Origin of the sequence: Brachybacterium sp. AOP43-C2-M15, from assembly GCF_052446295.1 — a bacterium.
GTDB lineage: Bacteria > Actinomycetota > Actinomycetes > Actinomycetales > Dermabacteraceae > Brachybacterium.
Genome location: NZ_JBQSWB010000001.1, coordinates 391,666 through 440,085 on the forward strand (window position 1 = coordinate 391,666; position 48,420 = coordinate 440,085).

Sequence of the window (48,420 nt, forward strand, 5' to 3'; positions counted from 1 at the left end):
CCCTCATGACCACGACGGACGTCGAGAACTTCCCGGGGTTCCCCACAGGGATCCAGGGCCCCGAGCTGATGACCGCCATGCAGGAGCAGGCCGAGCGCTTCGGCGCCGAGGTCGTCTACGAGGACGCCGTGGACCTCTCCCTCGAGGGAGAGGTCAAGACCGTCACCCTCGACGACGGCACGGTCTACCGCGCCCGGACGCTCATCATCACCACCGGCTCCGCCTATCGCAAGCTCGGCATCGACGGTGAGGAGCAGCTCTCCGGCAAGGGCGTGAGCTGGTGCGCGACCTGCGACGGCTTCTTCTTCAAGGACCAGGAGATCGTGGTCGTCGGCGGTGGGGACAGCGCCGTGGAGGAGGCCACCTTCCTCACCCGCTTCGGCAAGTCGGTCACGCTCGTGCACCGTCGGGACGAGCTGCGGGCCTCGAAGATCATGGCTCGGCGCGCCGAGGCCGATCCGAAGCTCGGCTTCGCCTGGAACAGTGAGCTGGTGAGCATCAACGGCACCGACAAGGTGGAGTCCGTGACCCTCCGGGACACCGTCACCGGCCAGGAGCGGGTGCTGCCCACGTCGGCCGTCTTCGAGGCGATCGGGCACATCCCGCGCACGGACCTGGTGCGCGGGAAGCTCGAGCTGGATGACGAAGGGTACATCGTCTGCCGCGGTCGCTCGACCCACACCTCCGTCCCGGGCGTGTTCGCGGCGGGGGACGTCGTCGACCACACCTACCGTCAGGCCATCACCGCCGCCGGGACCGGCTGCCAGGCCGCGCTGGACGCCGAGCGCTGGCTCGCCGACACCGCTGCCGGGCTCGACGCCGAGGATGCCATGGCGGAGGCCGCAGCCCTGTGATCCCGAGGCCCTCCCGGAGAGCGGCGCACCAGGACGGCGCACGTGCGCTGGTCCTGGTGACCGCTCCGTGGGCGGGCCCGTCGCGCCCTGCACCGACCGTGCTCCGCGAGCTCTCGCGGCGCTGGGGCGATGCACGGCCGGCCGTGCTCGTCGAGGATCCCGCCGAGGAGACCCTCGACGCCTGGTCCATCGAGGTGCTGCCCACGTGGCTGCTGCTCGAGAGGGACGAGCGGTCCGGCAGCGATGCGGAGGCAGGGCCCCTCGGGTCCCGGACCGTGCGCGGCGCGACCCCTGCGGGTGAGCCGCTCGTGCTCGAGGGGCTCTGGCGCGAGGTGCGGCGACTCACCGGCGCTCATCCCAAGCACGTGATCGACGCCGAGTTCGGCCCCGGGCTCTGACGGCTCGCGACAGTCGCGTCCGACGGCCTCCGAGCAGCCCTGTCAAACCATCTGGGACGCTGCCGTCTGACGTGCCGGAACACTGTCGTGCACACAGTTGTCCACAGATGCGTCCACAGAGGTGTCCGCCTCTGTCCACATAGTTGTCCACAGTCGATTGTGGACGACGGATCCCGGGTCCGCTCCAGCCTCCATCCCACGATTCGCTCCTGACCTGCAGTGATGCCCAGTCGCCGCTGGTGGGACGGGGCATCGCCCCGCCTCGCGGCACTCCGCACGGGGCGGAGCACAGGAGCTCCGGCATGTCCTCTCCCCGGCTTTTCCACAACGTTACGCACACTGTGCAAACTGCTCTCGAGCGCCCGCGGTCGACCACGTGACACGTCCGTGAGGAGGGGAGCGTCTCCTGAGCGATGTCGACGTCGAACGCGACTCTCCCACGCGCCGGGGCTGCGCTCCTCGGGCATGGGCGGTGTCGGCCGGGCCGAGGATGAACCCTCCCGCCCCTTCCCTTCCAGGATTTCTGCCTCCTCTCACGGCCACCCGACGTTCCCCCGCAGTTCACGGAGGCTGATCGATACCCGCTGGCGGACGCAGCCGCAGCGGACCGGTTTCGCGTGAAACGTCGATCTGACAGGAAGTGCCCCGAGTCCTGCCGGGTGCGCAGGGCATGCCAGAGGGTCCGGAGTGTCCGCCTGACAGGAAGCGCCACCGGGTTAGCGCCGATGTTTCGCGTGAAACAGCACCGCCGAATGTCCGCTGCACCGATCGCTCGTGCCGCACGTCGTCCAGACTGTGTGCTCGTTCGGTCCGTCGATACAGCGACTCGGCGCACGTTGCACGTGAAACGCGCGGTCTCACAGCGGCCGCACTGTCCTGTTCCCGATGTCGGCGAGGGACAGGCACGCTGTCAGCGGATCTGCACGACGCCTTATGTACTCTGCGCACGGCAAACAACATCGACCTGCGCCATCCCGCACGCCTCTGCGCCTGGCAGCGTCATGATGGTTTGTCGTGAAACGTCATTCGACATACTGGCGTGCGCATCCGTCGTCGACGGTGCGACGGGCGCAGAGCAGCATCCGACACCGCTGCTCTCCGGCCCTCAGATGTCACGTTTCCCGTGGAACTCAGCGACGTCGTCCAGCTCGCCGACGACGCATCGGGATACCCGGCACGTGGCGGGACTGGATCCCGGGAGCGAGCACGTCCGGGACGGAGGCCCCCGACCGGTGCTCCACGCCCGGCGCGCCCGTGCTTCCGGAGGGTTTCCCGTGAAACCCGGAGGGGACCGCGCCGAGCGGAAGCCGTCGGAGGACGCTCGTGACGGGCACTCGACCGAGGGATCGGGGATGCGTCCTCGTGAGGACGCCGAACCGTCCCTCCGACCGGCGAATGGGGGATCGAGAGAGGCCGCGTCGTGTCGCGGGATTCACGTGAAACCATGATGCGGACCGAGCCGCGACGCGCCGCGACGCTCTCCCGCGCCCTCGTCCGCTGGCCGACTTGTCGTGGACGCAGAGCATTCTTGGGGTTTCACGCGAAACGTCGGTGCCTGCGGTGTGCCACGGCAGCCGATCGGCTCTCGCCCGCGCGCAGGAACTCCCCGGGTCACAGTAGCGCGGTCACCAGCGTTGGATGCTGGCACCTCGGGTTTCCCGTGGAACCTCTTCCGACACCACGGGAGGTTGCTCTCTGCCGCTCCCTCCGCGCACGCAGCCGAACGGGGCACAGCCGAACGCCGCACAGCCGAGCGGCGCGCAGACATCCGTCCGTGTTCCGGCCCTCACGGCGAGCTGACGAACTGCGGCCGCTGCGCACTCCGATCCTGCGATGCGCGTTCCCAGCCGACGTGCCCCGTTCAGTGAACCTCGGGTCCCGTGTCGCGGAATCGTTGAGCGGCGGCGCGATCGGCGTCCGGATGCGCCACGAGGCGCGATGCCGTGGTGTTCTTCGTGCACTGGATTCACGTGAAACGCCGAGACTGTGCGCGTCACGCCAAGAACTCGCTGAGACGTCGTACAGCAGAACTGTCCTCTACCGCCATCCACGGCGCCTCGGCGATGTTTCACGGAGAACACGGGCGAGGGAGGCACCCCCAGCTGGCCGTGCTGTCACGCGGGCCCTCTGCCACGGCGATCTGGCCGCCGCCCCGGGCAGCTGGGTCGGGGCGACAGACACGGGCGAGCTGGCGTTCCACGTGGAACCGGCCCGTGCCGGGCGCGCACGTATGCGTCATCCGACCGTCAAGCTCCCGAGCAGTGAGTCCAGCGCGTTCTCGCATCCCGACAGATCGGGATGCGACGACAGTCCTCTGCCCGATGGGCGGAGGGGAGCGCCACCTCGCCTCTCATGTTTCCTGTGAAACGCCGCCGTCGGAGAGAGCGCCCTCAGAAGGTGGGCGCTCGACGGACGCCGAGGCGAGGGGCACGGCCATCGGAACACAGTCTGAGCGGCGACGAATCGTCGGCACAGGACGGTCAGAGGCAGGGTGTCCACAGAGTTGTGCACAACGGTGGACAGACGCACATCAGGGGCCCTACCAGGCGCAATGGTCCGCACGTCCCCCGCGAGGCACGCCAGATCTCAGCGGCGACACCGATTCTGACGAACTGCATGCTTATGTCATGACGAGGTCCGTCGAGCGGCGACTCCTCCCGTCGCGGCGCACAGAAACGGGGCCCGCCGCTCTGGCAGGCCCCGTCGTCCCCGCGGGTGTTGAGGTTCAGCCTTCGGAGGAGGAGTCCATCGACGAGAGCGGAAGATCGAGTCCCATGTTCTCCACCAGCCGCTCGAGGTCCTCCAGATTCGTGAACTCGAGAGTCACGCGGCCCTTCCGCTTGCCCACGTCGATGCGGACAGGGGCTTCCAGTCGATTCGAGAGACGACTCGTCAGGTCCACGACGTGCGGGTCGTAGGTGCTGCGACGCACGGTACGGGCCGGCTGCTGTTCACCGCCGCGGGCGACGAGGCGTTCCACCGCGCGCACCGAGAGTCCCTCCTGGACGATGCGCTGGGCCAGCTCCTCCATCAGCGTCGGGTCGTCGAGAGAGAGAAGGGCACGGGCATGACCGGCGCTGATCGCGCCGCTCGCGAGGCGCCGCTGCACCAGTGCCGGCAGACGCAGCAGGCGCAGGGTGTTGGTGATCTGCGGACGCGAACGGCCGATCCGATCCCCGAGCTCGTCCTGGGTGCACCCGAAGTCCTCGAGGAGCTGCTGGTAGGCGTTCGCCTCTTCCAGCGGGTTCAGCTGAGTGCGGTGCAGGTTCTCGAGCAGGGCGTCGCGCAGCAGGTCGTCGTCGCTGGTCTCACGAATGATCGCGGGGATCGAGAGGAGACCGGCGCGGCGGGCGGCGCGCCAGCGCCGCTCACCCATGACCAGCTCGAAGGACTCCCCGTCCTCGGTGACCGGGATCGGGCGGACCACGACGGGCTGCAGGACACCGACCTCGCGCAGCGAGTACGCGAGCTCATCGAGCTCGTCCTCGTCGAACATCGTGCGGGGGTTGCGCGGATTCTCCCGAACCTCATGGATCGGGATCTCGGCGAACTCCGCGCCCGGGACGCTGACCAGACCCTGGGACTGCGCGGACGGCACCGGGGTCGAGGGATCCTCAGCCTGCGCCGCGCCGGGATCCTCCGGCGCCGACGCCGCGGGTGCCGTCGCGGAGGCGGACCGACCGGTCGGGCTCTCCTCGGCAGGTGCCTGGACGGGAGCCAGGTCCGCAGGAGCCTCGTCCGCGGAGGTCTTCTCGTCCACCGGAGCATCGCTCGGGGCGACGGCGTCCGCAGGGGCCGCGGAGGATCCTTCGGAGGGCCGCTCGGAGCTCTCCTCCGCCCGCGGCGGCGCCGACCGCGTCGCCGTCGGCGTGACGGCTTCGACATCGACCACCGGGCTCTGCTCTCCCGCGGTCGAGGTGCGGGTCGGTGCCGCGGGCCGCGAGTCCGCGGAGGTCGTGTTCGCTTCGCTGTCCGTCGCCCCGTCGGAAGCGGTGCTCTTCGCGGCGGTCGCCTTCGCCGCGGTCGACTTCGCGGCGGTGGACTTCGCGGCAGTGCTCTTGGTGGACGTGCTCTTCGCGGCGGCGCTCTTCGCGGTGGACCCCTTCGTCGTCGAGCCCTTCCTCGTCGAGCTCTTCCTGGGCGTGCTCTCGGCAGCGCCTGCCGATCCCGTACCCGTCGACTCCTCACCCTTCGCCGGAGCACTCTTCGTGGGCGTGCTCTTCGAAGGCGTGCTCTTCGTCGCCGAGCTCGTCGTCGTGCTGCCGGCGGTCTTCCGTCCTGTGCTCTTGGTGGACGTCCCGCTCGCGCTCCCACCGTTCTTCGCGGACGAGGAGGACTTCCCACGCCCCCGGCGCTCGGCGGCGGCCCGCGCCATGCCGACGGCGAGGTCCCGGGCATCGGCGCGTTCACGCTGCGTCTCCTCCTCGCGGGAGGCCGTCTCCCCGGAGAAGAACATGTCGACCGGACGGGAGCTGTCGGATCGTCCCTCGGAAGGGGGCCGGGTCCGCGTACGAAGCTCCTGCTCAGGCGCAGGGGTCGATCCGGCGCCCGGGATCAGGGCACCGAGTCCTCGACCGAGTCCTCGCTTCTGCGTCATGGCCGTTGTCCTTCCGAGAATTGTCATCGCCGTCAAGGGGTCCTCGCACCGGGCGCACCATCGCCGCACGGTCCGAGGAGAGGAGTCAAGGAGCGGGGCGGGTGTTGAGTTCGAAGGCAGCTGCCCGATAGGCCAGCGCACCGCTCGAACTCGGATCATAGGTCAGCACCGTCTGCCCGTAGCTCGGTGCCTCCGAGATCCGCACCGAGCGCGGGATCGTGGTCTCCAGTGTCTGCTCCGGGAAGTGGTCCCGGACGTCCTGCGCGACCTGGGCCGCGAGGCGGGTGCGGGCGTCGTACATCGTGAGCATGATCGTGGAGACCACCAGATCGGGGTTCAGATGCTGCCGGATCAGGTCGATGTTGTTCAGCAGCAGCGAGAGCCCCTCGAGCGCGTAGTACTCGGCCTGGATCGGGATCAGCACCTCACGGGCCGCGACCAGCGCGTTCACGGTCAGCAGGCCCAGCGAGGGCGGGCAGTCCACGAGCACGTAGTCCAGCCGGTCCATCCCCTGCTGGTCACGCAGCTCGAGGTGGTCGCGGATCGCGTTGCGCAGCCGGTTCTCGCGCGCCACCAGGGAGACCAGCTCGATCTCCGCACCGGAGAGGTTGATCGTGGCCGGCGCGCACTGCAGCCGCTCCATGTCGGGGACGTCCTGCACCACCTCGGACAGCGGTGCGGATTCCACGAGCACCTCGTACATGCTCGGAACCTCGGCATGGTGCTCGATGTTCAGCGCGGTCGAGGTGTTCCCCTGCGGGTCGGCGTCGATCACCAGGACGTTCAGACCGCCCATCGACAGGGCCGCCGCGAGGTTCACGGTGGTGGAGGTCTTCCCCACGCCACCCTTCTGGTTGGCGACCGTGATGACGCGGGTGTCGCCGGGACGGGAGAAGTCCACGCTCTCGAGCTTCTTCCGACGGGCATGATCCCGGGTGAGCTCGCGCATCAGCGGGGTGTCCTCCATGGCGCCCTGCCCCGAGGAGGAGCCATCGCGCTGTTCAGCCACGTGCATCTCCCTTCCTGGTCGCCGTCGCCCGGCGACGCACTTGGACCACTGTAGTGGGAACCTCGACCTCGCCCATCCCGTAGCGGGAGATGGTGGGCTCCGTCCCCCCGAGCCTGGTGAGCACCTTCTGCGCGGAGTCGAGCTCGTCGGCCGCGGAGGAGCCCTTCATGGCCAGCAGCACACCGTCCTCGGCGACCAGCGGCAGCGTCCAGCGAGCCAGCTTGTCGAGGGCGGCGACCGCGCGGGCGGTCACGACCTCGAAGCTGCGCCGCCCGTGGAGATCCTCCGCGCGGGCCCGCACCACCTCGAGTCCGAGGCCGAGCTCGGCGTCGACCTCCTCGAGCCAGGTCGCGCGGCGCTGCATGGTCTCGATCAGGGTGACCTGCAGCTCGGGCCGAGCGATCGCGATCACCACGCCCGGCAGTCCGGCTCCGGAGCCCACGTCCGCCAGGGTCGCGGCCGACGGGTCGATCGCGTCGACCATCAGCGCGCAGTTGAGCAGGTGCCGCTCCCACAGCCGGTCGACCTCGCGGGGCCCGATGAGTCCTCGCTCGGGTCCCTGCTCGGCGAGCAGGACGGCGAAGCGCTCGGCCAGTTCGAGACGCTCGGCGGGGAACAGACGCTCGGCCGTGGTCCGCAGGGACGGAGGCAGTGGATGCACGAGTCGCCTCAGGACGCCGGGTAGATCACGACATGGCGGTTCTTGCCGTCGCCGTCGGACTCCGAGCGCAGACCCTCCTGCTTGGCGACGTCGTGGACGACCTTGCGCTCGAAGGGGTTCATGGGCCGCATGGGCACCGGGGCACCGGACTCCTTGGCCTCGGCGATCGCGGTCGCCGCGAGCTGTTCGAGGCTGGTCTTGTGCTCCGCCCGGAATCCGCCGATGTCCAGCATCAGGCGGGAGCGGTTGCCGGTGCGGGTCTGCACGGCGAGGCGCGAGAGCTCCTGCAGTGCGTCCAGCAGGTCCCCCTTGGGGCGGTTGAGCCCGGCGAGCCTGTCCGCCCCGCGGATCTCGACCGACGCCCGGTCACCGTCCACGTCGATGTCGATGTCACCATCGAGATCGGCGATGTCCAGCAGCTCCTCGAGATAGTCGGCGGCGATGTCGCCCTCCTCCTCGAGTCGGCGCACGCGCTCCTCGGTGCTCTCCTCGTCCTCGTCGGAGTCCGACGCCCCGGACTCCGACGCCTCGGACTCCGTGGCCTCGGAATCCGCGCCCCCGACCGTGTGCGCCGTCGCCTCCGGAGCCGGGGCGTCGGGGGTCACGGACTCAGCAGCCTCGGTGGACTCTGCCGTCTCGGCGGACTCGGCCGGCTCGCTGCTCTCGACGGACTCGGTCGTCGCCGGGGCCGGGCTCTCCGGGGCCGGGCTCGACGACTCCTCCGTCGACTGCTCGGCGAGGCGCTGCCGCTCCTCGGGCCGCTGCTCCGCGGACTCGTCGGACGCAGCGAGATCAGGCGTGGTCTCGTTCAGGTTCATTCGTGGTCCTCCGGGAAGGGGTGGGGATGCGCCCCGGGAGCGACCGTGCTCCCGGGAACGAGGTCACTTCTTGCGCTTCTTCTTCTTCGCGCCCTTGTTCAGGGGCGAGGCGGACGGCGGCGGCGCCGGGGTCTCACCGGACTCCTCCTGGGCCTTGCGGCGCTCCTCCGCGGCCTTGGCGCGCAGTTCGCGGGCACGCTCGAGCTTCTCCTCGTCGGAGAGCTTCTTGCCGCCCTTGCTCTTGGAAGGCTGCACCCGGATCGGAGCCTCGGGCTCGGGCTCCTCGGAGACCTTCTTCGGCGGGGTGAAGTCCAACGGCTCGAGGCCCTTCTTCTCCCGCTTGGCATTGATGCGCGCGTGGCGCTCCTTCTCCGCGTCCGATCCCGGCGTCGGCGTGGCGCGGATGACGATGTACTGCTGGACGAAGGTCCACACGTTGGTGGTCAGCCAGTAGACGAGCACACCGATCGGCATGGCCGGTCCCGTGATCACGTAGATGAACGGGAGCATGTACAGCATCATCTTCTGGGTGCTGGCCATGGGGCCCTCGAGAGCTGCCTTGGGCATGTTCTTCATGGTCAGCTCCTTCTGGGTGAAGAAGGTGACCGCACACATGGCAGCGATGATGAGACCCGCGACGATCTTGGCGGTGATCCCGCCGTCGCCGGAGTTCAGGAAGCTGCTGGCGATGGTGACGTCGCCGAAGAAGGTGGAGTTGCTCGCGCTGCGGGCGAGCTCCGTGGTCAGGGGTCCGAACGCCTCACCCTCGGCCGCTCCCGGCAGCTTTCTGAACAGCACCTGGAACAGACCGAAGAAGATCGGCATCTGCAGCAGCACCGGCAGGCACGAGGAGAACGGGCTCGCACCGGCGTCCTTGTAGAGCGCCATGGTCTCCGCCGCCATCTTCTGGCGGGACTCCTGGTCGGTCTTGCCCTTGTACTTCTTCTGGACGGCCTGGAGCTCGGGAGAGACCATCTGCATCGCCCGGGAGGCGCGGATCTGCCGCACGAACAGCGGGATGATCAGGGTTCGCACCACGACCGTGAGGCCCACGATCGAGAGCACCCAGGTGATGCCGGCGTCCGGATCCATGAACACGGACAGCAGCGCATGGAACTGCACCATGAGCCATGCGACGGCCCACTCGATGGGATACAGGGGGTTCATCGGCCTGATCTTCCTGCCGCACGGATGCGCATGCCGTTCATGCGAGGTGTCGGCTGTGGTCGGGAGTCTTGGACAAGGGTAGGCCCTAGCGAGCCGGGTGCCGCAGTCGGCGTGGATTCCTCCACATGCCGGGGGCGGGGACCGGGTCCAGGCCCCCGCGCGTGAACGGATTGCAGCGCAGGATCCGCCCGGCGGTCAGCAGTGTCCCCTTCACGGCGCCGTGCACCCGCAGGGCATCCATGCCGTACTGGGAGCACACGGGGTCGTAGCGGCAGGCGGGTGGGGTGTAGGGCGAGATCCCCACCTGGTAGCCGCGCACCGGGAGCATGAGCAGTCGTCGTGGCAGCCGCAGCAGCGCGGCCGACCGACCGCTCGCGCTCATCGCGCTCCCTCCCGGCGCCGGGCCAGCTTCCGCTCGGCGGAGGCGAGGGCGGAGCCGACGTCGTCCTGCAGCGCCGCGAACGGCTGGTCCTGGATCCCGGGCAGCGCCCGCAGCACGATCGCGGACCCCGGCGGCAGGGTCGCGAGGTGCGGACGGACGATCTCGCGCAGGCGCCGGGTGACGCGGTTGCGCACCACCGCATTGCCGATCCTCTTGGACACGACGAATCCCACGCGGGGTGCCTCGTCCCCCTGCCCCAGCAGGGAGAGGTGCACGACCACGTGGGATCGGGCGCTGCGTACGCCGCCGCGGGTGACGGCGCGGAACTCGTCACCGGAATGGAGCCGGTGACGGGACCAGCTCACGGCACCACCGGGACCAGGACGCGGACCGTCTCGAGGACCCGCCTCAGGCGGAGAGCTCGGAGCGGCCCTTGGCGCGGCGGGCGTTCAGGATGGCGCGGCCGGCGCGGGTGCGCATGCGGGCGCGGAAGCCGTGCTTGCGGGCGCGACGGCGGTTGTTCGGCTGGAACGTGCGCTTGCTCATGGTTCTCCTCGATCGTGGGCACGGGCATGCCCCTCGCGGTGGTCTGTGGTCTGCTGCACGAACGGGAAGTCCGGGCGCACCCGCCGAGGCGGGGCGGCTGCCGAGGTCCGATCCGATGCCGGAAGGGGTCCGCAGTGGATCCGGGAACCGTATCGGGACGGCGCGCAGCGCTGACTGCACGATGTTAGGCGCGGCGTCCAGCGGGGTCAACGGCACAGGCCCCCAGTCGGCGAGGTGTGGCCGGATTCTCACTTCGCGCGGGTGCCGTCCGGCGTTTCGCGGTGGACAGGGCCGTCGTTGGGCCGCGCAGGGACCGACGGTGCGAGGAGGACGGGTGGGGAGGCGCACCTCACCGCCGGTTGTCCACATTCCTGATCCACAAGAGGGAAGCTATTGTGGAAAACTGTCCCGACCGCCGCACGACCTGTAGGGAGACCCGATGAACGAGGCGAACGCCGACGCGATCTGGGAGCGCACGCTCGAGACCCTGCGCCGCGACGACACCGTGTCGCAGCGTGTCATCGCCCTGCTCACCCTCTCCCGTCTCATGGCCGTGGTCGGAGACACCGCCCTGGTCGCAGCGCCGTCGACCTCGGCGAAGGAGCTGTTCGAGCACAGGATCGCGGGATCGCTCAAGGCCGCTCTCAGCGAGGCGACCGAGCGCGACACCCGCTTCGCGGTGACGGTGGACGAGTCCCTCCTGCTCGAGGAGGACACCGACGATCCGGGGGCTCCGGCTCCTCTGACCTCCGGGTCCACCTCCACGGATGCACATCCTGTGGACAGCGCTGTGGACAACGTCGACCACGCTGTCCACAGCGGCGAGGGCAACACCGCCCCGTTCCGTCGGGACGAGGGGTCGGTCCTCCCCTCGAGCGCGCAGCCCGGCCGTCCCGCCCTTCCCAGCAGCGGATCCGCCGGCTCGGCCGCCCTCGCCTCCGGCGCCGAGCGCTTCGCCACCCACCGCGACTACCGCGGCCGTGCCGCCGACGATCCCAGCGCCTACGCGGGCCTCTCGGCGCTGACCGGGTCCTCGGCGCCGTCCCCGGGGCCCGCTCCCCGTCGTCCGTCACCCTCCGGAGGGTCGACCCTCGGCGAGGATTCCCGCCTGAACAGCAAGTACACCTTCGAGACCTTCGTGATCGGCTCCTCCAACCGGTTCGCACAGGCCGCCGCCTCGGCCGTCGCGGAGACTCCCGCGAAGGCGTACAACCCGCTGTTCATCTACGGCGGCTCGGGCCTGGGCAAGACGCACCTCCTGCACGCCGTGGGCCACTACGCCCAGAGCCTCTACCCGGACGTGGTGGTGCGATACGTGAACTCCGAGGAGTTCACCAACGACTTCATCAACTCGGTGCAGTCCGGTCAGTTCGGCAAGGCCCAGGAGTTCCAGCGCCGCTACCGGGACATCGACATCCTGCTGATCGACGACATCCAGTTCCTGCAGCGAGCGCCCGAGACGATGGAGGCGTTCTTCCACACCTTCAACACGCTCTACAACACGGACAAGCAGATCGTCATCACCTCGGACCTGCCCCCGAAGGAGCTCGGCGGGTTCGAGGACCGCATGCGCTCGCGCTTCGAGATGGGGCTGATGACGGACGTGCAGCCGCCGGACCTCGAGACCCGCATCGCGATCCTGCGCAAGAAGGTGGCGCAGGAGAACACCGGTGAGGTGCCCCATGAGGTGCTCGAGTACATCGCCTCGCACATCGCCACGAACATCCGGGAGCTCGAGGGAGCGCTGATCAGGGTGCAGGCCCTGCATTCGCTGTCACGGCAGCCGATGGACGTCACCCTCGCCGAGAGCGTCCTGAAGGATCTCCTCTCCCATGACGACGGGGCACAGATCACCGCCTCGACGATCATCGCCCAGACCGCGACCTACTTCGGCCTGTCGGTCGAGGAGATCGTGGGCACCGGGCGGTCGCGCCGGCTGGTCTCCGCTCGACAGATCGGCATGTACCTATGCCGTGAGCTCACGGACATGCCTCTGATCAGGATCGGCGAGGAGTTCGGCGGTCGCGATCACACCACCGTGATGCACGCCAACAAGAAGATCAGCGAGCTGATGAAGGAGCGTCGTGCGATCTTCAACCAGGTCACGGAGCTCACAGCGCGGATCAAGAGCTCGAGCTCGGCGACCCGTCAGTGACGCTCGCGGCGTCGACGGGCCGCCAGAAGAACACAGCAGGTCACCACGTGGTTCTCCCCAATTGTGGATAACTCTGTGGACAGTGTGGAGCAACGGGCATCTGCGCAGGAGTCGATGTGCACGGACGAATGACAGGAAATCGCCGGGACGGACGGTCCGTGCACAGTCGATGCACGGACCGATGACACTCGTCAACGATCTGTGCACGCCGTGATCGTCCTTGATGACCTGCACAGATGCGAGTTGTCCACGAGATCCACAGTCGTGATGAAGAGGACTGTCAGTAGTTGCTCGAGGGGGATGTGGACGGGTGGGCTGCCGGGGAGCGATCGCGGATCGTGGGATTCGGGTGCTCGGGAACCACAGGAAGCCTCGACGAGATGGGGGCGTGTCGCGAGGACCGGCGGCGGTGCGGCGATGGACGGCGAGGTCGTGCGCGGCACCGGGCCGACGGGGAAGTCAAGGATCTTCGTCGGTGTGTCGTCGGGAGTCCTCGGGACCCGATACGCTGTGCACCGTTCGACCGCGTCGCCTGACGCGGTCGGGAATGACTTGTGACTCGACCACTGCGAAGGAGTGGCAACGGTGAAGTTCCACCTCGATCGCGGCGTCCTGGGCGACGCCGTCTCCTGGGCCACCCGAACCCTCCCCGTCCGACCGGCGATGCCGATCCTGCAGGGCGTGCGGATCGTCGCCGACGCGAGCGGCGAGCTGCAGCTCTCGACCTTCGACTACGAGGTCAGCGCTCAGATCCGGCTCGAGGCCGAGGTCGAGCAGCCCGGCGAGGTGCTGGTCCAGGGGCGGATGCTCTCGGACATCGTGCGCGCCCTGCCGAACAAGGACGTCTCGATCGCGCTCGAGGGCACCAAGCTCCAGGTCCGCTGCGGCAGCGCGCGGTTCGCCCTGGCCACCCTCCCCGTCGAGGAGTACCCGCAGCTGCCGAGCATGCCCCCGGTGGCCGGCTCCGTCGCCGCGGACGTCTTCGCCGAGGCGATCTCGCAGGTCACCGTCGCCGCGTCCAAGGACGACACCCTGCCGTTGCTGACCGGGGTGAAGGTCGAGATCACCGGCGAGACCATGACGCTCATGGCCACCGACCGCTACCGCCTGGCGCTGCGGGAGCTGACCTGGAACCCCAGCACTCCCGGGACCGAGCTCACCGCTCTGGTGAGGGGCCGCACCCTGCACGAGGTGGCCCGCTCGCTGTCCACCGGCGGCGGCGTCGAGATCGCCCTGTCCGACGACGCCTCGGCGACCCTGATCGGTTTCGAGGCGGGCGGCCGCCGCACCACCTCGACCCTGGTCGACGGCGACTACCCGCCGGTGCGCCGACTGTTCCCCGACAGCTCCGCGATCACCGCGGTGGTCGCCACCGGCGCCCTCGTCGACGCGGTCAAGCGCGTCTCGCTGGTCGCCGAGCGCAACACCCCCGTGCGGCTGTCCTTCACCGCGGGGCAGGTCGCGCTCGAGGCCGGCGCCGGGGACGACGCGCAGGCCAGTGAGGTCCTCGAGGCGCATCTCGAGGGCGAGGACCTGGTGGTCGGCTTCAACTCCGGGTTCCTGCTCGACGGTCTGAACGCGATGGGCAGCGAGTTCGTGCGGCTGACCTTCACCGACTCGATCAAGCCGTCGGTGATGACCGGTCAGGACTCCCTCGAGGGCGATCCCGACAGCTCGTACAAGTACCTCATCATGCCGATGCGGATCTGAGGGAGGGAGAGCTCCCTCCGTGCAGCTGACCTCGCTCGACCTCACCGACTTCCGCTCCTACCGGCGGCTCTCCCTGGCCGTGTCCCCCGGCATCACCGTGATGGTCGGGAAGAACGGCCAGGGCAAGACCAACATCGTCGAGGCCGTCTGGTACCTCGCGACCCTCTCCAGCCATCGGGTCCCGCACGACGCCGCACTGGTGCACCGCGGGGAGAGCACCGCGATCGTGCGCGCGAGCTTCGTGCGCGCGGGACGGCCCCTCCAGGTGGACCTCGAGATCACGCCGGGGAAGTCCAACCGTGCACGGCTCCAGGGGCAGAACGTCGCCCGGCTCCGTGACCTGCTCGGCGAGGTGCGGGCGGTGCTGTTCGCCCCCGAGGACCTGGGCCTGGTCAAGGCCGATCCCGAGGGTCGGCGCCGGTTCCTCGACGAGCTGCTGTTCGAGATCGCGCCCCGCTTCGCCTCCGTCAAGGCGGACTACGACCGGGTGCTCAAGCAGCGCGGGAACCTGCTCAAGCAGATGCGCTCCATGCGGCGTGGAAGCAGCGGCCGCAGCGTCGGGGGCCTGGATCCCGCCGAGACCGCCTCCGCCACCCTCGAGGTCTGGGACCAGCAGCTGGCACGCCACGGTGCCGAGCTGCTCCGCGCGCGCCTGCACCTCGTCAACCGGCTGAGCCCTCACCTGGGCTACTCCTACCTGCGGGTCTCGACCGACGAGGGGGCCGAGCAGGCGCTCGACCTCCCTCCCGACCAGCGCGGCGAGGGGAGCTCCCCGGCCGGGATCCTGTATCGCTCGGCCGTGCTCGATGCGCTCGGCGCGGCACCGGGCGCCTTGCCCAGCACCCGGGAGATCCATGACCGGATGCTCGAGATGCTGGGTGAGAGCCATGACGAGGAGATCGATCGCGGCACGAACCTCACCGGCCCCCACCGTGACGACCTGGAGATCCGACTCCACGACTTCCCGGCCAAGGGCTATGCGAGTCACGGCGAATCCTGGTCCCTCGCGCTCGCGCTGCGCCTGGCCTCCTACGACCTGCTCCGCCTCGAGGAGGGGGACCTCGGCGACGGCGAGCCGATCCTCGTCCTCGACGACGTGTTCAGCGAGCTCGATGTGCACCGTCGCGAGCGTCTGGGCAGGATCGTCACGGCTGCGTCGCAGGTGCTGATCACCACGGCGAACGACACCGACATCCCCGACTCCCTCGACGGCGAGATCCACGTGGTCGATGTGAGCCTCGGCGACGCGGTGCCGCGCGGGGGGAGCGGAGGGCTGTGAGCGACCGGGGCGCATCGGGCAGCGGTGGATCCGGGCGCGGAGGGTCCGGCGGCGGAGGCACCGGTCCCGGGCGGCCGCGCCTCGCGAACCCCTACGGCCTCTCGACCTGGTCCGGAGCAGGGGCAGACGTGCCCGCGGGCGCGGAGGCGCCGCAGCCGGCCGCGCAGCTGCGGCAGGGGGCGGCGCCGCGGAGGGGGACGGTGCGGCCCGATGTCGCCGAGCACGACCTGCGGAGGTCCGATGCGGTCCCCGCCCCGGAGCCGCTCTTCGACCCGCCCGAGCTGCCCGAGGCCCCGGATCCCTTCGAGCTCGCCCGGCGCACCGTGAACCGCTCCCGCGCCGCGGCCCGCGACCGGGGACTGTTCCCCATCTCGGCGAAGACGCAGGCTCGCGACGTGCGCGATCGATCGGGTCGCGCGCCCGGCTACTCCGGATCGCGCCCCGATCCCCGCGATCCGCAGGGGATCGATCTGGTGCTCAAGAAGGTGCTCGGGAACCTCGGATGGAATGCCGGGATGAACACCGGGCGGGTGCTGGAGGAGTGGGAGGAGATCGTGGGAGAGCGGCTCGCGACCCATTGCCGACCCGTCTCCTTCGAGGAGGGAGTGCTGGTGGTCAGCGCTTCCTCCTCCGCCTGGGCCTCGCAGCTGCGGATGCTCACCCCGCAGCTGATCACCACCATCGAGGAGCACGTCGGCTCGCACGTGGTCTCCGAGCTCAAGGTCACCGGCCCGGCCGCCGCCGAGCGCAGCTGGAAGAAGGGTCGGCGCACCGTCACCTGGCGCGGCCCCCGCGACACCTACGGCTGATCGACGAACTGCGAGGGACGAGCGGGAGGAGATCGGCGTGGGGTGCAGGGGCTGATCGACGAACTGCGAGGGACGAGCGGACACAGTCCGTCACAGTCCCCGGCCCTCCTGCTACCGTGGTCGTCGACGAGCTGAAGAGCTCGCGTGCACTGGGGTCGGTGAAATTCCGAGCCGGCGGTGACAGTCCGCGACCCGATGGCCTCTGGCCCTCGGCTGACCAGGTGGAACTCCTGGACCGACGGTGAGAGTCCGGATGGGAAGCGCACGCGACGTCGTCCTCGGACGGCCCTGGTCGGCGCACCCTGTGTGCGCTCTCCGCCGGCACCCCGAGTGACGCCGTCCCCGTGACCCCTCCCTCTCTCCGGACCGCGAGCTGCGGACCGGAGGAGAGACCATGCTGAGCAGGATCGAGCACGAGGCGCTGCGCCGCGCTCTCGTGATCGCGGCCGATCCCGCGGTGCCTCACGGACCGAACCCGCGCGTGGGCTGCGTGCTGCTGGGGGCGGACGGCCGGGTGCTGGCCGAGGGGCACCACCGCGGCGCGGGCACACCGCACGCCGAGGCCGCGGCACTGACCTGCGCACTCTCCGGCGCCGACGGGGACCTCAGCGGAACCCTGGCCGGGGCCACGGCCGTGGTGACCCTCGAGCCCTGCACCCACCACGGACGTACCCCACCCTGTGCGGACGCCCTGATCCGGGCCGGAGTGCGTCGTGTCGTCGTCGGCCGCGAGGATCCGAACCCGGAGGCCGCAGGAGGGATCGAGCACCTCCGCGCCGCCGGGATCGAGGTGGAGACGGACGTTCCCGAGGATCTCGCCGCCGCGGCCGCCGCGCTGAACCGCGGATGGGAGCACGGCCTCGTCCGCGACCGCCCCCTGGTCACCGCGAAGCTCGCCCTCACCCTCGACGGGCGCGCCGCGGCGGCCGACGGCAGCAGTCGCTGGATCACCGGCCCCGCCGCCCGCGAGGAGGTCCACCTCCTGCGCACCACCTGCGACGCCGTCCTGGTCGGCACCGGCACGGCCCGCACCGATCGACCGAGCCTGACCGCCCGTCGGCCCGACGGCACCCTCCACCCACGCCAGCCCGTCCGCGCGGTCATGGGCACGGGAGGGGCCCCCGCCCTGCCCGCCCTCGAGGGTGCCGGCGAGGCGATCGTGCTGCGGACCCGGGACCCGGAGATCGCTCTCGCCGCCCTGTTCGACCGCGGACTGCGCCATGTCCTGCTCGAAGGCGGTCCCACGCTGGCGGCGGGCTTCCTCGCGGCCGGCGCGGTCGACGAGCTGATCGTCCATCTCGCCCCGACCCTGCTCGGCACCGGCCCTGCGGGGATCGGCGATCTCGGCATCTCCACCCTCGCCGACCGCCTCGACCTGGACCTGGCGGACGTCACCCCGCTCACCTCCGCGGACGGTCGCACCGACCTCCGCCTCACCCTGCGGCCGCGCGCCGCCTGACCCGGAAGGCACCATGTTCACCGGCATCATCGAAGAGCTCGGCACCGTCGAGCAGCTCACCACCTCGCCCGATGACGGCGCCACGCGCCTGCGGCTCCGCTCCCCGCACGTGCTCGAGGGCACCTCCCTCGGCGACTCCATCGCGGTCGACGGCTGCTGCCTCACCGTCGCCGCCGTCGACGGGGAGCTGTGGAGCGCCGACGTCATCGACACCACCCTCGCCGCGACCACGCTCGGCGCCCTCGCCCCCGGCGACCGCGTGAACCTCGAGCGCTCCGTACGGGCCGACGCCCGCCTGGACGGTCACATCGTCCAGGGTCACGTGGACGCGGTCGGGAGGATCCTCGAGCGCGAGGAGCTGCCCGGCACCACCCTGCTGCGCCTCGAGCTGCCCACCGACGACGAGGATCCGCGGGGCCTCGCCCGCTACGTGGTGCCCAAGGGATCCCTCGCCGTGGACGGGGTGAGCCTCACCGTGGCCTCGCTCGAGGAGCGGATCGCGACCATCGGGCTGATCCCCGAGACCCTCGCCCGCACCACCCTCGGCCGGCGCGGCGCGGGAGACCGGGTCAACCTGGAGGTGGACGTGCTGGCCAAGTACGTCGAGAAGCTCACCGCCCCGCACCTGGCGGCCGCCGGTGCGGTGCAGCCGGACGCAGCATCCACGGAGGCAGCAACCACGGAGGCAGGGCGATGAGCGGGCTGCGCCTGGACGTCGTCACCGACGCCCTCGACGCGCTCGCAGCCGGTCGCCCCGTGGTGGTGGTCGACGACGAGGACCGCGAGAACGAGGGCGACCTGATCCTCGCCGCCGCCACCGCCACCGACGCCCAGGTCGCCTTCGCGGTGCGCCACTCGAGCGGCCTGCTCTGCGCCCCGATGAGCACCGAGCGGGCCGACGACCTGCGGCTGCCGCTCATGGTGGCCGAGAGCGCAGACCCGCTGCGCACCGCGTACACGGTGAGCGTCGACGCCGCGAGCGGCGTCACCACCGGGATCAGCGCAGCCGACCGCGCCCGTACCCTGCGGGTGCTCGCCGCGGAACGGACCGGTCCGGAGGACCTCATCCGCCCCGGCCACGTGCTGCCGCTGCGCGCCCGCCCCGGCGGCGTGCTCGAGCGGCGCGGCCACACCGAGGCCGCCGTCGACCTCACGCGCCTCGCCGGCCTCCCGGCCGTGGGGATGATCGTGGAGCTGGTCCACGACGACGGCACCATGCGCCGAGGTCCTGCCCTGCGCGACTTCGCCGACGAGCACGGCCTGGCGATGATCTCCATCGAGCAGCTCGTGCGGCATCGGCTCGCCGGCGCGCAGGAGGCGTCGGTGCCCGGCGCTGACCGGACCGGGACCGTCGATCGGACCGCCGGCGAGGAGCCGGCGCCGCTGCAGGTCACGGCGCCCGTCGAGCTCCCCACCCGCCACGGCACGTTCCGGGCCCTCGCCGTGCGGGAGGGAGGGGCGGAGCACCTGGTCCTCACCCGCGGTGATCTGACCGGCGCCGAGCCGGTGCTCGCCCGCGTGCACTCCGAGTGCGTGACCGGGGACGTCCTGGGCAGCCGGCGCTGCGACTGCGGCCCGCAGCTCGAGGAGTCCCTGACCCGGATCGACCAGGCGGGGCGCGGTCTCCTGATCCTCCTGCGCGGTCACGAGGGGCGCGGCATCGGCCTGCTCGAGAAGCTGCGCGCCTACGCCCTGCAGGACGCGGGGCGCGACACCGTCGAGGCGAACCTCGACCTGGGCCTGCCCGTCGACGCCCGCTCCTACGCGGTGGTCCCGCGGATCCTGGCGCATCTCGGGGTCGGCGGCATCGAGCTGCTCACCCACAACCCGGACAAGGCCGCCGCCCTGCGCGCCGGCGGCGTCGACGTGGTCTCCACGCGTCCGCTGACGACCCACCCCACCCTCGAGAACCTCGCCTATCTCACCACCAAGCGCGACCGGCTCGGCCACCACCTGAGCGGACTGCCGGACGCCGTCGTCGCCGATCCCACCCGCCCCCTCGACGCCCCCACCACGATCACCACGGAAGGATCCCTCCCATGAGCGGACACGGACGCCCCGACACCACCACCCTCCCGCAGCTGCCCCACGCCCGGGTCGCGATCGTCGCGGCCTCCTGGCACCAGCAGGTCATGGACGGACTGATCGACGGCGCCCTGCGTGCCTGCCGGGAGGCCGGCGTCGAGCACCCGCGCCTGGTGCGGGTCCCGGGATCCTTCGAGCTGCCCGTGGTCGCGGACCGCCTGGCCCGGGACCACGACGCCGTGATCGCCCTCGGCGTGGTCGTCCGGGGCGGCACGCCCCACTTCGAGTACGTGTGCCAGGCGGCGACCGACGGTCTCTCCCGGGTCGCTCTCGATCACGGCGTGCCTCTCGGATTCGGGCTCCTCACCTGCGATGATGATCAGCAGGCTCTTGATCGGGCCGGGCTTCCGGGCTCCGTCGAGGACAAGGGGCACGAGGCCGCCGCGGCCGCACTGGCCACGGCGGAGGTGCTCGCCGGACTCGGCCGCCCGCAGGCCTCGCCCGGCCCCCGGGACTGAGACCGGACCGCCGGGACGCCAGATGCGCCTGTGCCGCGCGAGCACCCCGGGAGGGGTACCGGCCCCCGTCGGTCGGCCCCCGAGCCCGAGGACGAGCCGGTTCCGGGGCGTCCAGGGGCCGCTCCGGGTCGCGTCGTCCACAGAATCGCCGGGGAGAATAGGTTCGAGGGCGGTTGTCCGCTAGAATCATGGGGGTTCGGCCGACGTCCACCGACGTCCTCGTGGACTTCGATGCGCCCGGCTCGATCGCTGTGGCCTGCGAGTGCTGCTCGCGCGTGCGCGCGCGAGGCACCTCCGTGGGCCGCCTGCGTGCTGAGCTGGGGATCGTCCTCCGCGAGGGACCCCCGAACCACCCCCGACGCACTTCCGAACGGGGGACCCAGGACTGCGAGGAGCCACATCAGGTGAGCGACAGCGACCGCCCCATGCCCGACCAGGACGCACCCCAGGGTGTCCCGGACCCGTCGCCCGGTGCGACACAGGAGGCGGCGGATCCCGCGACGGCCACCACCGCCGGTGAGCGCGCGGCGCACGCCCCCGAGCACTACGAGGCCTCGGACATCACCGTCCTCGAGGGCCTCGAGGCGGTCCGCAAGCGCCCCGGCATGTACATCGGCTCCACCGGGGAGCGCGGCCTGCACCACATGGTCCAGGAGATCGTCGACAACTCGGTGGACGAGGCCATGGCCGGCCACGGCGACACGATCGAGGTCACGCTGCTGGCCGACGGCGGCGTGCGCTGCATCGACCATGCCCGCGGCATCCCCGTGGACATGCACCCCACCGAGGGCAAGCCCGCCGTCGAGCTGGTGCTCACGGTGCTGCACGCCGGCGGCAAGTTCGGCGGCGGCGGCTATGCCGTCTCCGGCGGTCTGCACGGCGTGGGCTCCTCCGTGGTCAACGCCCTCTCCATCCGCATGGAGGTCGAGATCCGCCGCCAGGGCCATGTCTGGCGCCAGGCCTACTCCCGCGGCGTGCCCGAGGCCGAGCTCGTCAAGGGCGAGGAGACCGACGAGACCGGCACCACCATCACCTTCTGGGCCGACGACGAGATCTTCGATACGACGGACTACGACTTCGAGACCCTCCGCAAGCGGTTCCAGCAGATGGCCTTCCTCAACAAGGGCCTGCGCATCTCGCTGACCGACGAGCGCGTCCCCGAGGCGTCCGACGCCGAGGACGAGGACCTGGTCGACGTCGAGCTCGAGGCGGAGGGCGCCGAGAAGGACGACGGCCCCCGCACCGTCTCCTACCACTACGAGCGCGGCCTGCAGGACTTCGTCGAGTTCATCAACACGGCCAAGCGGGCCGAGGTGATCCACCCCGACATCATCTCCTTCGAGTCCGAGGACACCGAGGCGCACATCTCCGTCGAGGTCGCCATGCAGTGGACCGGCGCCTACTCGGAGTCGGTGCACACCTACGCGAACACGATCAACACCCATGAGGGCGGCACCCACGAGGAGGGCTTCCGCTCCTCGCTGACCTCGATCGTCAACCGCTACGGGCGCGCCCAGGGCCTGCTCAAGGAGAAGGACGCCAACCTCACCGGCGAGGACATCCGCGAGGGCCTGACCGCGGTGGTCTCGGTGAAGCTCGGCGAGCCCCAGTTCGAGGGGCAGACGAAGACCAAGCTCGGCAACACCATCGCCCGCACCTTCATGGTCAAGGTGATGACCGATCAGCTGCAGGACTGGTTCGTCTCCCACCCCTCCGAGGCGAAGGCCATCGTGCTCAAGGGACAGGCCGCCGCGGCGGCCCGGGAAGCGGCTCGCAAGGCCCGCGACGCCACCCGCCGCAAGTCCCCCCTGGAGACCGGCGGCATGCCCGGCAAGCTGCGCGACTGCGCCTCCCGCAACCCCGGCGAGTGCGAGATCTTCATCGTCGAGGGCGACTCCGCGGGCGGCTCCGCCGTCTCCGGCCGGGAGCCGCGCACCCAGGCGATCCTCCCCATCCGCGGCAAGATCCTCAACGTCGAGAAGGCGCGACTGGACCGTGCCCTGGACAACCAGGAGGTCCGCTCCCTGATCACCGCCTTCGGCACCGGGATCGGCGAGGACTTCGACGCCACCAAGCTGCGCTATCACAAGATCATCCTGATGGCCGATGCCGACGTGGACGGCCAGCACATCTGCACCCTGCTGCTCACGCTGCTGTTCCGCTACATGCGCCCGCTCATCGAGCTCGGCCACGTGTTCATCGCGATGCCGCCGCTGTACCGCCTGAAGTGGTCCAACGCCCCGCACGAGTACGTGTTCAGCGACGAGGAGCGCAACGAGCGCATGGAGGCGGGCCGCTCGGCCGGCCGTCGGATGCCCAAGGACAACGGGATCCAGCGCTACAAGGGTCTGGGCGAGATGGACTGGAAGGAGCTCCAGTCCACCACCATGGACCCCGCCTCCCGCACCCTGAAGCAGGTCACGGTCGACGAGGCCGCGGACGCGGACACCATCTTCTCCGTGCTGATGGGGGACGACGTCGAGTCCCGCCGCCGCTTCATCCAGGAGAACGCGAAGGACGTCCGCTTCCTCGACATCTGACGTCGGCCCCCCGGCGCGGCGCCGGCTCGCTCCGCGCGCCCCCGGGGACCCTGATCCACCGGCCCCACCCGAAAGGCCTCCAGCCCCATGAGCGACACCCCGCAGGACCCCACGAACCCCGACGAGAACCCCGACGAGAACCCCGGCGGGACCTCCGGTGAGATCCCGAGCGAGATCCCGGGCGAGATCCCCGCGAGCGACGAGCCGACCCCCGCGCAGAGCGCCGGCGTCGGCGGCCAGGAGGCGCCCGACGGCGCCCATGAGATCTCCGCCGACGAGGCGGCCTCCCGCACCGTCACCCTGGTGGACCCGCTGGACGAGGGCGAGATCGACCGCATCACCCAGGTCGACCTCAACCAGGAGATGCAGCGCTCCTACCTCGACTACGCGATGAGCGTCATCGTCTCGCGCGCACTGCCCGACGTGCGCGACGGCCTCAAGCCCGTCCACCGCCGCATCGTCTACGCGATGTTCGACGGCGGCTACCGCCCTGACCGCTCCTTCTCGAAGTGCGCGAAGGTGGTCGGCGAGGTGATGGGCAACTACCACCCCCACGGCGACTCCGCGATCTACGACGCCATGGTGCGCCTCGTGCAGCCGTGGTCGATGCGCTACCCGCTGATCCTCGGCCAGGGCAACTTCGGCTCCGCGGGCGACGACGGCGCGGCCGCCCCGCGGTACACCGAGTGCAAGATGGCGCCGCTGGCCCTCGAGCTGGTGCGCGACATCGAGCAGGACACCGTGGACATGCAGGGCAACTACGACAACACGGTCGACGAGCCCACCGTGCTGCCCGCCCGTTTCCCGAACCTGCTGGTCAACGGCTCCGCCGGCATCGCCGTCGGCATGGCCACCAACATCCCCCCGCACAACCTGCGGGAGGTCGCCGACGCCGTCCAGTGGCTGCTGAAGAACCACGAGGCCACCAAGCCCGAGCTGCTCGAGGCGTGCATGCAGCGCATCAAGGGCCCCGACTTCCCCAGCGGCGCCACCATCGTGGGGACCTCCGGCATCGAGGACGCCTACCGCACCGGCCGGGGCTCGATCACCCAGCGCGCCGTGGTCTCCACCGAGGAGATCAACGGCCGCATGTCGCTCGTGGTCACCGAGCTGCCCTACCAGGTCAACCCCGACACCCTCGCGCGGAAGATCGCCGAGATGGTCAAGCTCGGCAAGATCCAGGGCATCGCGGACATCACGGACGAGACCTCCGGCCGCACCGGCCAGCGCCTGGTCATCACGCTCAAGCGCGACGCGGTCGCCAAGGTGGTGCTGAACAATCTCTTCAAGCACACCCAGCTGCAGGAGAACTTCTCCGCGAACATGCTGGCCCTCGCCGGCGGGGTGCCGCGCACCCTGTCGATCGACTCCTTCGTGCGTGAGTGGGTCAAGCACCAGATCGACGTCATCGTGCGCCGCACGAGGTTCCGCCTGCGCAAGGCGGAGGAGCAGATCCACATCTTCCGCGGCTACCTCAAGGCGCTCGACGCGCTCGACGAGGTCATCGCGCTGATCCGGCGCTCGCCCGACGTCGACGAGGCCCGCACGGGGCTGATGGACCTGCTCGAGATCGACGAGATCCAGGCCAATGCGATCCTCGCGATGCAGCTGCGCCGGCTGGCCGCCCTGGAGCGGCAGAAGATCATCGAGGAGCACGACCGCCTGCAGGCGATGATCGAGGAGTACACCGCGATCCTCGCCGATCCGCAGCGTCAGCGGGACATCGTCTCCGAGGAGCTCACGGAGATCGTCGACAAGTACGGCGACGAGCGGCGCACGAAGATCATGCCCTTCTCCGGCGACATGTCGATGGAGGACCTGATCCCCGAGGAGGACGTGGTCGTCACCATCACCCGCGGCGGCTACGTCAAGCGCACCCGCGAGGACCAGTACCGGGCCCAGAAGCGGGGCGGCAAGGGCGTGCGCGGTGCGTCCCTGCGCGAGGACGACGTGGTCGAGCACTTCTTCACCACCACCACCCACCGCTGGCTGCTGTTCTTCACCAACCAGGGCCGTGTCTACCGGGCCAAGGGCTACGAGCTGCCCGAGGCGCCGCGGGACGCGAAGGGCCAGCACGTGGCGAACCTGATGGCCTTCCAGCCCGACGAGCACATCGCTTCCGTGCTCGCCATCGACAGCTACGAGGACGCCCAGTACCTCGTGCTCGCCACCGAGTCGGGCCTGGTCAAGAAGACCCCGATGACGGCCTTCGACTCCAACCGCACCGGCGGCATCATCGCGATCAACCTGCGGGACGTGGACGGCGCCGAGGGGATCCGCCCCGATCGGGTGATCGCCGCCCGTTCGGTCAACGCGGAGGACGAGCTGCTGCTGGTCTCCCGCAACGGCCAGTCCGTGCGGTTCCCGGCGGCGGACGACGTGCTGCGCCCGACGGGCCGTGCCACCAGCGGTGTGACGGGCATGAAGTTCCGCCACGACGACCGGCTGCTCGCGATGGACGTGGTGCGACCGGGCACCTTCGTGGTGACCGTCACCGACGGCGGCTTCGCCAAGCGCACGAGTGTGGACGAGTACCGCCTGCAGGGCCGCGGCGGCCTGGGCATCCGGGTCGCGAAGCTGCCCGACGACCGCGGTCACCTGGTCGGTGCCGCCGTGGTCGAGGAGTCCGAGGAGCTGCTGGTGGTGATGGAGCGCGGCCGCGTGGTCCGCTCCCAGGTCGCGGGCGTCCCCGCGAAGGGACGCACCACCATGGGCGTCACCTTCGCCAAGCCCGACAAGGGAGATCGCATCCTGCTGGTCACCACGGGTCAGGAGTCCGAGATCGACGAGGACGAGGCGGAGACGCCCGAGATCGTCGATGCCGATCCCGCCGCGGAATCCGGGGATGCTGTGGAGATCGTCGCCGAGGACGCGTCGCTGGGCGCTCCTGCCGGGGCCGATGATCTAGGCTCTGACGAGTCCGGGAAGTCGCCGAACGGCGACGCCGAAGAGATCGAGGAGTGATCCGTGAGCACCAGTGACTCCAGGACCGCCTCCACGTCGACCCAGCCGGCCGAGTCCACCTCCACGCTGCCGTCGTTCGAGGAGACCTCCTCGCCGTCCGAGGCGTCGATGGGCACCGGCAAGGGCTCGGCCGCCAAGGGAGCGAGCCGCAGCCCCAAGAAGACCCCGGGGTCGGCGAACCCGGCCGAGAAGGAGCGTCGTGGCCCGCGCCGCGTGCGCCTCACCCTCGCGCGGCTCGACCCGTTCTCGGTGATGAAGCTGTCCTTCCTCGCCGCCATCGCCATCGGCATCGCGACCGTGGTCGCGGTGGTGCTGCTGTGGAACCTGGTCGAGGCGATCGGCCTGTGGGACCAGATCGACCAGCTGGGGCGCGACCTCAACGGCGGCAACGCGCTGCCGTTCATGGAGTTCTTCAGCTTCTCGAAGATGACCAGCTACGGCACCATCGTCGCGGTGGTGAACGTCGTGATCATCACGGCGCTCGGCACCCTGGGGGCCTTCCTGTACAACCTGGTGGCGGCGCTGCTGGGCGGACTGAAGATGACCTTCACCGACGAGTGACCTCGAGGTCCTCGCCCTCGCGGGGGATCTCTGCCGACGCCGCCGCGCCCCACCGGGGCCCGGCGGCGTCGTCGTCGGTGCCCGCCTGCGCGGGCCGCGCTCTCCCGCGCCGGACCCTCCGAGCGCTCTTCGCAGCGCGAGCGCGTCGGAATCGGGGGATACCTCTGTCGTAGGGCCCCGGTGTGCAGCGCCGGCAGGGCCGTGGAGGCGGGCAGGGCGGGATCAGGCGGCTCGGCGCTCGCTGATGTCGGCGACCTGGGCGTCCAGGTGGTCCAGCGCCGCCCGTGCGGGGACGGTCACGGCGACGCCGTGGGCGCCTGCGCCGAGCGAGATCCGGCGGCCGGGCTCGTCGACGAGGTCCGCGTCGGCGATCACCGGCCAGGCGGTGGTGGCGCCGAAGGGGGTGATGGTGCCGCGCTCGTAGCCGGTCACGTCCCGGGCGACCTCCTTGTCCGGCATCGACAGCCTGTTCACGCCCAGCAGGGCCCGCAGCCGGGGCCAGGAGATCTCCCGGTCACCCGGGACCAGCACGAACAGGAAGTCGCCCTCCCCGCGGCGCACCACGAGCGTCTTGATGATGTCGCGGGGCTCGACGCCGCGGGCCGCGGCCGCCTCCTCGAGCGAGCCCACCCGGCCGTGACGGGTGATCTCGAAGTCCAGGCCCGAGGCCTCCAGGGCATCGATCGCGCGCTGCTCGCTCATGACCCCAGGGTAGGCCTCTAGGGTAGGCCCCTGCGCGGGGTCACGGTCCGGGCGAGGCGTGAGCGTGGTCGCGGGAGCCTGGGGCGCGCGGCGGCGGCTCGCTATGGTCGAAGGATGCCCGCCCCGACGTCCGCCGCCGCTTCTCCCGCCGCCGCTTCTCCTGCCGGCGATCCGTCCTCGATGCCCTTCGCCCCCGCGCCGTGCCCCGACACCGCCGCCGCAGCGGTGCCGCAGGACTATCCCTGGGTGGGACCCGCCGTGCGCTCGGCGCTGCTGCTCGAGGAGGGCGTGGTGGACCTGGACCCCGTCGGCGGTGTCGACGCGCCCGCCGAGCAGCTCGAGGCGCCGCTCGTGGACCGCGCGGCGATCGAGCAGGCCCTCGCCGCCGAGGGCGCCGCGCCGCTGGCCGAGCGGACCCTCGTCGTCGCCGTCGGCTCCAACCAGACCCCGCAGACCATCGCCCGCAAGTACCGCCGCTCCGGGGGCCGGGTCCCGCGGGCCACGCCCTTCGTGCGCTGCACCGTGCACCATCTCGCCGTCGGCCATGTGCCCCGGGCCGCTGCGCCCGGCTACGTGCCCGCCGCCCCGTACCGCGCGCAGGGGGAGCGGATGGAGCTGGTCGCCACCTGGTTCGACGCCGAGCAGCTGGCGGTGGTCGACGAGACCGAGCCGAACTACGACCGGGTGCGGCTCGCCGCCGCGGAGTTCCCCCTCAGCCTCGCCACCGGGGAGCAGCCCGCGCACTTCGACGTCTACGCCTCGCGATGGGGAGTGCTCGCCGATCGGCGGCCGATCCCGCTGCGCCACCGCCAGCAGGAGCTGTTCGACGAGCTCACCGCCCTCACCGGGGACGAGCGCCTGATCGGCGACGCCGCGGAGATCTGCGCCCGGCTCGCCGAGGACCCCGACGCGCTGCTCGAGCTCGCCCGCGCCCACGGCCTGGTCACCGAGGACGGTCTGCCGCGCCGCTGAGCTCCTGCCCCCGAGCTCCTGCCCCCGGGCCCGCGCCCCCGCGGCGGTGCCCCGGAGCCGACGATGCATCTCAGACGACGGTGAACTGCACCGTGTGCCAGCCGCTGGCACCGTTCGGGACCGGGTCCGCCCGCTCCTCGGTCTGCACCTCGCCCTCGCCGTCGGTGGCCCGCACCGAGACCGAGTGGTCTCCGGGCACGGCGTCCTCCCACCGCAGGGACCACTGCGTCCAGGTGTCGTCGGAGACCTCGGCGCCCAGCCGCGCCGGCCGCCAGTCGCCGTCGTCGATCCTCACCTCGACCTCTGCGATGCCGCGCTGCTGCGCCCAGGCGGTCCCGCCGAGGACGACGGCGCCCTCGGCGTCCGGCGTGAGGTCTGCGAAGGAGCGGGGCACGTCCACGCGGGAGGCGATCTTGATGGGACCGCGCTCCGACCAGCCGCGGGTGCTCCAGTAGGCGAGGTCGTCCGCGAAGCGGGTCACCGTCAGCTCGGTCAGCCACTTGGTCGCCGAGACGTAGCCGTACAGCCCCGGCACCACCATCCGCACCGGGTAGCCGTGAGCGGCGGGCAGCGGCTCCCCGTTCATGCCCACGGCGATCAGCGAGTCCCGCTGATCGGTGAGCACCTCGAGCGGGGTGGAGGCGGTGAACCCGTCGATCGAGCGGGAGAGCACCATGTCCGCCCCCTCGTGCACCCCTGCCCTCTCGAGCAGGGTGCGCACGGGCACGCCCAGCCAGGTCGCGTTCCCCGCGAGGTCCCCGCCGACGGCATTGGAGACGCAGGTCAGAGTCACGTGCGCCTCGATCATGGGTTCCGCGAGCAGCTCCTCGAAGTCGAGCACGAGCTCCCGGTCCACGAGACCGTGGATCCTCAGCTCCCAGGTGGCGGGGTCCACACGGGGCACCGCCAGGGCGGTGTCGATCCGGTAGAAGTCCTCGTTCGGGGTGACGAAGGGCGGCATGCCCTCCAGGGAGATCTGGGCGTCCTCCGGGATCGGGTCCGCGGCGGTGCGCGGGGCGGGCAGCACGTACTGCGCGAGCCGCCGCGCCCGCTCCCGCCCGGCGCTCACCCCGCGGGCGCCGGCGGCGGCGAGGACCGCGAGCAGCCCGACGGCGCCGACGCCCACCAGGGAGCGGCGGCGCAGCCAGGCGGCGCTCCGGTCCTGCGCCCCGTCTCCGTGCGCCGCGGCCGCGGGGACGCGGACCGTGCGCCGCAGGAGCAGCAGCGTCGGCACCGCGACCAGCGTGCCGAGCAGGGTGGGGACGACGTCGAGCGCCGTGTTCTGGGCACGGGTGAGCACGAGGAGCATCGCGAACAGGCCGAGCCCCGCGAGCGCCGCGGCCGCCAGGTGCCCACGGGTGGCCGCGAGACGCCCGATCAGCGCCGTGAGCACCACGTACACCGCGATCATGGAGCCGAGCAGCACCACCTTGTCCCAGGTGCCGAACAGCCCGATCACCAGGTCCTTCACCGCCGGCGGGACGATGTCCACGAACCCTCCGCCGACCGCCACGAACGGCGCGGAGGAGGAGCTGAAGGCCAGCGAGGCGACCTCGGCGACCGCGAGCAGCACGACCCCGGCCACGACCCCGACCAGGGCCGCGAGCCTCCTGGGGACGGGACCCCGCGGCGCGGACATCACACCTCCCCGACCGCGATCACGGTGGTGGGCTCCGAGGAGCCGCCGGCCGGTTCGACGCTCAGGCCGATGCTCGCCCCGTCCGGGATCTCGCCCTCGTGCAGCACCGGGGCGTCGACGGTCTCGAGCACGCCGGCGCTGTGCGGGCCGGCCTCGTCGATCATCCACAGCTGGTAGTCGCGGCCGTCCGGGAGCTCGGGAAGCCCTGCGGGCTGCACGATCATCGCTTCCTGATCGCGGGAGAACATCAGCTGCAGGGAGCCGCCGTCCGGGACCGGGACCGAGAGATGGGACGCATCGTCGGAGGCGAGGATGCTCGAGAGCATCTCGCGCTCCTGCTGCGCCGTCGCCTGCTCCGACTCCATCGCGGCGAGGGTCTCCTGCATCTCGCGCTGCGCGGACCGCTCACCGCCCCACAGGCCGACGCCCGCGATCGTGGTGAGCAGCAGCGCAGCGGCCGCGACGGCGGTCCAGCGATGGCGACGGACGCTCGCCCGGTAGCGGTCCAGGGAGACCACCTGCTCCGTCGGGGCGGGGGGCGAGGGCGGGGCGGTGGTCGCGGAGGACGCCTCCGGTGCCGTCGTGGGGGACGCCGTCGACGCGGCCCCGGGAGCTGCCCCGGGTGCGGCGTCCGCGCCTGTCTCGGCGGGGGCGTCCTCGTGCTCGGGGAGCGGGGAGAGCTGGCGGGTGGTGCCGATGCGTGCCATCACCGCGGACTTCAGCGCGGGGCGCGGGGACAGCGGCGGCAGGCTGCCGGCGAGCTCGCCGGCGGTCTCCTCGAAGGAGCGCGCCTCCGCGGCGGCCTCGGGGTCCTCGGCGAGGTACCGCGCCACCTGCTCGCGCTCCTCGGCGTCCAGGGCGTTCAGGGCCCAGGCTCCGGTCGAGGTGTGCTTCTGCTCGTTCACGAGGTCACCCCCAATCTGTCCCGCAGCACGATCATGCCGTCGCGGATACGAGTCTTCGCCGTCCCGACGGGGATGTCGAGCAGGGCCGCCACCTCGCGATGGCTGTACCCGCCGAAGTAGGCCAGGCGGATCGCGTCGGCCTGCAGCGCGGTCAATGCCCGCATCGCCGTCTCCACCCTGCGCGTCTCCACCCTCATGATCCCCTCCTCCTGGACGTCCACGACCTGCTCCTCGAGTCTCAGCATCCCTTCCTCGGAGTCCCGGCGCCGGGCCGCCTCGCTCGATCGCACCGTGTCCACCGCGCGGCGGTGGGCGATGGTGCAGATCCAGCCGTGGGCGGAGCCGCGGTCGGGGTCGAAGCGGGTGGCCCGGCGCCAGATCTCCACGAACACCTCCTGCAGCACCTCCTCGCTCATCTCCACGTCCCGCACCACACGCCGGACGAGGGAGAACAGCAGCGGGGAGACCTCGTCGTACAGCCGCGAGAACGCCTCCTCGTCGCCGAGGGCGACAGCGCGCAGCAGCTCCGCCGGCGTGGCCGACGGCTGCTCCTGGGCGCGGAGCGCGGGAGGGTCGGGAGACCCGGTGCGCTCGGGCACCGGATCCTCCGCGGAGGGGTCGGGGCTCATGCATGCTCCTTCGGGGCTTCTCGGGCGGGCGGCGGCGACCCGGTGGTCACCGGACGCCCGCACGAGGCGTCAGTGCAGTGTGCTCCGCTCAGCCCTGCTCCGCCATCGACGGAGGCATCAGAACGGTATCGACCAGGTAGACGGTCGCGTTCTGCGTCGTCACACCACCGCAGATCACGGCGGCGCCGTCGACCATCAGCTCATCGCCCTCGCCGGTGACCTCGACCTCCTCGCCCTGGACCGTGGCGTGGGTGCCGGCGACCTCCTCGGGGGAGAGCTGCCCGGGGACCACGTGGTAGGTCAGCACCTCGGTGAGGCCCTCGGAGTCCTCGGCGAGAGCGTTCAGGTCGTCCTCGGGGATCGCGCCGAAGGCGTCGTCCACCGGGGCGAACACCGTGAACTCGTCGCCGTCGAGGGTGTCGACCAGGTCGACCTCCGGGTTCAGCTCGCCGGAGACGGCCGAGGTCAGCGTCGTGAGCAGCGGATTGTTCGAGGCGGCGACGCTGAGCGGGTCCTGGGCCATGCCCTCCACGGAGCCGTCGCCCTCGGGCACCATCTCCGCGTAGTCGGCGCAGCCGGCGCCGACAAGGTTCGCGGCAGGGTCCATGCCCATGCCGCCGCCGTCCGAGGCCTCCGTCTCCTCGGCGGCGGGAGGATCCCCGCCCTCCGCGGTGGTCGGGTCCTCGCTCATCCCGCCGGAACAGGCGCCCATCAGGGCGACCATGGCCGCCAGGGCGCCGAGTCTGGGAAGCATCGTGCGAGTGGTCATGACGATCTCCTTCGTGATGCTGCTGGGGCGATCGGCGGGGCCGAGCACCGGACGGCCCGGGAGGGACGTCTCGTAAGGTGTTCGGAGCGGGAGCGGCGGTGGATTGGTGCGAGGTGCCGGAAGTGCTGTGACCTCCGGAACAACCTCGAAGCCGGGTTGGACGCGGCGGCGCGGGGGCCGTACAGTAGTGCGTCGGTGGCTGACACCGGTACGCTCCGGAGATCAGCGCCCCTCGGGCCTATAGCTCAGTCGGTTAGAGCGCTGTCCTGATAAGACAGAGGTCGCTGGTTCAAGTCCAGCTAGGCCCACTTCGAGGATCGGAGGAACTCATGAAGAAGTTCATCACCGCAGCAGTCGTCCTGATCGGGACGTCCGTCGCCGGGATCCTCACCTGGCGGAAGGTCGAATCGGACCGCATCCGCAACGATCTGTGGACCGAGGCCGAGCGCGTCTCCGCAGAGCAGGACGAGGCCGCCGAGAAGCAGGCCCAGCCCGCTCCCGCACCCCGCGCCTGACCCTCGCCACAATCGAATACGGGGACTTAGCTCAGTTGGTAGAGCGGTAGCTTTGCAAGCTTCAGGTCAGGGGTTCGACCCCCCTAGTCTCCACCAGCAGGTGTCACGAAGCCCTTCCCGGGAGCCTTCCGGGAAGGGCTTCGTCGTCCCCGGCAGGAGGTCGACAGCAGCCGTCTATGCGGTCCGCAGGGAGCTGAACAGCAGGTTCGTCTGGGTGGAGCGCACTCCGGGGATGGCACGGATGCGCTCGAGCACGAGGTCGAACTCGCCGAGGTTCCGGCAGCGCAGCTGGACCACGAGGTCCCAGGTGCCGGTGGTGGAGTGGAGCTGCTCGATCTCCGGATAGCCGCGGATCTCCCGGACCACGTCGTGGTTGAGACGGGTCTCGGTCGCCACCAGCGTCACGCCGCGCACGGCGTCCTGGTCGAGGTCGCTGCTGCCCCGGATCGTGAACCCCTCGATCACCCCGGTGTCCACGAGGCGGTCGATGCGCGAGGAGACGGTCGAGCGATTGATGCCCAGCTCCCGCGCCAGCACCGCCACCGGGGTGCGGCTGTCGGTGCGCAGGAGAGCGATGAGTCGGTGGTCCAGGTCGTCGAGCACGCAGTCAGCGTACTGCCGCCCGGCAGAGTGCTGGGGAAAGTCGCGATCTGCCGGCACCTCGGCGATTGCGGCACCGCGTCCTCTCCCTCTACCGTCTCTCCTGGCCCAGGTGAGGGCGTGTTTCCGGGGGCATCTCCGGCAGAGAGATCATGGTGGTGAGAAGTGCTCGACGTGTCCGTCCTGCCCGCATTCCTGCTGGCCGTCACGGTCATCCTCGTGACCCCCGGACCGGACATGGCGTTCATGATCGCCACCGGCATCAACCAGGGCAGGCGGGCCGCGGTCCGCGGCGCGTTCGGCGTGACCACGGCGATGACCATCTGGGTGCTCGTGGCGGCGACGGGTCTCGGCGTCGCCCTGTCCCAGCTGCCCGCCGCGCTGGACGCGATCCGCCTCGCGGGCGCCGCCTACCTCGCCGTGCTCGCGATCAGCACGTTCCGCCATGCCGGGGCGGCCATCGCGGAGGGTGCGGTGGTGCAGAACGTCTTCCGCCGCGGCTTCGTCGTCAACATCACCAACCCGAAGATCGCGCTGTTCTTCGTCGCCTTCCTGCCCCAGTTCCTGGGCACGGCCGACGCCAGCCCTTTCGCGCAGATCCTCATGCTGGGCCTGCTGCTGCAGCTCACGGGCCTGGTCGCCGATCTCGCGATCGGCAGCGCGGCCGGGCTGTTCCGCGACGCGGTGCTCCGCCGCCCCCGGGTGCGCCTCGCCCTCGACGGCGCCGCGGGGACGGTCTACGGCGCGCTCGCGGTGCTGCTCGTCCACGGGGTCGTGCGCCCGTAGCCCGGGCCGCAGGGCGGGGGCAGACTGGGGGCCATGAACATCTCCACCCAGACCGGCACCCAGGACAGCACGCAGCCCACCACCACCGCCGTCGTCACCGGCGCCACCAGCGGGATCGGACGGGAGGTCGCCCGGCAGCTCGCCGACCTCGGGTGGCGCGTGATCGCGATCGGCCGCGACCAGGAGGCCCTCGACGAGCTCGCCGCGAGCTCGGAGCGGATCACGCCCCGCCGCGCGGACCTGGTCACGGACGATCTCGACGGCCTCGTCCCCGAGCAGGTGGACGCCCTCGTCCACGCCGCCGGGATCTCCCCCTCCACGAGCGTCGAGGACACCTCCGAGGAGGACTGGGAGCGGGTCCTCGCCCTCAACGTCACCGCCGGCGCGGCGCTCGCCCGCCGCGCCCTGCCCGCCCTGCGCAGTGCGCGCGGCACGATCGTGTTCGTGAACTCCGGCGCCGGGACCGCGGCCCGTCCGCGCAACACCCCCTATGCCGCGAGCAAGCACGCGCTGCGGGCGCTCGCCAACGGGCTGCGCGTCGAGGAGGAGGAGAACGGGGTGCGGGTCAGCACCGTCTACCCCGGCCCCACCGACACCCCGATGTTCGGCGGGGACGTCGACCGTGCCGCGCTGATCCGGCCCGAGTCCGTCGCGAAGGCCGTGGTCATGGCCATCACCGCGAGCGACGACGTCCAGCTCACCGATATCCACGTCCGGCCCCGGCGCGAGCTGTCCTGGTGAGTCGTCGGCCGCCGGGGTGCACCGTCCCGCTCCTCGGCGGCTGACGTCCCGCGGGGGCGCTCGTCGGGGCGCTCGACCCTGCGCTCCTCGGGGGCGCCGCGGAAGGCCTCCAATCCGATCGCCTCTCGGCTCCGAACCACGTCATGGAACGCCGCCCACGACGACCGCAGGGTCGTCCGGCGTCCGACGAAGGAGTCATGATGCGCACGACGACGAAGCGACTGCTCCCGCTCTTCGCGGCCACGGCCGTGCTCGGCATGTTCGGTGCCTCCGGTGCCGCACTCGCCGAGGGCCACGGCGGCGGACACGACGCGACCACCCTCGAAGCCCACCTCACGGAGCTCAACGACTCCGGCGCCTCGGGCACTGCCTGGGTCACCGTGGAGGGCAACGAGGTGACCGTGAAGATGGAGAACACGGGCCTGCTCGCCGGGTCCCCCCATGCCCAGCACATCCACATCGGCGGGGAGAACCAGTGCCCCGATCCGGACATGGAGGGCAGCGGCGAGGACGGAGCCATCCAGGTCTCCGACGCCCACCACGACTACGGCGACATCGCCACCTCGCTGACCACCGAGGGCGACACCAGCCCGGACAGCGGCCTCGCCGTGGACCGGTTCCCGGTCGGTGACGACCCCTACGAGCGGACCATCGAGGTCAGCGACGAGGTCGCCGCCGACATCGTCGACGGCAAGGGCGTGATCGTCATCCACGGTGTCGACCACAACGGCAGCGGCGAGTACGACGGCGACGTCGTCTCCGATCTCGACCCGGAGCTGCCCTCCGAGGCCACCGATCCGGCGGCCTGCGGAACCCTCGACGTCTCCCAGATGGGCGCCTGGCCCGAGGGCGGCGCCGAGACCGGTTCCGGCACCACTGCCGGGATCGAGCAGTCCGGTGCGATGCTCGCCGGTGGCGGTCTGCTGACCGCGGCGGCCGCGGGTGCCTTCGCACTGCGTCGTCGCAGCACCGAGAGCACTCAGGTCTGAGATGAGCTCACAGGGCACTCCCCGCCGGGACGGCGGCCGCCGAGGCGCGGTCGCCGTCCTGGCGGTCCTCGCCCTGCTCGGCGCGGCGCTCCTGGTCTTCGCGCTGACCAGCCAGGTCGGCGCTCCCCCGGAGCCCGCGCCGCGCTCGGCGGGCGGGGCCTCCGACGAGGGAGGCGCCGAGCCGTCGGCCGTCCCGAGCACCGAGGCGGAGGACCCCTCGGAGGGCTCTGCGGGCGATTCCGCGGGCGGTTCCTCGGACACGTCGGAGTCCGCCGATCCCGAGGGATCCGACGAGCCCGCCGATCCCGTCGCCGCGGCGCTCCCGGCCTCCGAACCGACGGCGCTGCGCATCGCACGGATCGGCGTCGACGAGACGGTCTTCCCCATCGGCCTCGGCGAGTCCGGGGAGCTGCTCGCCCCGAGCGGCGAGCAGGCGGACCTGCCGGCCTGGTTCGACGGCTCCCCGACGCCCGGCGAGGACGGCCCCTCCGTCATCGAGGGCCATGTGACCTGGCGCGGCGACCCCTCGGTCTTCTTCGAGCTCGGAGGGCTCGAGACCGGCGACCGGATCGAGGTCGATCGCGAGGACGGCACCGTCGCCACCTTCGAGGTGTACGACGCGGCCCGCTACCCCAAGGACGAGTTCCCGACGGTCGCCGTCTACGGCCGCACCGACGGTCCCGAGCTGCGTCTGATCACCTGCGCCGGCGACCTCGACGAGGACGGCCACCACCTGGACAACACCGTGGTCTTCGCACGACTCGTCGAGAACTGAGGCACTGCCATGACCCCCCTCCCGCACCACCCAGGGCTGGCTCGGCCCGCTGCTGCTGCGCCTGCACTTCTACGCCGCGATCCTGATCGGCCCGTTCCTGCTCGTCTCCGCCGCCAGCGGGGCGCTCTACGCCCTCAGCCCGCAGCTCGAGAAGGTCGTGTACGCCGAGGCCCTGAACGCCCCGTCCCAGGAGACCCCGCTGCCGCTGGCCGCGCAGGTCGAGGCGGCGCAGCAGCACGTCGGCGAGGACGCGCAGCTGGTCGCCGTGCGGCCGGCACCGGAGCCCGGGGACACCACGCGCGTGATGTATGCCGACGAGACCCTCGTCGAGGGCGAGAGCCGCGGGATCTTCCTGGACCCGGCGACCGCCGAGGTGCGCGGGGACCTCACCGTGTACGGCACCAGCGGCGCGCTGCCGCTGCGCGGCTGGATCGACCAGCTGCACCGGAACCTGCACCTCGGGGAGACCGGCCGCCTCTACAGCGAGCTCTCCGCCTCCTGGCTCGGCGTGATCGCCGTGGCCGGGCTCGGCCTGTGGATCCGGCGCGCCCGCCGCTCCCGCCGGACGAAGGACAAGAGGGCCCTGCTGCGACCGGACCTGCGGGCGCGCGGCTACCGACGCACCCTGTCCCTGCACTCCTCGGCCGGGGTCTGGGTGCTGCTGGGTGCTCTGTTCCTCGCCGCCACCGGGATCACCTGGTCCCAGTACGGCGGCGCGAACATCGGCACGATCCGTGAGGCGTTCGGCTTCACCACCCAGGCCGTCAGCGCCCAGCTGCCCGCCGAGGAGGGGGAGGACGCGGCCGGGGGCGGGGACGCGGCCGGGGACGACGCCGCCGCCGGGGGCGAGGCATCGGCCGACGGGCACGGCGAGCATGCGGCGCACGCCGCCGGGTCGGCGGGGGACGACGAGGACGAGGGTGCGGACGGGCACGGCGCCCACGGCGGGTCCGGCGGCCCGGCGGGCACGGCCTCCGGAGAACGCGTCGATCCCTCCGCGATCGACGACGTCCTGGCCGCCGGGCAGGCCGTCAACATCGACACCGGCCTGGTCGAGATCCTCCCGCCGGCCGACGAGGACTCCGCCTGGGTGGTCCAGGAGATCCAGCGCAGCTACCCCACGGAGGTCGATGCCGTGGCCGTGGACGGCGCCTCTCTCGAGGTCGTCGACCGCTCCGACTTCGCCGACCAGGACCTCGCCGCGAAGCTCACCCGCTGGGGGATCGACCTGCACATGGGGTCGATGTTCGGCCTGGTCAACCAGATCGTGCTGTTCGTGATCGCCTCGACGCTGGTCGCGATGATCCTCTGGGGCTATCTGATGTGGTGGCAGCGCCGCCCCACCCGGGGCGGACGCGGGCCGGGCAGGGCCCCGCAGCGCGGCGCGCTGCGCCGGGCGCCCTGGTGGGGAGTTCTCCTGGTGCTGCTCGCCGCGCTCGGGATCGGGCTGATGCTCCCGCTGATGGGGGCGAGCCTCGCCGCCTTCGTGCTGATCGACACCGTGGTGGGGCGGGTGCGTCGGCCGCCGAGAGCTGCCTCGCCCGGAGCCCCCTGACCTGCGAGGGCAGGGGCGCTGATCACCCGTCGGCCTCCGGTGCGTGCCGCTCGAGGAACTCGAGCATCGCCACCCGGTCCACCCCGGTGAAGGTGCCCGTCGGCATCGCCGCCAGCAGCGAGGCGTGCAGCCGGGCGACCGGCCAGACCGAGCCCTCCCAGCGGTCCACGAGCTCCGGCGCGGGCTCTCGGCAGCAGGCGGGATCCGGGCAGGTGGAGGTGTGTCGCACGGTCGTCTCCCGGCCGCGGAACCACTTCGTGTGCTGGTAGGCCGTGCCCACCGAGATCGAGAACTCCCCGCCCGGCCCCGATTCGATGTGCGAGGTGCACCAGTAGGTGCCGCCCGGCTTGTCCGTGTACTGGCAGTACTGGCCCATCCGATCCTCGCTGCGGAACACCCGCCGCGCGCTCCACCACCGGCACACCCGCTGCCCCTCCACGGCGCCGAGCGCATCGGTGGGGAAGCGCACCGCATCGTTCTGGTACGCCTTGAGGATCGTGCCCGAGGAGTGCACCTTGAGGAAGTGCACCGGGATCCCCAGGTGGTGGGTGGCGAGGTTCGTGAAGCGGTGCGCGGCCGTCTCGTAGCTCACCGCGAACTCGTCCCGCAGGTCCTCGACCGAGAGCTCCCGTCGCGCCTTCGCCCCCTGCAGCAGGTCCAGCGCCCCACGCTCGGGCAGCAGCAGCGCGCAGGCCAGGTAGTTCGTCTCCACCCGCTGGCGCAACAGGTCACCGTAGTCCGTGGGCTCCTCCTTGCCCAGCACGTGCGCCGCGATCGCCTGCAGCACCGTGGAGCGGGGGTCGGAGGTGGCGCGGCCCAGCGGAAGGTAGATCCGTCGATGCTCGGAGTCCGTGATCGACCGGGTGGAGTGCGGCAGGTCCGGCACCGAGTGCAGCGAGAACCCCAGCTCCGCGGCGAGCCGCGACACCTTGGAGTGGGACAGCGGCCCGCCCCGGTGGCCGATCCGCTCGAGCAGCTCGCGCGCCCTCTCCTCGAGCTCGGGATAGTAGTTCCCGCCCTGCGACTGCTCCTCGCGCAGCTGCCCGTTCACCCGCCGGGCCTCCTCCGGGGTCGCGGCCCGCTCCTCGTGCAGACGGCGCAGCTCCTCGTGCAGTGCCAGGATCGTCTCGATCGCGGCGTCGGAGAGCGACTTGCGCACCGGGAGGTCCGGGAGGTCGAGGCTCCGGTAGAGGCTCCCGGACTGCGCCCTCTCGAGCGCGATCTCGAGGCCCGCCCGACGGGAGGGCGCCTCGGGGGCGAGCAGGTCGTCGACGCTCACCTCGAGGGCGCGTGCGATCCGGGACAGCTCGCCCAGGCGCAGCTCGCGCTTGCCGTTCTCGATCACCGAGAGCTGCGAGGGCGCCCGACCCACCTCGGCCGCGAGCGCGGCCAGGGACAGTCCCCTCTGCTGCCGGCGCGCACGGATGCGCTGCCCGATGAGCAGCGGGTCGTAGGAGTCGTCGGCGGGAACCGCATCGTTCTGTGCCATGGGGCCACCTTGACACAGGAAAGTTCCGATCGGCAGAAATAGTGCAGAAGTTCTTCGATTCGAGGGGTTCTGCGGGGTGTCGCGGCGACCCAGAGTTTGACTACTCGATGAAGTTCATCGAGATCGGCACAAGGAGCCGACGCAGCACCGACACCCCGAGGAGCCGACGATGACCACCTCCTTCCCTCCCACCACCCCCCGCCCCGGAGACCAGAGCATGACCGCCGAGGAGCTCGCTCGCGACTGGGAGATCGATCCCCGCTGGCGGAACGTGCGGCGCGACCACACCGCGGAGGACGTCCTCGCCCTGACCGGCCCGGTCCGCGAGGAACGGACCCTCGCCCGCCGCGGCGCCGAGACGCTGTGGGACCTGATCCAGGAGAACACCGCGGATCCGGACTCCTGGGTCCGCGCCCTCGGGGCGCTGACCGGCAACCAGGCCGTCCAGCAGGTCCGCGCCGGGCTGAAGGCCATCTACCTCTCCGGCTGGCAGGTCGCGGCCGACGCGAACCTCTCCGGCAAGACCTACCCGGACCAGTCGCTCTACCCGGTCAACTCCGTCCCCGCCGTCGTGCGCCGCATCAACAACGCCCTGCAGCGCTCCGCGCAGATCGAGTTCGCCGAGACCGGCACCACCAGCCGCGAGTGGATGGCCCCTATCGTCGCCGACGCGGAGGCCGGCTTCGGCGGGCCGCTGAACGCCTACGAGCTGATGCTCTCCATGATCGAGGCCGGTGCGGCGGGCGTGCACTGGGAGGACCAGCTGGCCAGCGAGAAGAAGTGCGGTCACATGGGCGGCAAGGTCCTGGTCCCCACCTCCCAGCACGTGCGCACCCTGAACGCCGCCCGGCTCGCCGCGGACGTCGCGGGCGCCCCGACCGTCATCATCGCCCGCACCGACGCGCTCGCCGCGACCCTGCTGACCAGCGATCATGACGAGCGGGACGGGCCCTTCCTCACCGGGGAGCGCACCGCCGAGGGGTTCTACGAGGTCACCCCCGGGATCGAGCCGGTGATCGCGCGGGGCCTGGCCTACGCGGAGTACGCGGATCTGCTGTGGGTCGAGTCCGCCGAGCCGGACCTCGAGCTCGCCCGCACCTTCGCCGAGCGGATCCACCGCGAGTTCCCCGAGCAAAAGCTCGCCTACAACTGCTCGCCGAGCTTCAACTGGAAGCGCCACCTGGACGACGAGCAGATCGCGTCCTTCCAGCGGGAGCTGGCCGCGATGGGCTACGCCTTCCAGTTCATCACCCTGGCCGGCTTCCACTCGCTCAACCACGGGATGTTCGAGCTCGCCTCCGGCTACCAGGAGCGGCAGATGAGCGCCTACGTGGAGCTGCAGGAGGCGGAGTTCGCCGCCGCCGAGCACGGCTTCACCGCCCATCGCCACCAGGCCGAGGTGGGCACAGGGTACTTCGACCGGGTCGCGACCGCCCTGAACCCGACCTCGAGCACCCTCGCCCTCGTCGGCTCCACCGAGACGGCGCAGTTCCACTGAGCAGCGCCGGCGTCGACGACGACCTCCCCACCCACGGACCGACGGCCCGCGCCCCTCCGCGACGGGCCCATCCACCCCCGCACACCAAGGAGCAGGACCATGACCCTCATCGACCATCGACGCCCGATCTCCGAGCAGGGCGGCCCCGGCCGTTCCGGCTCGACCCCCGCCCCCGGCCCGACCTCCGCCCAACGCTCCTGGATCGAGGTGACCGGACCGATGGAGCCGCGCTTCGAGGAGATCCTCACCCCCGAGGCCCTCTCCTTCCTCACGGAGCTGCATGATCGCTTCGCGATGCGACGCTCCCAGCTGCTGACCGCGCGCTCCGTGCGCCGCGAGGCGATCTCCGGCGGTGCGATGTTCGGCTTCGACCCCACCACCGCCGCGATCCGGGAGAATCCCAGCTGGCAGGTCGCCGGCGCCGGCCCGGGCCTCGAGGACCGTCGGGTCGAGATCACCGGACCCACCGATCCGAAGATGGCGATCAACGCGCTGAACTCCGGCGCGACGGTGTGGCTGGCCGACCACGAGGACGCGCTGAGCCCCACCTGGTCCAACGTGATCGGCGGACAGCTCACCCTGCACGACGCGATCCGTCGGCAGATCGACTTCGTCTCCCCGCAGGGCAAGGAGTACCGCCTCGCCGAGGAGACGGCGACCATCGTGTTCCGGCCCCGCGGCTGGCACCTGCCGGAGCAGCATCTGCGCTACACCCGAGAGGACGGCCGCTCCTGCCGGGCCTCGGCCTCGCTGGTGGACGCCGGCCTGTACCTCTTCCACAACGCCCAGGAGCTGATCGAGCGCGGCAGCGGCCCCTACCTGTACCTGCCCAAGCTCGAGTCCCATCTGGAGGCGAGGCTGTGGGACGAGGTGTTCACCCTGGTCGAGCAGCGTCTCGGCATCGAGCACGGCACCATCCGGGCCACCGTGCTGATCGAGACCCTGCCCGCCGCGTTCGAGATGGAGGAGATCCTCTACGAGCTGCGCGACCACTGCGCGGGGCTCAACGCCGGTCGCTGGGACTACCTGTTCTCGATCATCAAGATGTTCCGCGACCGCGGCCGGCGCCGGGTGCTGCCCGACCGCTCCCAGCTCACCATGACGGTGCCGTTCATGCGGGCCTACACCGAGCTGCTGGTCTCGACCTGCCACCGTCGCGGCGCCCACGCGATCGGCGGGATGAGCGCCTTCATCCCCGACCGGCACGACCCCGACGTGACCCGTCAGGCGCTGGTGCTGGTCGGCGAGGACAAGCGCCGCGAGGCGGACGACGGCTTCGACGGCACCTGGGTGGCGCACCCTGATCTGGTGCCCGCGGCCCGCGCCGAGTTCGACGCGGTCATGGGGGAGCGGCCGAACCAGCTCGACCGGCTGCGGGAGGACGTCTCGGTGAGCGCCGAGGACCTGCTCGATCTGCGGGTCGAAGGAGGGGCCATCACCGCGGGCGGGATCCGCCAGAACATCCGGGTGTCCCTGCGCTACCTCGATGCCTGGCTGCGCGGTTCGGGAGCGGTCGCGATCGATCACCTGATGGAGGACGCGGCGACCGCCGAGATCTCCCGCTCGCAGCTGTGGCAGTGGATCACCCAGGGCATGCTCACCGCCGAGGGCATGCCGGTGACCCGGGAGCGCGTCGAGTACTTCATCGACCGCACGGTCGCCGAGCTCGGCGCCGAGGAGGGGAGCAGGATCCCCGAGGCGGCGGAGCTGCTGAAGGAGGCGGTGCTCGGGGAGGACTTCCCGGCCTTCCTCACCACCCCGGCCTACGAGCGCCACATGCGCTGAGCGCTGCACGGTCGGAGCGCTGCACTGTCGGAGTGCCCCACGGTCGTCACTCACCACTTTGGTGCGCCCCTGTTCCCTCCCTGGAACAGGGGCGCACCAGACCGCGCGGTCACCCTCGGGGGTCGGCACGGGCGGGCCGAGGGGGCAGTGCGTGCGGTGACGGCAGTGCGTGCGGTGACGGCAGTGCGTGTGGGGGCGGCAGTGCGTGCGGTGACGGCAGTGCGTGTGGGGGCGGCAGAGCGTGCGGGGACGTCGCGCGGTGGTCCCGACTTCGCTGCTGCGACTCCGCTGCTCCGACTCAGCGCCCCCGACGCTCCTCGAGCACCTCGTCGAGGATCTCCGCGGTGTCGCGCATGCGGGCGATCTCCTGCTCGAGTCGGGCACGGTGCGCATGCAGGGCCTCGAGGCCCTGTTCCCCGCTGTCGCGACCCAGCAGGCAGGGCAGCACCGGGGCGATCTCGCGACTGCTGAGCCCGGCGGCGAACAGCCTCTGGACCAGCAGCACCCGGTCCACGGCCTCGGCATCGAAGCGCCGGTGCCCGGCGGCGGTGCGGAGCGGGCGCAGCAGTTCCTGCTCCTCGTAGTAGCGCAGGGAGCGGACGCTCACGCCGGTGCGGGCGGAGAGCTCGCCGATGCTCAGCGAGACCGACGCAGCGGGGCTCACACGGGTGTCAAGGGCGGTCATGGCACCACGGTATGCTCCACGGCCCGAGGGATGCTGCAGGTCAGCGGCGTGTCGCCCGAGGTGACACAGATGTGAGGGTTCGCGATCCAGAGAGCGCCTCCGCGGTCGCTGTCCCCGTGATCCCCGCGACCGGCCCCTCGTACAGCACCCGCCCGCCGTGGCGCCCGGGGCCGGGCCCCAGGTCGACGAGGTGGTCGGCCCGGCGGATCACCTCGAGGGCGTGCTCGATCACCACCACGGTGTGCCCGGCCTCGAGCAGCTGGTCGAGCACGCCCATGAGGGTGTCCACGTCCTCGAGGTGCAGCCCGGTCGTCGGCTCGTCGAGCACGTAGAGGCTGCCCGGCGCCGCGGAGCGCAGCTCGCGAGCGATCTTCACCCGCTGGCTCTCGCCGCCCGAGAGCGTCGACAGTGCCTGGCCGAGCCGCAGGTACCCGAGCCCCACCGCCTCCAGACCCGCCAGGCCCCTGCGGACCGCGGCCGACGGCAGTCTCTCGACGGCCTCGCCGATGGTCAGCGCCTCGACGTCGGCGATGCTCAGCCCCTCCAGCCGCATCTCGAGCACCTCGGGTGCGTAGCCCGTGCCCCCGCAGCCCTCGCACTCCGTCTCCTGGCCGTCCATGAACGCGAGGTCCGTGCGGAGCACTCCGAGCCCCTCGCAGACCAGGCATCCGCCACGCGAGTTCGCGCTGAACATCCCCGTCGCCACGCCGTGCCGGGACGCGAACAGCGTGCGGATCGACGCGGCGATGCCGGTGTAGGTGATCGGGGTGGAGCGCCTGTTCCCGGCGACGGGCCGCTGGTCGACCACCACCGCTTCGTGCTGCGCGACCAGCTCGGCGGCGAGGCTCGACTTGCCCGAGCCCGCCACCCCGGTGAGCGCGGTGAGCACGCCGAGGGGAATGTCGACGTCCAGGTCCTGCAGGGTGTTCCGACGCGCCCCGCGCACCGGCAGACTGCCACGCGGGGTGCGGGGCGTGCGGGCGGGGCGCACGGGTCGTCGCAGCGCACGCGCGGTCGCGGTGTCGGCGTCGGCCAGGTCGTCGGGCGTGCCCTGGAAGACCAGGCGCCCGCCCTCGGCGCCTGCGCCGGGACCGATCTCGAGAACGTGGTCGGCCGCGGCGATCACGGCGGGGTCGTGCTCGACCACGAGCACCGAGTTGCCCTTGTCGCGCAGCTCCTCGAGCAGGCGCAGCATCGCGCTGACGTCCTGCGGGTGCAGCCCGATCGTCGGCTCGTCGATCACGTACAGCATCTGCACGAGGCTCGAGCCGAGATGCTTCACGGTCTTCAGTCGCTGGGACTCCCCGCCCGAGAGCGTCGTCGTCGTGCGCGCCAGCTGCAGGTATCCGAGCCCGATGTCGCACATCGCCCGCAGACGGCGCACCAGGGCGTCGCGCACGGGCGCCACGGCCGGTTCGTCGATCCCGGCGATGACCTCGACCAGCTCCGCGATCTCCAGGCGCGCCATCTCGCCGATCGTGCGGCCCGCCAGGCGGGCGGTGCGGGCGGGGGCGGCCAGGCGGTCGCCCTCGCACTCCGGGCACGGCGCGGAACGGGTGAAGTCGCGGATCGTGGCGGCCTTGCGCTCGGAGAGCTCGTCCGAGGTGTGCAGGTATATCCGCTCGAAGCGGTCGACGACCCCCTCGTAGTCCGCGGGAGGTCGGGTGCCCAGGCTCGCCGCGGCCTCCCGGCCGTGCAGCAGCGCCTGCCGCTCGTCCTCGGTCCACTCGCGCAGCGGGGTGCCGGGGTCGAAGCTGCCGATGTCGGCGTACTGGCGGTACCAGTAGCCCCCGTTGCCGAAGCCGGGCAGGCGGATCGCCCCGTCCGCGAGCGAGCGGTCGAGGTCCAGGAAGCGGTCGACTGCGCTGGTGACCACCTCGCCGAGGCCCGAGCAGGTGGGGCACATGCCGCCGGGAAGGTTGAAGGAGAAGCGTCCGGAATCGCCGACGTGCGGGGTCGACAGACGGGAGAACAGCAGCCTCAGGGCGTTCCACGCCTCGCTCGCCGTGCCCACGGTGGAGCGGGCCGAGCCGCCCAGGCGCCTCTGGTCGATGACGATGACGGGGGAGATGCCGTGGATCTCGTCGACCTCGGGCCGGGACCAGCGCGGCAGACGGTTCCGCGTGAACGGCGGATAGGTCTCGTTCAGCTGGAAGCCGGCCTCCGCGGCGATCGTGTCGAACACCAGCGAGGACTTCCCCGAGCCGGACAGCCCGGTCACGACCACCAGGCGGCCGCGGGGGATGTCGACGTCGAGAGCGCGGAGATTGTGCGTGCGGGCGCCGCGGAGGTGGATCGTCGGGGTGCTCATGGCGAGGACGGTAGCGAGGGATCCGGTCAGATATCGTCCGGAATCCTGGTTACGCTCTCGCCATGACGGAGACGACCGAGCGTGCGCTGGAGCTGCTCGCCGTGCTGCAGACGGGACGGGAGCTGACGGGGCCGGAGCTCGCCGCCCGGCTCGGGGTGAGCGAGCGGACCCTGCGCCGGGACGGGGAACGCCTGCGCAGGCTCGGCTACGGGATCGAATCGCGGCGCGGCCCCGGCGGCGGATACCGGCTCGCCGCCGGCACCAGGATGCCGCCGCTGCTGCTCGACGACGACGAGGCGGTCGCGATGCAGGTGGGACTCGCGATGGTGGCGGCGGGCTCGCGCCGCGCCGTTGGATCGGACGACGGATCAGCCGGCGGGGCCGCGGACGGGCCCGACAGCATCGCCGAGGCTGCGGAGCAGGCCCGCGCGAAGCTCGTCCAGCTCCTCCCGCCCCGGCTCCGCCCCCGGGCCGTTGCCCTCCACGATGCGCTCGAGGTCGGTGTCCCGTCGGCCCCCGACGTCGGGGCCGACGACCTCTCCGTGCTCGCCCAGGCGATCCACGACCACCGCGCGGTGCGCATCGAGCATGCGCGCGAGGGGGAGGAGCGCACCCGGCGGGAGGTCGAGCCGCACCGGCTCGTCCACCGCTACGCCCGCTGGTACCTGCTGGCCTGGGACCGCACGCGGGACGACTGGCGGACCTTCCGGGTGGACGGCCTGCGGGCGATCGCTCCGACCGGAGCGTGCTTCGCCCCGCGGTCGGTGCCGGACGGGGCGGGCGGCGAGCACCTGCGCGAGGGCGTGCGCCGGCGGCGGCAGCGGGTGGAGCTCGAGGTGTCGGCCACGGCCGCAGAGGTCGCTGATGCGCTGCCCTATGAGGAGCTCGAGCTCTCGCCCGGGAAGGGAGGGGCCACGCGGGTGATCGCCCACGTGCGCGACGTGGCGTGGGTCCCGCACCTGCTCGCGGTGCTGCCGGGCACCGCGCAGGTGCTCGGACCCACGGAGGTGCGGGAGGCGGTGCTCGCGCAGGCGCGCGCGGTGCTCGCGGCGCACGGGGAGGAAAGTGCGCTCCGCGGTGAGGGGCAGGAACGCTGCGCCGCACCGAGCTCGAGCCGATTCGACGACGACCAGGAGCCGGGATGAACGTGCCAGGACGGGCCGGACGGGAGATGCCGCGCCGCCTCCGTTTCCTGTGGGACTACCTGGTGCTGCTGGACTGGTAGTCCGACACGGAGGGCGATGACCTGCCGGAGGTCGAGGAGCTGCTGCCCGCAGATCTGACGGCGCGGATCGCGTCGTGGGGCGAGGAGATGGAGGGGACGTACGGCGAGTACCACCTCGAGGATCCTCCGCCCGTCGCACCGGAGCTCGCGGAGCGGCTGGAGGCCGAGTGCCGCGGGTTCCGCCAGGAGATCCGCGGGCCGGGGTTCGAGCTCGTCCCCGAGGGCGCCCCGTGGCCGTTCGGCGTGAGGGACTGACCCGCGTCCGCAGCCTCCGGTCGGGCATCCTGCGAGCTCACTCCAGCGGGTTCTCCTGCGGGGGCAGGGCCTCGATGAGCGGGTGGTCCTTCGGGATCACGCCGGTCTTCGCCGCGCCGCCCGGGGCGCCGATCTCGTCGAAGAACTCGACGTTGGCGTTGTAGTAGTCCGCCCACTCGTCGGGGGTGTCGTCCTCGTAGAAGATCGCCTCGACGGGGCAGACGGGCTCGCAGGCGCCGCAGTCGACGCACTCGTCGGGCTGGATGTAGAGCATCCGCTCGCCCTCGTAGATGCAGTCCACGGGGCACTCGTCCACACAGGCGCGGTCCTTGACGTCCACGCACGGCAGGGCGATCACATAGGTCACGAAAGAGGTCCTTCCCGAAGCTGGCTCCTTGGAGCGTAGGATCTCAAGTGCCCTTGAGGTCAAGGTCGAGCTGAGGAGGAGTCGTGAACGTCGCGCACGAGCCCGGGGAGCTGCTCACGATCGGCGAGATGAGCCGGCGCACGGGCGTCGCGGCCTCCGCCCTGCGCTACTACGAGGAGCTCGGTCTGGTGGGCTCGGTGCGCACGACGGGCAACCAGCGACGGTACCCCCGCCACATGCTGCGCCGGGTCTCGCTCATCTCCGTCGCCAAGCGCCTGGGCATGCCGCTGTCCGACGTCAAGGAGGCCTTCGGCGAGGTCCCCATGGAGAGCACGCCGTCCCACACGGACTGGCAGCGAGCCTCTCGCCGGTGGAAGAAGCGGCTCGAGGAGCGGCGCCGCGCGATCGAACGGCTCGAGCACGAGCTCACCGGCTGCATCGGCTGCGGCTGCCTGTCCCTCAAGGCCTGTGCGCTGCTGAACCCGGACGACGCCCTGGCCGAGGGCGGCCCCGGGCCGCGCCGTCTCGAGATCGTCCCCGAGGATCTCGCCGAGGAGGACGACGGCGCGTGACGCGCCGGGACGGGGCGGGGAGCGTCCGGCGTCGGCCGGGCCCCCGTTCCGGTCGGGAGGTCCCGGCGTCCGCGCCGCGACTGCCGTCCGCTCGTGGCGGCGTGTGACCGATCGGTTTGCCCTCAAGCCCGCTCGAGGTTCTAGGGTCGAGACATTGCTCGCCGGGGATGCCGACGGGCGTCGACGAAAGGATTGATGATGGCC

General features: G+C 71.4%; 43 protein-coding genes, 2 tRNA genes and 1 riboswitch (1 of these 46 only partly in view). Of the genes, 27 read left to right on the forward strand and 18 right to left on the reverse strand.

The features are described from left to right. A protein-coding gene (gene trxB / locus ACT3SP_RS01780; protein ID WP_444585515.1) for a thioredoxin-disulfide reductase crosses the window boundary here: on the forward strand, positions 1-854 show its 3' portion. The gene continues 214 nt to the left of window position 1, outside the view; only the last 854 of its 1,068 coding nucleotides appear in the window; its start codon lies beyond the left edge, outside the window; the stop codon is at positions 852-854. Positions 855-910: 56 nt separating this feature from the next. Further along, positions 911-1,252 (forward strand): hypothetical protein, encoded by a 342-nt coding sequence (locus tag ACT3SP_RS01785; protein WP_444585516.1) that lies wholly within the window; start codon positions 911-913, stop codon positions 1,250-1,252. A 2,725-nt stretch (positions 1,253-3,977) separates the two neighbouring features. Here ACT3SP_RS01785 and ACT3SP_RS01790 read toward each other — a convergent pair. The 8 genes from ACT3SP_RS01790 to rpmH form a co-directional block, all read right to left on the reverse strand. After that, positions 3,978-5,849 (reverse strand): ParB/RepB/Spo0J family partition protein, encoded by a 1,872-nt coding sequence (locus ACT3SP_RS01790; RefSeq protein ID WP_444585517.1) that lies wholly within the window; start codon positions 5,847-5,849, stop codon positions 3,978-3,980. A gap of 85 nt (positions 5,850-5,934) precedes the next feature. Then, positions 5,935-6,864, reverse strand: coding sequence for a ParA family protein (locus ACT3SP_RS01795; RefSeq protein ID WP_444585518.1), 930 nt, complete (start codon positions 6,862-6,864; stop codon positions 5,935-5,937). Next, entirely contained in the window at positions 6,851-7,519 is a 669-nt protein-coding gene (rsmG, locus tag ACT3SP_RS01800) for a 16S rRNA (guanine(527)-N(7))-methyltransferase RsmG (RefSeq protein ID WP_444585519.1), read from the reverse strand. The genes ACT3SP_RS01795 and rsmG overlap by 14 nt, the downstream gene beginning before the upstream one ends. Before the next feature lie 8 nt (positions 7,520-7,527). Continuing rightward, entirely contained in the window at positions 7,528-8,337 is an 810-nt protein-coding gene (locus tag ACT3SP_RS01805) for a R3H domain-containing nucleic acid-binding protein (protein WP_444585520.1), read from the reverse strand. A 63-nt stretch (positions 8,338-8,400) separates the two neighbouring features. Further along, positions 8,401-9,504, reverse strand: coding sequence for a membrane protein insertase YidC (gene yidC, locus ACT3SP_RS01810; protein ID WP_444585521.1), 1,104 nt, complete (start codon positions 9,502-9,504; stop codon positions 8,401-8,403). Positions 9,505-9,589: 85 nt separating this feature from the next. Continuing rightward, complete coding sequence (gene yidD, locus ACT3SP_RS01815; RefSeq protein WP_444585522.1) at positions 9,590-9,886, reverse strand: membrane protein insertion efficiency factor YidD; 297 nt, start codon at positions 9,884-9,886, stop codon at positions 9,590-9,592. Continuing rightward, the gene (gene rnpA, locus ACT3SP_RS01820) at positions 9,883-10,251 is read right to left on the reverse strand and encodes a ribonuclease P protein component (RefSeq protein WP_444585523.1); all 369 of its coding nucleotides are present in this window, start codon (positions 10,249-10,251) and stop codon (positions 9,883-9,885) included. The genes yidD and rnpA overlap by 4 nt, the downstream gene beginning before the upstream one ends. A gap of 43 nt (positions 10,252-10,294) precedes the next feature. Further along, complete coding sequence (rpmH, locus tag ACT3SP_RS01825; RefSeq protein WP_444585524.1) at positions 10,295-10,432, reverse strand: 50S ribosomal protein L34; 138 nt, start codon at positions 10,430-10,432, stop codon at positions 10,295-10,297. Between the two features lie 439 nt (positions 10,433-10,871). On the opposite strand from rpmH, the gene dnaA reads away from it, so the two are divergent. The 11 genes from dnaA to ACT3SP_RS01880 all read left to right on the forward strand — a co-directional run bounded on the left by dnaA (position 10,872) and on the right by ACT3SP_RS01880 (position 26,452). Then, complete coding sequence (gene dnaA, locus ACT3SP_RS01830) at positions 10,872-12,587, forward strand: chromosomal replication initiator protein DnaA (RefSeq protein ID WP_444585525.1); 1,716 nt, start codon at positions 10,872-10,874, stop codon at positions 12,585-12,587. 585 nt (positions 12,588-13,172) lie between these two features. Beyond that, the gene (dnaN, locus tag ACT3SP_RS01835) at positions 13,173-14,297 is read left to right on the forward strand and encodes a DNA polymerase III subunit beta (protein ID WP_444585526.1); all 1,125 of its coding nucleotides are present in this window, start codon (positions 13,173-13,175) and stop codon (positions 14,295-14,297) included. Positions 14,298-14,316: 19 nt separating this feature from the next. Then, the gene (recF, locus tag ACT3SP_RS01840) at positions 14,317-15,576 is read left to right on the forward strand and encodes a DNA replication/repair protein RecF (protein WP_444585527.1); all 1,260 of its coding nucleotides are present in this window, start codon (positions 14,317-14,319) and stop codon (positions 15,574-15,576) included. Positions 15,577-15,776: 200 nt separating this feature from the next. After that, the gene (locus tag ACT3SP_RS01845; RefSeq protein ID WP_444585528.1) at positions 15,777-16,385 is read left to right on the forward strand and encodes a DciA family protein; all 609 of its coding nucleotides are present in this window, start codon (positions 15,777-15,779) and stop codon (positions 16,383-16,385) included. A gap of 140 nt (positions 16,386-16,525) precedes the next feature. Continuing rightward, positions 16,526-16,655: riboswitch (FMN riboswitch) on the forward strand. A 124-nt stretch (positions 16,656-16,779) separates the two neighbouring features. Further along, entirely contained in the window at positions 16,780-17,844 is a 1,065-nt protein-coding gene (gene ribD, locus ACT3SP_RS01850; RefSeq protein ID WP_444585529.1) for a bifunctional diaminohydroxyphosphoribosylaminopyrimidine deaminase/5-amino-6-(5-phosphoribosylamino)uracil reductase RibD, read from the forward strand. A 13-nt stretch (positions 17,845-17,857) separates the two neighbouring features. Beyond that, positions 17,858-18,541, forward strand: a complete 684-nt coding sequence (locus ACT3SP_RS01855; protein WP_444585530.1) for a riboflavin synthase — start codon at positions 17,858-17,860, stop codon at positions 18,539-18,541. Continuing rightward, positions 18,538-19,887, forward strand: coding sequence for a 3,4-dihydroxy-2-butanone-4-phosphate synthase (ribB, locus tag ACT3SP_RS01860; RefSeq protein WP_444585531.1), 1,350 nt, complete (start codon positions 18,538-18,540; stop codon positions 19,885-19,887). The genes ACT3SP_RS01855 and ribB overlap by 4 nt, the downstream gene beginning before the upstream one ends. Then, positions 19,884-20,387 (forward strand): 6,7-dimethyl-8-ribityllumazine synthase, encoded by a 504-nt coding sequence (ribH, locus tag ACT3SP_RS01865; protein ID WP_444585532.1) that lies wholly within the window; start codon positions 19,884-19,886, stop codon positions 20,385-20,387. The genes ribB and ribH overlap by 4 nt, the downstream gene beginning before the upstream one ends. Before the next feature lie 425 nt (positions 20,388-20,812). Beyond that, positions 20,813-22,927: a DNA topoisomerase (ATP-hydrolyzing) subunit B gene (gyrB, locus tag ACT3SP_RS01870; RefSeq protein WP_444585559.1), complete on the forward strand. Its 2,115-nt coding sequence runs from the start codon at positions 20,813-20,815 to the stop codon at positions 22,925-22,927. An 87-nt stretch (positions 22,928-23,014) separates the two neighbouring features. Continuing rightward, on the forward strand, positions 23,015-25,891 hold the full coding sequence (gene gyrA, locus ACT3SP_RS01875) for a DNA gyrase subunit A (protein WP_444585533.1): 2,877 nt from the start codon (positions 23,015-23,017) through the stop codon (positions 25,889-25,891). Between the two features lie 3 nt (positions 25,892-25,894). Then, positions 25,895-26,452: a DUF3566 domain-containing protein gene (locus tag ACT3SP_RS01880; protein ID WP_444585534.1), complete on the forward strand. Its 558-nt coding sequence runs from the start codon at positions 25,895-25,897 to the stop codon at positions 26,450-26,452. A gap of 222 nt (positions 26,453-26,674) precedes the next feature. Here the strand turns inward: ACT3SP_RS01880 and ACT3SP_RS01885 are convergent, their stop codons facing one another. Beyond that, positions 26,675-27,154 carry an aminoacyl-tRNA deacylase gene (locus ACT3SP_RS01885; protein WP_444585535.1) on the reverse strand — a complete coding sequence of 160 codons (480 nt, stop codon included), beginning with the start codon at positions 27,152-27,154 and terminating at the stop codon, positions 26,675-26,677. A 114-nt stretch (positions 27,155-27,268) separates the two neighbouring features. Between ACT3SP_RS01885 and ACT3SP_RS01890 the strand changes: the two genes are divergently transcribed. Then, positions 27,269-28,126 carry a hypothetical protein gene (locus tag ACT3SP_RS01890; protein WP_444585536.1) on the forward strand — a complete coding sequence of 286 codons (858 nt, stop codon included), beginning with the start codon at positions 27,269-27,271 and terminating at the stop codon, positions 28,124-28,126. Positions 28,127-28,196: 70 nt separating this feature from the next. Here the strand turns inward: ACT3SP_RS01890 and ACT3SP_RS01895 are convergent, their stop codons facing one another. From ACT3SP_RS01895 to ACT3SP_RS01910, 4 genes are all read right to left on the reverse strand, one after another. Then, positions 28,197-29,765, reverse strand: coding sequence for a molybdopterin-dependent oxidoreductase (locus tag ACT3SP_RS01895; RefSeq protein WP_444585537.1), 1,569 nt, complete (start codon positions 29,763-29,765; stop codon positions 28,197-28,199). After that, a complete protein-coding gene (locus tag ACT3SP_RS01900) occupies positions 29,765-30,670 on the reverse strand; it encodes an anti-sigma factor domain-containing protein (protein ID WP_444585538.1) in 906 nt (301 codons plus the stop codon). The genes ACT3SP_RS01895 and ACT3SP_RS01900 overlap by 1 nt, the downstream gene beginning before the upstream one ends. Beyond that, positions 30,667-31,299, reverse strand: a complete 633-nt coding sequence (gene sigK, locus ACT3SP_RS01905) for an ECF RNA polymerase sigma factor SigK (RefSeq protein WP_444585539.1) — start codon at positions 31,297-31,299, stop codon at positions 30,667-30,669. Before sigK ends, ACT3SP_RS01900 begins: the two co-directional genes overlap by 4 nt. A gap of 88 nt (positions 31,300-31,387) precedes the next feature. Further along, complete coding sequence (locus tag ACT3SP_RS01910) at positions 31,388-32,068, reverse strand: fasciclin domain-containing protein (protein ID WP_444585540.1); 681 nt, start codon at positions 32,066-32,068, stop codon at positions 31,388-31,390. A 234-nt stretch (positions 32,069-32,302) separates the two neighbouring features. Between ACT3SP_RS01910 and ACT3SP_RS01915 the strand changes: the two genes are divergently transcribed. From ACT3SP_RS01915 to ACT3SP_RS01925, 3 genes are all read left to right on the forward strand, one after another. Beyond that, a tRNA-Ile gene (locus tag ACT3SP_RS01915) sits at positions 32,303-32,376 on the forward strand. Positions 32,377-32,397: 21 nt separating this feature from the next. Continuing rightward, positions 32,398-32,583: a DLW-39 family protein gene (locus tag ACT3SP_RS01920; RefSeq protein ID WP_444585541.1), complete on the forward strand. Its 186-nt coding sequence runs from the start codon at positions 32,398-32,400 to the stop codon at positions 32,581-32,583. 20 nt (positions 32,584-32,603) lie between these two features. Then, positions 32,604-32,679, forward strand: a tRNA-Ala gene (locus ACT3SP_RS01925). Between the two features lie 78 nt (positions 32,680-32,757). Here the strand turns inward: ACT3SP_RS01925 and ACT3SP_RS01930 are convergent. Next, positions 32,758-33,186, reverse strand: a complete 429-nt coding sequence (locus ACT3SP_RS01930) for an Lrp/AsnC family transcriptional regulator (protein WP_444585542.1) — start codon at positions 33,184-33,186, stop codon at positions 32,758-32,760. 171 nt (positions 33,187-33,357) lie between these two features. Here ACT3SP_RS01930 and ACT3SP_RS01935 point away from each other — a divergent pair, with 171 nt between their 5' ends. The 5 genes from ACT3SP_RS01935 to ACT3SP_RS01955 all read left to right on the forward strand — a co-directional run bounded on the left by ACT3SP_RS01935 (position 33,358) and on the right by ACT3SP_RS01955 (position 38,029). Further along, positions 33,358-33,969 carry a LysE family translocator gene (locus ACT3SP_RS01935; protein ID WP_444585543.1) on the forward strand — a complete coding sequence of 204 codons (612 nt, stop codon included), beginning with the start codon at positions 33,358-33,360 and terminating at the stop codon, positions 33,967-33,969. Positions 33,970-34,002: 33 nt separating this feature from the next. Next, positions 34,003-34,710, forward strand: coding sequence for an SDR family oxidoreductase (locus ACT3SP_RS01940; RefSeq protein ID WP_444585544.1), 708 nt, complete (start codon positions 34,003-34,005; stop codon positions 34,708-34,710). 200 nt (positions 34,711-34,910) lie between these two features. Beyond that, positions 34,911-35,699 carry a hypothetical protein gene (locus ACT3SP_RS01945; protein WP_444585545.1) on the forward strand — a complete coding sequence of 263 codons (789 nt, stop codon included), beginning with the start codon at positions 34,911-34,913 and terminating at the stop codon, positions 35,697-35,699. Position 35,700: 1 nt separating this feature from the next. Next, the gene (locus ACT3SP_RS01950; RefSeq protein WP_444585546.1) at positions 35,701-36,474 is read left to right on the forward strand and encodes a class F sortase; all 774 of its coding nucleotides are present in this window, start codon (positions 35,701-35,703) and stop codon (positions 36,472-36,474) included. A gap of 61 nt (positions 36,475-36,535) precedes the next feature. Then, positions 36,536-38,029, forward strand: coding sequence for a PepSY-associated TM helix domain-containing protein (locus ACT3SP_RS01955; RefSeq protein WP_444585560.1), 1,494 nt, complete (start codon positions 36,536-36,538; stop codon positions 38,027-38,029). A gap of 22 nt (positions 38,030-38,051) precedes the next feature. On the opposite strand, the gene ACT3SP_RS01960 is transcribed toward ACT3SP_RS01955, so the two are convergent. Further along, a complete protein-coding gene (locus ACT3SP_RS01960) occupies positions 38,052-39,518 on the reverse strand; it encodes a helix-turn-helix domain-containing protein (RefSeq protein ID WP_444585547.1) in 1,467 nt (488 codons plus the stop codon). A 169-nt stretch (positions 39,519-39,687) separates the two neighbouring features. Here ACT3SP_RS01960 and aceA point away from each other — a divergent pair, with 169 nt between their 5' ends. Then, a complete protein-coding gene (gene aceA / locus ACT3SP_RS01965) occupies positions 39,688-41,016 on the forward strand; it encodes an isocitrate lyase (protein ID WP_444585548.1) in 1,329 nt (442 codons plus the stop codon). 219 nt (positions 41,017-41,235) lie between these two features. Further along, positions 41,236-42,801: a malate synthase A gene (gene aceB / locus ACT3SP_RS01970; RefSeq protein ID WP_444585561.1), complete on the forward strand. Its 1,566-nt coding sequence runs from the start codon at positions 41,236-41,238 to the stop codon at positions 42,799-42,801. A gap of 298 nt (positions 42,802-43,099) precedes the next feature. Here aceB and ACT3SP_RS01975 read toward each other — a convergent pair whose 3' ends face one another. Together ACT3SP_RS01975 and ACT3SP_RS01980 are read right to left on the reverse strand one after the other, a co-directional pair. Continuing rightward, a complete protein-coding gene (locus tag ACT3SP_RS01975; RefSeq protein WP_444585549.1) occupies positions 43,100-43,486 on the reverse strand; it encodes a MerR family transcriptional regulator in 387 nt (128 codons plus the stop codon). Between the two features lie 40 nt (positions 43,487-43,526). After that, positions 43,527-45,797, reverse strand: coding sequence for an ATP-binding cassette domain-containing protein (locus ACT3SP_RS01980; protein ID WP_444585550.1), 2,271 nt, complete (start codon positions 45,795-45,797; stop codon positions 43,527-43,529). 62 nt (positions 45,798-45,859) lie between these two features. Here ACT3SP_RS01980 and ACT3SP_RS01985 point away from each other — a divergent pair, with 62 nt between their 5' ends. Continuing rightward, positions 45,860-46,942, forward strand: a complete 1,083-nt coding sequence (locus ACT3SP_RS01985) for a helix-turn-helix transcriptional regulator (protein ID WP_444585551.1) — start codon at positions 45,860-45,862, stop codon at positions 46,940-46,942. Positions 46,943-47,109: 167 nt separating this feature from the next. Further along, a complete protein-coding gene (locus ACT3SP_RS01990) occupies positions 47,110-47,277 on the forward strand; it encodes a hypothetical protein (protein ID WP_444585552.1) in 168 nt (55 codons plus the stop codon). 37 nt (positions 47,278-47,314) lie between these two features. Here ACT3SP_RS01990 and fdxA read toward each other — a convergent pair whose 3' ends face one another. After that, positions 47,315-47,644 (reverse strand): ferredoxin, encoded by a 330-nt coding sequence (gene fdxA, locus ACT3SP_RS01995; protein WP_444585553.1) that lies wholly within the window; start codon positions 47,642-47,644, stop codon positions 47,315-47,317. Between the two features lie 128 nt (positions 47,645-47,772). Between fdxA and soxR the strand changes: the two genes are divergently transcribed. Next, positions 47,773-48,216, forward strand: coding sequence for a redox-sensitive transcriptional activator SoxR (gene soxR / locus ACT3SP_RS02000; protein WP_444585562.1), 444 nt, complete (start codon positions 47,773-47,775; stop codon positions 48,214-48,216). Positions 48,217-48,420 lie beyond the last annotated feature (204 nt).

Excerpts from the sequence above, each read along its gene's own strand:
- soxR (WP_444585562.1), top strand. The coding sequence starts at position 47,773 with ATGAGCCGGCGCACGGGCGTCGCGGCCTCCGCCCTGCGCTACTACGAG.
- ACT3SP_RS01975 (WP_444585549.1), bottom strand. The coding sequence starts at position 43,486 with ATGACCGCCCTTGACACCCGTGTGAGCCCCGCTGCGTCGGTCTCGCTG.
- aceB (WP_444585561.1), top strand. The coding sequence starts at position 41,236 with ATGGAGCCGCGCTTCGAGGAGATCCTCACCCCCGAGGCCCTCTCCTTC.
- sigK (WP_444585539.1), bottom strand. The coding sequence starts at position 31,299 with ATGAGCCCCGACCCCTCCGCGGAGGATCCGGTGCCCGAGCGCACCGGG.
- ACT3SP_RS01805 (WP_444585520.1), bottom strand. The coding sequence starts at position 8,337 with ATGAACCTGAACGAGACCACGCCTGATCTCGCTGCGTCCGACGAGTCC.
- ACT3SP_RS01945 (WP_444585545.1), top strand. The coding sequence starts at position 34,911 with ATGCGCACGACGACGAAGCGACTGCTCCCGCTCTTCGCGGCCACGGCC.
- ACT3SP_RS01855 (WP_444585530.1), top strand. The coding sequence starts at position 17,858 with ATGTTCACCGGCATCATCGAAGAGCTCGGCACCGTCGAGCAGCTCACC.
- rpmH (WP_444585524.1), bottom strand. The coding sequence starts at position 10,432 with ATGAGCAAGCGCACGTTCCAGCCGAACAACCGCCGTCGCGCCCGCAAG.
- dnaA (WP_444585525.1), top strand. The coding sequence starts at position 10,872 with ATGAACGAGGCGAACGCCGACGCGATCTGGGAGCGCACGCTCGAGACC.
- ACT3SP_RS01940 (WP_444585544.1), top strand. The coding sequence starts at position 34,003 with ATGAACATCTCCACCCAGACCGGCACCCAGGACAGCACGCAGCCCACC.
- ACT3SP_RS01960 (WP_444585547.1), bottom strand. The coding sequence starts at position 39,518 with ATGGCACAGAACGATGCGGTTCCCGCCGACGACTCCTACGACCCGCTG.
- ACT3SP_RS01950 (WP_444585546.1), top strand. The coding sequence starts at position 35,701 with ATGAGCTCACAGGGCACTCCCCGCCGGGACGGCGGCCGCCGAGGCGCG.
- gyrA (WP_444585533.1), top strand. The coding sequence starts at position 23,015 with ATGAGCGACACCCCGCAGGACCCCACGAACCCCGACGAGAACCCCGAC.
- ribD (WP_444585529.1), top strand. The coding sequence starts at position 16,780 with ATGCTGAGCAGGATCGAGCACGAGGCGCTGCGCCGCGCTCTCGTGATC.
- ACT3SP_RS01790 (WP_444585517.1), bottom strand. The coding sequence starts at position 5,849 with ATGACGCAGAAGCGAGGACTCGGTCGAGGACTCGGTGCCCTGATCCCG.
- ACT3SP_RS01895 (WP_444585537.1), bottom strand. The coding sequence starts at position 29,765 with ATGTCCGCGCCGCGGGGTCCCGTCCCCAGGAGGCTCGCGGCCCTGGTC.
- ACT3SP_RS01980 (WP_444585550.1), bottom strand. The coding sequence starts at position 45,797 with ATGAGCACCCCGACGATCCACCTCCGCGGCGCCCGCACGCACAATCTC.
- ACT3SP_RS01795 (WP_444585518.1), bottom strand. The coding sequence starts at position 6,864 with ATGCACGTGGCTGAACAGCGCGATGGCTCCTCCTCGGGGCAGGGCGCC.
- ACT3SP_RS01910 (WP_444585540.1), bottom strand. The coding sequence starts at position 32,068 with ATGACCACTCGCACGATGCTTCCCAGACTCGGCGCCCTGGCGGCCATG.
- ACT3SP_RS01885 (WP_444585535.1), bottom strand. The coding sequence starts at position 27,154 with ATGAGCGAGCAGCGCGCGATCGATGCCCTGGAGGCCTCGGGCCTGGAC.
- gyrB (WP_444585559.1), top strand. The coding sequence starts at position 20,813 with ATGCCCGACCAGGACGCACCCCAGGGTGTCCCGGACCCGTCGCCCGGT.
- yidD (WP_444585522.1), bottom strand. The coding sequence starts at position 9,886 with ATGAGCGCGAGCGGTCGGTCGGCCGCGCTGCTGCGGCTGCCACGACGA.
- ACT3SP_RS01920 (WP_444585541.1), top strand. The coding sequence starts at position 32,398 with ATGAAGAAGTTCATCACCGCAGCAGTCGTCCTGATCGGGACGTCCGTC.
- aceA (WP_444585548.1), top strand. The coding sequence starts at position 39,688 with ATGACCACCTCCTTCCCTCCCACCACCCCCCGCCCCGGAGACCAGAGC.
- ACT3SP_RS01990 (WP_444585552.1), top strand. The coding sequence starts at position 47,110 with ATGGAGGGGACGTACGGCGAGTACCACCTCGAGGATCCTCCGCCCGTC.
- ribH (WP_444585532.1), top strand. The coding sequence starts at position 19,884 with ATGAGCGGACACGGACGCCCCGACACCACCACCCTCCCGCAGCTGCCC.
- yidC (WP_444585521.1), bottom strand. The coding sequence starts at position 9,504 with ATGAACCCCCTGTATCCCATCGAGTGGGCCGTCGCATGGCTCATGGTG.
- ribB (WP_444585531.1), top strand. The coding sequence starts at position 18,538 with ATGAGCGGGCTGCGCCTGGACGTCGTCACCGACGCCCTCGACGCGCTC.
- ACT3SP_RS01890 (WP_444585536.1), top strand. The coding sequence starts at position 27,269 with ATGCCCGCCCCGACGTCCGCCGCCGCTTCTCCCGCCGCCGCTTCTCCT.
- ACT3SP_RS01985 (WP_444585551.1), top strand. The coding sequence starts at position 45,860 with ATGACGGAGACGACCGAGCGTGCGCTGGAGCTGCTCGCCGTGCTGCAG.